Origin of the sequence: Pseudomonas cichorii (genome assembly GCF_019719005.1) — a bacterium.
Taxonomy (GTDB): domain Bacteria; phylum Pseudomonadota; class Gammaproteobacteria; order Pseudomonadales; family Pseudomonadaceae; genus Aquipseudomonas; species Aquipseudomonas cichorii_E.
Genome location: NZ_JAIGPJ010000019.1, coordinates 59599 through 102496, shown reverse-complemented (window position 1 = coordinate 102496; position 42898 = coordinate 59599). Strand labels below are relative to the sequence as shown.

Annotated in this window: 24 protein-coding genes; 14 read left to right on the top strand and 10 right to left on the bottom strand. The window is 61.2% G+C overall.

Annotated elements, in window-relative coordinates:
• Positions 1-191 precede the first annotated feature (191 nt).
• The 6 genes from K5D32_RS15395 to K5D32_RS25975 form a co-directional block, all read right to left on the bottom strand.
• Positions 192-593 (bottom strand): biopolymer transporter ExbD, encoded by a 402-nt coding sequence (locus K5D32_RS15395; protein ID WP_025259811.1) that lies wholly within the window; start codon positions 591-593, stop codon positions 192-194.
• A 1-nt stretch (position 594) separates the two neighbouring features.
• On the bottom strand, positions 595-1317 hold the full coding sequence (locus tag K5D32_RS15390; RefSeq protein ID WP_221577759.1) for a MotA/TolQ/ExbB proton channel family protein: 723 nt from the start codon (positions 1315-1317) through the stop codon (positions 595-597).
• Between the two features lie 90 nt (positions 1318-1407).
• Positions 1408-2220 carry an energy transducer TonB gene (locus K5D32_RS15385; RefSeq protein WP_221600884.1) on the bottom strand — a complete coding sequence of 271 codons (813 nt, stop codon included), beginning with the start codon at positions 2218-2220 and terminating at the stop codon, positions 1408-1410.
• A 221-nt stretch (positions 2221-2441) separates the two neighbouring features.
• The gene (locus tag K5D32_RS15380) at positions 2442-2951 is read right to left on the bottom strand and encodes a copper chaperone PCu(A)C (protein WP_221577761.1); all 510 of its coding nucleotides are present in this window, start codon (positions 2949-2951) and stop codon (positions 2442-2444) included.
• Entirely contained in the window at positions 2945-3550 is a 606-nt protein-coding gene (locus K5D32_RS15375) for an SCO family protein (protein ID WP_221600882.1), read from the bottom strand. Before K5D32_RS15375 ends, K5D32_RS15380 begins: the two co-directional genes overlap by 7 nt.
• 92 nt (positions 3551-3642) lie before the next feature.
• Positions 3643-4020, bottom strand: a complete 378-nt coding sequence (locus K5D32_RS25975; protein ID WP_260407401.1) for a DUF2946 domain-containing protein — start codon at positions 4018-4020, stop codon at positions 3643-3645.
• A gap of 347 nt (positions 4021-4367) precedes the next feature.
• Between K5D32_RS25975 and K5D32_RS15365 the strand changes: the two genes are divergently transcribed.
• A complete protein-coding gene (locus tag K5D32_RS15365) occupies positions 4368-6863 on the top strand; it encodes a TonB-dependent siderophore receptor (RefSeq protein WP_221600880.1) in 2496 nt (831 codons plus the stop codon).
• Positions 6864-6877: 14 nt separating this feature from the next.
• On the opposite strand, the gene K5D32_RS15360 is transcribed toward K5D32_RS15365, so the two are convergent.
• Positions 6878-7786, bottom strand: coding sequence for an AraC family transcriptional regulator (locus K5D32_RS15360; protein ID WP_221600878.1), 909 nt, complete (start codon positions 7784-7786; stop codon positions 6878-6880).
• 146 nt (positions 7787-7932) lie between these two features.
• Here K5D32_RS15360 and K5D32_RS15355 point away from each other — a divergent pair, with 146 nt between their 5' ends.
• Positions 7933-9936 (top strand): TonB-dependent receptor, encoded by a 2004-nt coding sequence (locus K5D32_RS15355; RefSeq protein ID WP_221600876.1) that lies wholly within the window; start codon positions 7933-7935, stop codon positions 9934-9936.
• A 52-nt stretch (positions 9937-9988) separates the two neighbouring features.
• Here K5D32_RS15355 and K5D32_RS15350 read toward each other — a convergent pair whose 3' ends face one another.
• Complete coding sequence (locus K5D32_RS15350) at positions 9989-10948, bottom strand: AraC family transcriptional regulator (protein WP_221600874.1); 960 nt, start codon at positions 10946-10948, stop codon at positions 9989-9991.
• 11 nt (positions 10949-10959) lie between these two features.
• Positions 10960-11802 (bottom strand): class I SAM-dependent methyltransferase, encoded by an 843-nt coding sequence (locus K5D32_RS15345; RefSeq protein WP_221600872.1) that lies wholly within the window; start codon positions 11800-11802, stop codon positions 10960-10962.
• Positions 11803-12083: 281 nt separating this feature from the next.
• Here K5D32_RS15345 and K5D32_RS15340 point away from each other — a divergent pair, with 281 nt between their 5' ends.
• The 10 genes from K5D32_RS15340 to K5D32_RS15295 are packed head-to-tail and all read left to right on the top strand — an operon-like array spanning position 12084 to position 37700.
• A complete protein-coding gene (locus tag K5D32_RS15340; RefSeq protein ID WP_221600870.1) occupies positions 12084-13868 on the top strand; it encodes an ABC transporter ATP-binding protein in 1785 nt (594 codons plus the stop codon).
• On the top strand, positions 13865-15610 hold the full coding sequence (locus tag K5D32_RS15335) for an ABC transporter ATP-binding protein (protein WP_221600868.1): 1746 nt from the start codon (positions 13865-13867) through the stop codon (positions 15608-15610). The genes K5D32_RS15340 and K5D32_RS15335 overlap by 4 nt, the downstream gene beginning before the upstream one ends.
• 60 nt (positions 15611-15670) lie before the next feature.
• Positions 15671-21847, top strand: coding sequence for a non-ribosomal peptide synthetase (locus K5D32_RS15330; RefSeq protein WP_221600866.1), 6177 nt, complete (start codon positions 15671-15673; stop codon positions 21845-21847).
• Positions 21844-23073, top strand: a complete 1230-nt coding sequence (locus K5D32_RS15325; protein ID WP_221600864.1) for an MFS transporter — start codon at positions 21844-21846, stop codon at positions 23071-23073. Before K5D32_RS15330 ends, K5D32_RS15325 begins: the two co-directional genes overlap by 4 nt.
• Positions 23060-32563, top strand: a complete 9504-nt coding sequence (locus K5D32_RS15320) for a type I polyketide synthase (RefSeq protein WP_221600862.1) — start codon at positions 23060-23062, stop codon at positions 32561-32563. Before K5D32_RS15325 ends, K5D32_RS15320 begins: the two co-directional genes overlap by 14 nt.
• On the top strand, positions 32560-33642 hold the full coding sequence (locus tag K5D32_RS15315; RefSeq protein ID WP_221600860.1) for a Gfo/Idh/MocA family oxidoreductase: 1083 nt from the start codon (positions 32560-32562) through the stop codon (positions 33640-33642). Before K5D32_RS15320 ends, K5D32_RS15315 begins: the two co-directional genes overlap by 4 nt.
• A 4-nt stretch (positions 33643-33646) precedes the next feature.
• A complete protein-coding gene (locus K5D32_RS15310) occupies positions 33647-34411 on the top strand; it encodes a thioesterase II family protein (protein WP_221600859.1) in 765 nt (254 codons plus the stop codon).
• A gap of 12 nt (positions 34412-34423) precedes the next feature.
• Entirely contained in the window at positions 34424-35995 is a 1572-nt protein-coding gene (locus K5D32_RS15305; protein ID WP_221600856.1) for a (2,3-dihydroxybenzoyl)adenylate synthase, read from the top strand.
• A 14-nt stretch (positions 35996-36009) separates the two neighbouring features.
• A complete protein-coding gene (locus K5D32_RS15300) occupies positions 36010-36333 on the top strand; it encodes an isochorismate lyase (protein WP_221600854.1) in 324 nt (107 codons plus the stop codon).
• Positions 36330-37700 carry an isochorismate synthase gene (locus tag K5D32_RS15295; RefSeq protein ID WP_221600853.1) on the top strand — a complete coding sequence of 457 codons (1371 nt, stop codon included), beginning with the start codon at positions 36330-36332 and terminating at the stop codon, positions 37698-37700. Before K5D32_RS15300 ends, K5D32_RS15295 begins: the two co-directional genes overlap by 4 nt.
• A gap of 89 nt (positions 37701-37789) precedes the next feature.
• Here the strand turns inward: K5D32_RS15295 and K5D32_RS15290 are convergent, their stop codons facing one another.
• Complete coding sequence (locus tag K5D32_RS15290) at positions 37790-38347, bottom strand: TetR/AcrR family transcriptional regulator (protein ID WP_221592847.1); 558 nt, start codon at positions 38345-38347, stop codon at positions 37790-37792.
• Between the two features lie 178 nt (positions 38348-38525).
• Here K5D32_RS15290 and K5D32_RS15285 point away from each other — a divergent pair, with 178 nt between their 5' ends.
• Positions 38526-39686, top strand: coding sequence for a MexC family multidrug efflux RND transporter periplasmic adaptor subunit (locus K5D32_RS15285; protein ID WP_221600851.1), 1161 nt, complete (start codon positions 38526-38528; stop codon positions 39684-39686).
• 33 nt (positions 39687-39719) lie between these two features.
• Positions 39720-42830: an efflux RND transporter permease subunit gene (locus K5D32_RS15280; protein ID WP_221600849.1), complete on the top strand. Its 3111-nt coding sequence runs from the start codon at positions 39720-39722 to the stop codon at positions 42828-42830.
• Positions 42831-42898: the final 68 nt, after the last annotated feature.

Genomic DNA, 42898 nt, shown 5'->3' with positions numbered 1-42898 from the left:
ACTTTGGCCGAAACCAAAGTGACGCGCCGTAAAGGCGCAAGGCGGCCTCAAGCCGAACCCTTAATCCGCAACCACATGGCCCATGTTTGCTGAGCGAAAGCGGTGCCAAGGCAGCGGGCACACATAAAAAAAAGGCCGTACCTACCTGAGGGTACGACCTTAAAGGCTTCACTGTCTTGAAGGGTATTGCTCTATTTGGCAGTAATCACCGACAATTTGGTGATGCCTGCACGTTCGATCGAGGCCATGGCGCGGGCTACTTCGCCGTAGTTCACGCCGTTGTCTGCCTGAAGTTGCACACGAACCTGCGCGTCCTTGGCCTTGGCGGCCTGAAGGTTGGTTTCCAGCAGGTCTGCCTGGATCTCGTCCTTGTTGATGAACACCTTGCCTTGTCCATCGATGCTCACTACCAGCGGGTCCTTCTGCTCTGCCGGAGCGACCGCTTCGGTCTTGGGCAGGTTGATCGGGATCGAGTTGGTCAGCAGCGGCGCGGTCACGATGAACACCACCAGCAGTACCAGCATCACGTCCACCAGAGGTGTTACGTTGATTTCGCTGAGCACTTCATCATTGTCTTGAGTGGAGAAAGCCATATCAGGACGCCTCCTTCACTTTCTGGCCGGCACCGGCGCCATTTTTGGTCAGAACCGGGTGCAGCAGGACACGGAAAGCGTTTTTCTGCGCCAAGCTGTAGAAGTCATGGGCAAAGTCGTCCAGGTCGGCAGCAGTCAGTTTCAGGCGACGCAGGAAGTAGTTGTAAACCAGCACCGCAGGTACCGCGACCGCGATACCGACACCGGTAGCGACCAGTGCAGCACCGATAGGACCGGCCACCGTTTCCAGGCTGGCGGAACCCGCAGCGCTGATGCCCTGAAGTGCAGTCATGATGCCCCACACCGTACCGAACAGGCCGATGAAGGGCGAGGTGCTGCCGATACTTGCCAGAACAGCCAGGCCGGTTTCCAGCGAACGACGCTCACGCACGATCTGCTGACGCAAGGCACGCTCCAGACGATCCTGATGGTTGATCGACTGACTCAGGTCGGTCTGCTGACCGCCTTCATGAACCTGGATGGCGGCATAACCGGCCTGGGCAACACGGGCGGCAGCGCCAGGCTGTTGCTGAGCCAGTTCAGCGGCCGAATCCAGGCTGGAGGCCGCCCAGAACTGCTTGTGGAACTTGCGATCCTGGGATTTCAGACGTGAAAACTGTACGCCCTTGAGCAAGGCCAGGCCCCAGGTCGCGACGGAAAAGACCACCAGCAGCCAGATGACGGCGTGTTCGATGGATTCAAAAGGGGATGCCAGTAGGTTCATGATCTGTACTCTCGTGCTGTGCTGATACGTCAGGTTCTGGTGTTGCGATGCTCCTTTTGTCAGGTGGCTCGCATTGAAGCTTTGAAACCGTTATTTGATCTTGAAGTCGATGGGCACGCTGACCCAGCCGTCCTGGGCAACATCGCCCTGTTTGGCGGGAACGAAGCTCCAGCGCTTGACTGCCGTTACTGCGGCTTCGTCGAGCGAATCACGACCACTGCTTTTCTGAATCTGGATCTCGCCCGGTTTGCCGCTGGCCAGTACATGCACTCGCAACAGGACCGTCCCTTCCCAACCGCGGCGCATGGCCAGCGATGGATATTCCGGAGCCGGATTGCGCAGGTAACCGGCGCTGGCCGAAGCCGGCGTCACAGGTGCTGGCGCGGGCGGTGCCGGTGGCGCAGGCGCTGCAACCGGTTGTGGCGGTGCAGGTGGTGCGGGCGGCTGCTCAACGGGTTTGGCGACAGGCTTGGGCGTCGGCAGCTTCACAACCGGCTTGGGTTTTGGTTTGGGCGGTGGTTTGACGGCCAACTCATCCTCGACTGGAGGCGGCGGCTCGACCACAGGTTGAACGATTGGCTCGGGCGGCGGTGGCGGCGTTTCAACCACGGGCGGCGCGGGCTGGGAAAATTCGATGGTCATCGGCGGAATTTCCGGCGGGACGATCGGCAGAACGGGGGTCGGAGTCTGGCTCAGCCAGTAAATCACTGCACCATGCAGCACCAAGGCAAATGCACCGAGCAGAATGCCTTCCCGACGTCCCAGAACAGGCTTGGGCGTGCGCTGCAACCGCGACTGCCCCAAGGGTCCCCGAAAAGGACGCCCCAGATCGACCAATTCGCCGCTCGGCGTTTGGCGCCAAGGCGCTTCATGCGCACTGGCTGCGGTCTGGACATTGCCCATTGATACACTCCTGCATTTTTTCAGTAAAAATCCAGGTTCTGTTGGTATCAGTCACCTTTCCAATTTGGTAGCGCCGGGCAATCATCCATGATCACGCTTGCTCCAGAAAAGAATATTTAGTTCTCCTGTTATTCATAAAAAGAATATAAAACCTCACCCATCAAAAAGCCCCGGCATGCACGAACATGGCGGGGCCTGGAGCAGACTGGGGTAAACCTCAATCAGTGACCGCTATGATCACCATGCCCGGAATGCCCCTGGGCAGTCAGCGCCTTGACGGGCGCGAGGATCTTGATCGACTCCTTGACTCCCTTGTCGTCTTCAACGGTCAGGGTCAGCGGTACCTGATCGCCCTCCTTCACCTGAGCCACCAGGCCCATGAGCATCACGTGATAGCCGTTGGAGTCCAGCACCACGGTCTTGCCGGCTGGCAGGTCGATGGATTTGACCTGCTGCATGTTCATCACATCGTTCTTCATGCTCATCTGATGGATCTGCACGTCTTTCGCAGCAGGCGAGCTGACCTCAACCAGCTTGCCGCCCGTGCTCGACGTGATGTTCATGAAAGCGCCGGTTGCTGGCTGCCCGGCAACCGTGGCGCGCACCCAGGCCTCATCCACGGTGGTCTGCGCATGGGCCTGAAGGCTGACACCCAGGATGGACAGGGCCAGCAGCAGGCTTTTGCACGGGGTAGCGATCAGGGCATTACGGATCAGAGTAGTCATCAGCATACTTCCATCAAAGTGAGCAAATCTTCTGCGCATTGCTGTGCGGACAGCGAGTGAGACAGGCCAAGGCGCAATACGCCTCGGGTATCGAACACATAGCTGGTGGAGGTGTGGGAAATCGTATAAGTGTCGCCCAGCGGCACCTTCTCGTAGAACACGCCGAATTCCTTGGCGGTGGCCGCGGTTTCTTCCAGAGTGCCAGACAGCGCCACAAAGCTTGGATCGAAGGCCTTTACATAGGCCTCAATGACATCAGGCTTGTCACGCTCCGGGTCCAGGGTAATGAACACCACCTGGAAGGTATCGGCATCGGCACCCATCAGTTTCTTGATCTGCGCGGCACGGGCCAGCGCAGTCGGGCAGACCGCCGGGCATTGGGTGAAGCCGAAGAACACCATCGGCATGTAGCCGCGGAAGCTCGACAGGGTCAGCACGTCGCCCTGAGCGTTCCGAAGCTTGAAGTTACGCCCGATGATCTTGTTGCTCAGGTCCTTGCCGTACTTGAACGGCAAGGCATTGGAGTTATTGCAACCGGTCAGAACGCCAAGGCTCAGCAATGAGAGGCCCGCGAGCACTTCGCGACGGGTCAGGTATTGAGTCATGCATTACGGTCCTTTGAAGGAAAACAGGCAAGGCATGCAGCACATCACATGCCGGATGCGCTGCAGACAACCAGTGAACGCAAGACGGAGTTTCAGGGCGCCTGCGGCACCAGCCCCGGCGAAGTGTGACGGGAAGACTCGCGCATCAGGCCCGGCGGGATACGCAGCCTGACATTGCGCGAGCGCAGCAGCCAGCCCAGTCCGATGAAGAACACCACGAAACCGGTCAGCTTGCCGGCAAAGGTGCAGTCCAGCATGGCCAGTTGCATGACCAGTGAATGCCTGGCCTCGTCCGGGCCTTCCATCGACAGGGAAGTATCCGGGTTATCGCCACAGATATCGGCGGCTGCTACAGAGGAAAACGTCCCCAGCATCTGCCCATGGCTGATGCTGCACATGAACCCATTGAACAGGATGAAGCCATACAGCATCCAGGCAATGAGCGAGCGGTGGGTTCGGACGAATTTCATGGCGGCGAATCTACCACTCTCACGCCCTGTCGAACACCGGGAATCCACGAGCAGCGTGCAGGCCAAGGCAGGAAGCGTGCGGTGACGGGCCACAACCCGAGGTGCGACAAAGTGGCGCAGGCAGCACAACAGGGATGCCAGGACCATTCGAGAACGGTTCATCCTTTACGCACAAAATGCAATTTATTTATCTAAATATAATATTTAAATTCAAATAATTCATAATTAGCTTATACCGAAAAGAACTTTCACAGGATTGTTTCATAACCATATATTCCCGCTTACAGACCGACCCTTACCAGTGGAGGCTCAGAAAAACTTCCCGAAACTGACAAGGATCACTCCCCATGGCCTCCACTGCTCGCGCAGCCAGAAAGCCCCTGCCCCCTCACCTGCTAAAAGGCATCGCCTTCGCCAGTCTGGGCTTTATCACTCCTGTGCAGGCAGTTGAAGAGTCCGGCAATGACACACGCCTGGACAAGGTCACGGTCATTTCCACCGGCATTCGCGGCACCGAGCGCACCGTGACCAACAGCCCGGCACCCATCGATATCGTCACCAGCGAGCAATTGCTCAAGACCGGCCGCGCCGACCTGACCGAAGCCATCGCCAAGCTGCTGCCTTCGTTCAACTACGGCACCAACGTCGCCGGTTACAACTCCACCATCCGCCCTCTGTCCAACCGCAGCCTGGCACCGGCCTATACATTGGTGCTGGTCAACGGCAAGCGACGCCATAACAGCGCCCTGCCCGCCAACGGCTCCACCGACAGCAGCGGCGCCAACTCGGTGGACATCGACATGATCCCCGTCAGCGCGGTGGAACGCATCGAAGTCCTCAAAGACAGCGCCGCCGCTCAATATGGCTCCGATGCCATTGCAGGCGTGATCAACGTGATCCTCAAGTCCAGTGCCCAGGGTGGCCACCTGGGCGTGACCTACGGCAAGCTCTACAGTGGCGAAGGCGAAGTGACCAAGTTTGAGGGCGACAAGGGCTTTGAGCTGGGGAATGGCGGCTTCCTGCACCTGTCCGCCGATGCGCGCAAACGCGGCGATGCCAGCTGGAATGAAAAAGCCACCAATACTGCCTATTTCCCCGGTGACCCTCGGGAAGCGACCTGGGACCGGGTGGGCGTCAAGAACGGCGACCCGCAAATCAAGGCCTTCAACCTGGCCTACAACGCCGAACTGCCACTGGATGATCGAACCAAGCTGTATTCCTACGGCACCTATGGCCAACGCGACGCCATCATCAATAACTATTTCCGTTACCCCAATGGCAACGCCAACATCCCGGAACTGTTCCCCGACGGCTACTACCCGCTGAACAACCTGGACGATACCGACTACCAGTACCTGATCGGTGCCAAAGGCGAATCCCTGGGCTGGGACTGGGACCTGAGCACCACCTATGGGCGCAACAACAATCATCAATACAGCGACCTGACCATCAACCCGTCACTGGGGCCGGCTTCCCCGACCTCCTTCGATGATCTTGCGACCTACCGTTTCGAGCAGTGGGTCAACAACCTGGACATCACCCGCGCCTTTGACGGCGTGTTCGGTGTGCCGCTGCAGGTGTCTGCGGGGCTGGAACATCGCTGGGAACGCTTCCGGACCTTCGCCGGTGATGCGCAGGCCTATCAAGTGGGCGGCTATCGCTTCCCGGCCACTCTGCCCAATGGCCAGCCCAATCCGCTGGCAGGCCAACTGGCTTCGATTGCCGCCCAGGCTGCGGCGGTCATCTCGCCTCAGGATGCAACCAGCATCAAACGCAACAACTATGCAGCCTATGTGGATTTCGGCATCACGCCCATTGAGCCACTGTTCATTGACCTGGCCCTGCGCGCAGAGCACTTCGATGACGACTCGGGCAACACCCTCAGTGCCAAGCTCAACTCTCGCTACGAATTCACCGACACCTTCGCGGTACGCGGCACAATCGGCACTGGCTTTCGGGCACCCTCCCTGACCCAGATCGGCTACAGCATCTCCGACAACCGGGTGGGTGCAGCGCCTGACGGCACCATCGTGCCCGCCGTGACCCGCATCGCACCGGTCAACTCGTCACTGGCCCAGGCCTTGGGCGCCACCCCTCTGGACCCGGAAAAATCCCGCAACCTGGGCCTGGGCGTGACCTGGCAACCGGCGCCGCGCACCAGCCTGACGGTCGATGCCTACTGGATCGAGATCGCCGACCGCATCGCGCGCACCGAAAGCCTGTATGGCCCGGCACTGGCGCCGATTCTCACCGCCCAGAACGTCGACACCAGTACCTGGACCTCGTATTACGCCAACGCTTTCGACACCCGCACCCGTGGCCTGGATATCGTGCTCGATCATTCCAGCCGTTATGGTGCCTTTGGCGATGTGCGCTGGAGCGCAGGATTCAACTACAACAAGACCATCATCACCGACGTCAAGAGCGAACCCTCAGCCTTGCAGGGCCTGGGCGACAACACAGGCGGCAGCCTGACCTGGGTAGGCCGTGCCCGGGAAGGCGATCTGACCGACGCGCAACCAAAAACCAAATGGGTGCTGGGTGCCAACTGGACCCTTGGCGACCTGGGCGTAAACCTGCAGACCACCCGCTATGGCAAGGTCAAGACCCTTCAGCAGCTGGAAAGTGGCGACCGCAGCTTCGGTGCCAAATGGATTACCGACCTGGACCTGTCCTACACGATTCAGGAAAACATCACGGTCAGCCTCGGCGGCACCAACATCTTCAATGTGCGCCCGGACAAGAACGCCGTCCCTTCGGCCAATGGTCTGAACCTCTACAGCAACCCGCCGTTCTATCCGGGTGGCGGGTTCTGGTACAGCAAGATCGCTTATGACTTCTGATCCAGCAAAACGTCTTACATGCCATTGGCGGACAGGGTGCTGAAATGCAGCGGATTGATGCCGTAATAGCGGCGGAAAACCTTGGCGAAGTGGCTGGCGTTGGAATACCCGACTGCCGCCGCCACTTCGCTGACGGATCCCTGTTGCTTGAGCAGTTGTGCGGCCCGCTCGATACGGACTTTCTGTAGATAGCCGTACACGCCGCTGTCGTAGACATCGCGAAAACCCTGCTTGAGTTTCCTGGTATTGAGCTCCACACACTGGGCCAGCGATTCGATAGTCCACTCCTGTTCCGGGTGAGCCTCAAGCAGCTTGCGCGCCCGCTCGATCCGAACCAGATCACGCCCTCCGGCACTCAGGCCCGAGAAACGCGCCAGGTCCTGAATATGGGCCGTCAACTGCGCCAGCATTTCATAAGCCTTGCCGCGCAGCAGCAGATCCCTGGCAACGCCTTCAAACTTGCAGCCCAGCATTTCCTGACCGATACGCCGCACGGCATTGGGTGCAGGGAACTGCACCAATCGTGAAGTGCTGTCGAGCGAGCGCGTGTTTTCCCAGGGGCCGTGGTAATCGAACAACTGCCCGGCCAGATCAAGCATGCCCAGCCGGTTCGCCGCAAAACTGATATTTACGCCACGCCAGCGAGTGCCTGCGGGCACAAAGCCTTCCCCCTGAACCGGCACAGTGGAATGGAACAGGCAGCAGTGGTCTTCGCGCCAGTTCAAGGGCGAAGTATCCGCAAAAGAACGCCAACCGGCACAGCTCGCGTGGTACGACACCGTCAAAGATGCTTCGCAGGAAGAGTCCAGATGCCGGTCTTCATCGACCTGCCACTCGATAAGACGGATATCGAGTTCATCGCTCACCTCTTCGGTCAAAACCTTGGGCAGCTCATAGTCAGCGCAGTAATGATTCAGGCTCATTGCACAAACTCTTTTGGGAATCAGACTCAAATGATAACACTTATCAACTATAGTGCCGATTACGCGCACCAAAGCCCCGATCACGCGCGCAATGAAATGGCCATCTCCAGAAGATAGCGCCATCCCATCTACAGCAGAGTCCTTTCATGCAACGCTCTATTCTCAGCATGGCGATCATGTTCGCCATCTCCAACCACGCTCTGGCGGACGCTGCAGTGAACCTGCCGGAAATGCAAGTGACCGCCAGCAAACGAGTGCAAGCCCAGGACCAGACCGACCTGGCTCTGGCCGTTGCCAGCGAGGCCGACCTTGAGCGTGCCAATGTCTATGACAGTGGCGATCTGGAGCGGGTCTTCCCCGAGCTGCTGGTACGCAATACCGGTGCCGGAGTATTCCCCAGCCTGAGCCTGCGCGGGGTTTCCTCTTCGGACCCGTACAACGCCCCGGTGGGGATCTACGTTGATGGCGTGCCGCAATATCTGGGCACCTTCAACCAACAGTTGCTGAATATCGATCGCATCGAACTGCTCAAAGGCCCGCAAGGCACTCTGTACGGACGCAATGCTCATGCTGGCGCGCTGAGCATCGTCACTCGTCAACCGGACAACACCCCGACGGCAACGATACAAAGCCGCTTCAGCAACCTGCATCAACAAATCTCGGCCACCGGCTCGGCGCCCCTGATCGATGACAAGCTGTTCATCCAGGGCGCGATCTATCACGACGACACCGATGGTGAACTGACCCGTAGCGAACATCATGGCGACAGCGACAACGGTGGCGGCAACGTCGCACTCACCTTCAAGCCCAACGAAGACTTCAGCCTGAAACTGGCCTATGCCCGTGACCGGCTGACCTCCTATAACGAGCAATACCTGGCCGACGAAACCTATGAAAAACGCCGTGCCAGCGTACCGCTCATGGAATCGGTCTACGTGCGTCGCGTGGAAACCAGCAGCGCAAGCATCGACTGGAACCTCAGCGATTCGCTGAAACTGAGTTCCATCACCTCACTGCAAAACTATCGCCATGAGCGCCTGTTCGGTGACATGGGTTTCCACTGGCCGGAAACCCAACGCACCGTCAGTCAGGAATTGCGCCTCTCGACTCAAGGTGAAGACCGTGCCTGGGATGCGGTCGGCGGCCTGTACTGGCAGAAGAGCCGCAGCCATTCAGAGCGAACCCCGGACGCGGGCGCTCCGTTGTTCGGCGCGTTTGGCACAGCTGACAGCCGTATCGAAAACACCGAAAAAGCCGTATTCGGCGAGTTCACCTGGCACCTGGCACCACGCTGGGACCTGACCCTGGGTGCTCGCCACAGCGAGGAAAAAGCCGAGACCACCTACAACCAGACGGACGCGCTGTTCACGCCGGGCTTCGTCTACAAAGGTAACGACACCTTCACCAGTACCACACCCAAAGTGGCGCTGGGCTTCCAGGCGACCCCGGATACCCGCGTGTACGCATCGGTCAGCAAAGGCTTCAAGGCCGGTGGCTACAACCGTATCGGCGCAATCACCGCCGATGCCGTGGCCTACTCGCCCGAGAAATCGCTGAACATGGAAGTCGGCGTCAAATCCAGCCTGCTGGACAAGCGCCTATGGCTCAACGCGGCGTTGTACCGGATCGATATCGAGGATGTGCAGCAGTTCATCGGCGCAGCAGGCACCGGCACCCAATCCCTTAGCAACATCGGCAAGGCCCGCAGCGAAGGCGCGGAAATGTCTCTGGACTGGCGCGCCGACGAAGCGACGCTGATTCGTCTGGCCGGCACCGTCAACCGCAACCGCATGCTGGACTCCGACCGTCAGGGCAACAGCCTGACCTACACGCCGGGCCGCACCTTGCGCGCCTCGGCCGAACGCAGTTTCTACTTCGATAACCTGTTGGGCGAACTGCGTCCGAGTGTCGGCATCAGCTACACCGGCCAGCACTACTTCGATGTGGACAACGAAGTCTCCCAAGGCGGCTACAGCCTGGTGGATGCTCGCCTTTCCTGGCTACCGAAACCTGATCTGGAACTGGCGCTGTACGGAAACAACCTGGGCGACAAGGACTATCGCACCTATTCCTACCTTTCTGCTGGCGCACAGTTCAGCCAGCCAGGGCAAGGTCGTGAAGTCGGCCTGAGTACCAAGATCACATTCTGATACTCCAGGAACAACGAAGGGGCCAATTGGCCCCTTCGTCGTTTCCGAGCTTTTACTCCTCCCGATACGCCTTGGGCGACATCCCGTGGCGCTGGCGGAAGAAGCGCGACAAATGGCTGCTGTGAGAAAACCCGCAACGCCATGCCACATCCTTGATCGGCAAGTCAGTGTCCTTGAGCAGCTTGCCCGCATGATCGAGTCGGCATTCCAGAACATAGTTGTAAACGCTGGTGCCGAACAGTTCATTGAAGTGCCGCTTCAGGGCACCATGCCCCATACCAACCGCGCGGCTGATTTCGACCACGTTCAATGGTTCAAGGCAATGCTCGTGAATATAAGTGCGTGCCGCCAGCAGCATGCGCCGCTCGCGACGGTTGATCCGTGGCGCGCTATCGGTATCGGTCTCCAGAGCCAGCGGTCCGGAACAGGAATCTGCGGCGGCCGTCAGGCGTTGAGCGATATTCCACAGCAACTCCATGGCCTGAGCATGAGCCTTGAGGCTTTGCAAAGGGTTGCCAGGCACGCCATCGGACATGAACTGCTCGGCGATACGCTGTTCAAGGGGTGTCATCTGCATACGCAACACCCCGGCCTTGCGCTGCGGATGTGTAAACCAGCGCTCAGGTCCTTTATCGGCCTCCATCAATGGCTCGAAGACATCCAGCCACTCCAGACGAAAATGAACGATGGCCAGTTTCAGGTCGTGATAAGCCGGGAAGAAATCCATGCAGGTAAACGGTTCGCAGGCACAACTCAGATAGCAGAAACCCGAGTCGTAGGAACACAGCTCAGGTGCTCCTTCCATCAAGAAATGACCATTGCCCTTGACCATCATCGCCAGGGACAAATGCCGATCGACATTGACCTGCCGACACACATCACGACAGGGAAAGCCATCCACCAGCCCGATACGTACACCATCAGCGACTTCGGCCCAGGCAATGCCGGGCATGAACTGATTGTGCTGTTCCAGCGTGGGTGCACTTGGACGCAATGCGGAATCCATCGACATGGGGAAACCCTTCAGTCCACAACAGTGAAGCGGCAATGCACCAGACCCGGTGCAAAGCGCTGGCGCAATGGGCGCACATGGGACAGCAAAGCCAGCGCGCGCATGTAACGCGGCCAAGGCTCGCCGTAGGTCTTGTCCTGCAACAACTCAAGCCCTGGAACCTGACTCACGAAATCCTGCAACTCGCCCAAGGCGATACCGAACGGCATCGGCGGTGTCTTGTAACCGGCGGTCAGGTACATGCCCCTGAGGGTCTTGCGGGAGAACCACGGCGGAATGCAATCGAAGAACAGTTCACCCTGACGCAGCGTCCTGACCATCGCCTGCAACAAGGCCAGCACCTCGGCCTGCTGAAAATACATCAATAATCCGGCCGCCGTGACAAACACCGGGCCTTCGCTCTGTTGCGCGACCTGCTCCAGCCATTGGGTATCCAGCGCCGAACAGGCCAGCAGATGATTGCGCGAATGCACAGGCAACAGATGACGACGCGTCTCGATGGCTTCGGGCAGGTCGACCGAAAACCACTTTACCTGACCGTTGTCGACACGCCAGAACTGGGTTTCCAGTCCTTCACCCAAGGCTACAACCGTGCCGTCGGGATGACGTTCGAGAAAGTCGCGCACACGCTCGTCGGCATAACGCGAACGGATCGCGTGGGTCGCATTGGGTCGTCCGAAATGGCCATTAAAGTCGTAATCGATACGATCAAGCAGGCTCAGCAATACCGGATCGTCAAGCAGAGGATCAGGCCCTTGGGAAAACGCCGCCCGGTTCCAGACCGTCATCAGCATGGTTTCCGGAACACCGGAAAGGTTGGGGGCAAGTCGCTGGGTTTCCACTGCTGCATTCATCGGCTTTTTTCCTTTGAAACCCGCTGCCGAAGACGGCTTGCGGGCATATGTCGAGGGGGTGTCTTGTTTCACCCGGCCGACTTTAGCTTGTCAGAGCATGATGTCATTAATGAGAACGATAATTATTAGCCCGATTGTGCTCGCCGTAAACCCTTTGTGATCCTAATAAGAATGACAGCGCTTTATTCTCCGCTTCCAACACGTGCCCACCGGGTCCGTCGATGAGCAAAACCATCGGCGGACCCGGCCCTGCACGCGCAGAAAAAACACAGGAGAGCGGGATGAAGAGCAAACCCGCTGCGGTCGATAAGACGGCAGCGCAACCACTGAGCCACATGCGATTGCTGGGACTTGCACCTCGCATGTTCGCCATGGCGATCAGTTGTGCCGTGATCTCCACCCTGCTCAGCCTTGTACCGCTGTGGTGCATCTACAAGATTGCCCAAATACTGCTGGGCGCAGCCCCCGACGCCAAAGCGGCCTTTCTCTGGGGGCTGGGGGCGCTGGTAGCCGTTTTGCTGCGCTGGCTGATCATGAGCGCCAGCCATGTGACCGCTCACCTGGCGGCGTTCGAGCTTCTGCGTCAGTTGCGTCGGCGTATCGCCAGGCACCTTGGGGAAGTTCCACTGAGTTTCTTCAACAGCCACAGCAGCACGGACCTGCGTCGCACCCTCAATGACGACGTCGGCTCTCTTGAAGGTTTCTTTGCACACCTGCTGCCCGATTCAGTGTCGGCTGCCGTGATGCCGCCTCTGACCCTGATTGTGCTGTTCAGTGTCGACTGGCGACTGGCGCTGGCGTGCATCGTTCCACTGCCCCTGGCCTTTCTGGCCCAGGCGCTGATGATCAAGGGTTCGGCCGCACGCATGGAGCAATGGCACAGCTTGCAACAGCGTATTTCGCAGAGCTTCAGCGAATACCTCAAAGGCATCCAGGTGGTCAAAAGCTTCGGGCTGACCAGCCTGCGCTTCGGCACGTTGAGCAAGGACATTCGCGGGGCTGCTGACTGGGTAGCCGGCTTTGCCCGCAAGAGCTCGCTGTTCTGGGTGGTGTTCTCGGGGCTGCTCAGCGCCAACCTGATCATCGTTGCCCCGCTGGGTGCCTGGTTGCTGCTCAATGGGCAGATCACCCTGGAAACCTTGCTGCTTTTCCTTCTGCTGGCTCCAGCCGTCCTGATGCCATTGCTGCGCCTGACCTACATGCTGGGCGAACAGGTGCAACGCAATGCAGCACTGGCACGGATCAACAACGTGCTGCTCAGCCCGGCGATGAATGAAAACCCGACTGCCCACATCCCCGATGCACCACTGGATCTGCGCCTGGAAAATGTCTGCCACGCCTATGGCGACAGGCAGGCTCTGGATCAGGTCAGCTTCAGCGCGCAAGCGGGCCACTTGACCGCGCTGGTCGGCCCCAGCGGTTCAGGCAAGAGCACCGTGGCACAACTGGTCTGTCGGCTGTTCGATGCCGACAGCGGCAGCATCACGCTGGGCGGCAAGGAACTGCGCGACTGGCCACTGGATGCACTGCTCGAAAGGGTCGCAACCGTGTTCCAGCAGGTTCACCTGTTCGACGGCACAGTGCTCGACAACCTGCGCCTGGCAAAGCCCGACGCCGATCAGGCCAGCGTTGAAAGCGCAGCCCGTGCAGCCTGTGCCCACGACTTCATCATGCGTATGCCCCAGGGATACCTGACGCCTGTCGGTGAGCGCGGCGCGCAATTGTCCGGTGGCGAACGCCAGCGCCTGTCCATTGCCCGCGCCCTGCTCAAGAACGCTCCGGTGCTGATTCTCGACGAAGCCACCGCCTATGCCGACAGCGAAAACGAAGTGCTGATCCAGCAAGCGCTGGCCAACCTGTGCCGTGGACGTACCGTTCTGATGATTGCCCACCGCTTGCATACCGTGACGGCTGCGCAGTGCATCGTCGTTCTGGATCAGGGCCGGATACGCGGCATCGGTCGCCATGAGCAACTGCTGGAAAGCTGCGTGTTGTATCGCCAGCTCTGGCAGGACCACAGCCGAATTCGCCAATGGCAACTGAGCAGCGCAGGAGTACCGGCATGATCGCCAACCTGATGCGTGCCGGTGAGCGCCTGGCTGGCCAGCGTGATCCACGCCTGAACCGCGGGCTGCGGCTTGCGGTACTCGAAGGGTTGCTGAGTGCAGCGCCCTACCCGCTGCTGTACGTGTTGCTCGACAGCCTGCTCAATGACACCGCCACCACTCAAAATGTGGTCTGGCTGGCACTGGCCATGCTGGCCTGCCTGATCGCCAGGATCGTGACAGGCGCCATTGGCACGCCACTGGTATTCACCGGTGCCTACGCCATGATGGCCAACGCTCGTCTGCGCTTGATAGATCATTTGCAGACGCTGCCACTGGGCTGGTTCGGCAAGGCCAACAGTGGCGAGATCAGCGCTCAGGTCACCAGTGACCTGGAACTGGTCGAAAACCTCTGGTCACACTTTCTCGGGGTGTTCGTCCTCTCGCTGGCAAAACTGACGTTCCTGCTGATCTTCCTGTTCTGGCTGGAACCGGTGCTGGCCTGCGCCGTACTGGCCATGTTGCCGCTGGCCGGAATGGCGATCTACGTGGCGATACGCAAGACGCTGGTCCAGGCCAGACGCATGCTCGCCAGCAACAATCGCACTCAGGCGGCCTTGCAGGAATACATTCAAGGCATTGCCGTGATTCGCAGCTTCGGTCGTTTCGGCAGCGCCCTGCAACGTTTGAATCAGGTCATGGATGCGCAGCATAGGGCCATGATCAGCATCGAACTGAAACCGGCTCCGTGGATCGGGCTGTTCGGGCTGGTGATCGAAGCCGGCTTCATCATGATGGTGCTGCTCGGCTGCAATCTGCTGCTGGAAGGACAACTGTCCATCAACAGCCTGCTGATTTTCACCGTGCTGTCCCTGCCACTTTACCGCCAGGCCATCGACCTGGGTTTCTCCACCCTGTTGCTGCGCTTCGGCCATCTGGCCCTGACCCGCACCGAGCAGTTGCTGGAACAGGCGCCGATGCCGGAGCCGTCCACGCCACGCAAACCCCAACACTTCGATATCGAACTGCGCAATGTGCGCTTCAGCTACGCCGAGCGCGAAGCGGCGGTAATCGACGGCCTTTCCTGCCACCTGCCAGCGGGCACCCTCACCGCACTGGTCGGCCCGAGCGGAGCCGGCAAAAGCACCCTGGCGCACTTGGTCGCAAGGCTCTGGGACATCGACAGCGGCCACTTGCAGATTGGCGGTATCGAAGCCCGTGAGATTGGCAGTCAGTACCTGCAAGAACACATTTCCATGGTCTTCCAGGACGTCACGCTGTTCTCCGGCACCGTGCTGGACAACCTGCTGGTCGGCAAGCCCGACGCCACCGAACAGCAAGTCATCCACGCCGCGCGCCTTGCCCAGGCCCACGATTTCATCGAGGCCCTGCCCGATGGTTACGCCACGCGGATTGGCGAAAACGGCGGCTGGCTTTCAGGTGGCGAACGCCAACGCCTGTCCATTGCCCGCGCCCTGCTCAAGAACAGCCCGATCCTGTTGCTCGATGAAGCCACTTCCAGCGTCGATCCGTCCTCGGAAGCCGCGATTCAACTGGGGCTCGATGCACTGGTGCGTGACCGCACCGTGCTGGTCATCGCTCATCGCCTGCACAACATCCAGCACGCCGACCAGATTCTGGTCATGGATCGCGGGCGCATCGTCGAACAAGGCCGCCACGACGAGCTTCTGGAGCTGAACGGTCTTTACGCACATTTATGGCATCAGCAGAGCCGGGCACGGCACTGGAACCTGAATACCTGAACCCTTACGCGCCGCGCAAACCCTGCGCGGCACGAGTACTTGTCTGGATGGAGTCTCACCATGTACACATCGACCAGAAAAGCCTCGACTACGCGCGGCACAACGCTTGAAGACTTCGACCCGGCAACACTGGTCGAGGAAATCGCCAAGCAACTTCGTTTGCCCGTCGAACAGCTACCAGGCGATGCCAATCTTCTGCGGCTGGGCCTTGATTCAATGCACCTGATGGCCTGGCTCAATCGCTTTCGTCGCCTGGGCTTCAAGGTGACCTTGAGCGAGCTTTATGACCAGCCGACGCTGGAGGGCTGGCAAGACCTGCTGGTCAATGCCCGCGCCAAGGTTTCAGGTACCGCCGTACCACAAGCAACCGAACCGCTGCCGCGCATGAGCGATGGCCAGCCGTTCCCGCTGACCCCGGTGCAGCACGCTTATCTGGTGGGCCGCTCCAGCGAGCAGCCACTGGGCGGCGTGGGTTGCCACCTGTATCAGGAGTTCGATGGTCATGGGCTGACGGCACAGGTGCTGGAAGCTGCGATCTATCAACTGATCGAACGCCATCCGATGCTCAAGACCCGCTTTCTGGCGGACGGTCGTCAGCAATGGCAGCCGCACTCTTCATGGCCGGGTCTGAAGGTTCATGACCTGCGCCAGCACGACGAAGCTTCGCGCCAGCAGAGCCTCCTGCAATTGCGTGAACTACTGGGTCATCGTCGCCTGCAGGTCGAAACCGGTGAAACCTTCGACTTCCAGTTGTGCCTGCTGCCTGAAGGCAAGCACCGGCTGCTGGTGAATATCGACCTGCTGGTCTGCGATGCCGCCAGCTTCAACCAGATTTTCGAGGAACTGATTGCCCTGATCGCCGATCAGCCGCTGCCGCCCTCGCCCACCGATTACGACTTTTGCAGTTACCTGACCCAGATCGAGCGCAACGATCAGGCCCGTATCGAACAGGCCAAAGCCTGGTGGATGGCGCGTCTGGATGACTTGCCGCTGGCACCGATCCTGCCCTTGGCCCAAGAGCCCGAGCGTATCGAGCAGGTCCGCATCAGCCGCCGTCGCGGGCAACTGGACGCCGGGCAATGGCAGATTTTCAAGGAGCATGCCGGCAACCACGGCGTCACCCCGACCATGGCGCTGGCCACATTGTTCAGCGCGGTGCTGGGTCGCTGGAGCGGCCAACAGAAACTTCTGCTGAACCTGACCCTGTTCGACCGCCAACCGCTGCACTCCGCCGTAGCCGGCATGATCGCCGACTTCACCAATATCCTGCCGCTGCCTGTGGAATGTGACGGCCAGACCTTTGCCGAACTGGCATTGGCCAATCAGCGCACGTTCGCCGAAGTCCATGAACACAGCGCATGGTCCGGCGTTGAAGTGCTGCGCGAACTCAAGAAACACCAGCGCCATCCCCATGGCGCGCCTCTGGTGTTCACCAGCAACCTGGGACGCCCCCTGTATGGCGAAGCCGAAGAAACCTCCATCGGCGAACTGGGCTGGGGCATTTCCCAGACCCCACAGGTGTGGATCGACCATCTGGCGTTCGAGCACCGTGGCCAGATCATGCTGCAATGGGACAGCAACAACGACCTGTTCCCCGAAGGCCTGACCGACACGCTGTTCGAGGTCTATTTCGAGCAGGTCCTGGCCCTGATCACAGACCCGAGCGGCTGGTCACGTCCGCTACCGGAACTGATGCCCGCCACCCAGCGCGTGATCCGCGAGCGTATCAACGCCACAGCGCAACCCGTGCCCGAAGGCCTGCTGCACGACGCGGTCTTCGCTCAGGCTCAAGACACACCAGACGCCATCGCCCTGATTCAGGGCGAACGCCAATTGAGCTTTGCCCAGGTGATCGATCAGGCCAGCCGCCTGGCCGGCAGCCTGCAGGCCCGAGGCGTGAGCGCAGGCGATACGGTCGCGGTCAGCATGTTCAAGGACATCGGCCAGATCATCGCCGTACTGGGCATCCTGAAAGCAGGTGCCATTTATGTGCCCGTGCCGCCCGATCAACCACTAGCGCGGCGCTTGGGGATCTACAAAGGTGCCGGGGTGAAATGCGTACTGACCAGTGCCGACGAACCCCGCGAAAGCGACATCGACAATCGCCTCGACTGGCAGCAGGCAATCCTCGGCGAACCCTTGCTTGAGCAAGTGCCAGTGGATGTGCAGCAACCGGCCTACATCATCTACACCTCGGGTTCCACCGGCGAGCCCAAGGGCGTGGTCATCAGCCATGAAAGCGCCTTGAACACCTGCGTGGATATCAGCCAGCGTCATCAGGTCGATGTAAACGACCGGGTGCTGGCCCTCTCGGCGCTGCATTTCGACCTGTCGGTCTACGATATCTTTGGCGTGCTTGGCGCAGGTGCGTCGGTGGTGCTGGTCAACGAACAGCAACGCCGCGACCCGGCGCTGTGGTGCGAGCTGATCGTCAAGCATGGCATCACCCTATGGAACAGCGTGCCTGCCCTGTTCGACATGCTGCTGACCTATAGCGAAGGTTTCGAGCTGAACAGCCCGGCGCACCTGCGGGTGGTCATGCTGTCCGGCGACTGGATCGGCCTGGACCTGCCCGAGCGCTATCACCAATACCGCGCCGAGGGCCAGTTCGTGGCCATGGGCGGTGCGACGGAAGCCGCCATCTGGTCCAACACCTGCACAGTGGCGCGGGTCGAGCCGAACTGGCGCTCGATACCCTATGGCCAGCCATTGGCCAACCAGAGCTATCGCGTGGTGGATGAACTGGGCCGCGACTGCCCGGACTGGGTTGCAGGCGAACTGTGGATCGGCGGCATTGGCGTCGCACAAGGCTACTTCAACGACATCGAGCGCAGCGCCCGGCAGTTCGTCGAAGTGGACGGCGCACGCTGGTATCGCACCGGCGACATGGGCTGTTACTGGTCCGACGGCACTCTGGAGTTTCTGGGTCGTCGCGACAAGCAGGTCAAGGTCGGCGGCTATCGCATCGAACTGGGCGAGATCGACGCCGCATTCAATCGTCTGGAAGGCGTCAAGAGCGCCATCAGCATGGCCCTGGGCGAGCGAGAAAAAAGTCTGGTGGCCTTTGTCGTGCCCCAAGGTTCAAGCCTGTGCAGCCCGGTGGAAGCCGACCCACGCACACCGGCCGACTATGCCAACTGGCTGGCTTCTTCCTGCATCCCTGAGCTGTCGACATCACCGGATACTCTGCTGGCTGACTTCCTGATCCAGCACCTGTCCCTCAACGGCCTGGACTTCAGCACACCGGTCAGCCTCGACGTTGCCCTGCAAACCTATGGCGCTCAGGAACCGTGGCGTGGGTTGTTGGGCCGCTGGCTGGACTGGCTGAGCGCCCAAGGCCGCCTGAGCTGCAATGCCGATGGACAATGGCAGCGCACACACAGTGCCGGATCGGTCAGCAGCGCCGACAACGATTCAACTTATGCCCTCAAGGAAGCGCTGAACGCTCACCACGACGCCCTCAGCGATATCCTGCGCGGCCAACGCAATGCCCGGACCCTGCTCGATCATCCGTACTGGTCGCCCGAACATCTGTTGCTGCAAAGCGCTGGCAGCAGCGCAACCCTCGAACAACTGGCGGCCTCCATTGCCAGCCTGAGCCAGCGTCTGCAACGCCCGGTGCGACTGATCGAAACCGGTGCCCGCAGCGCTGTGGGCGCAGTTCATCTGCTGGAGCGACTGAGCGCCGCTCAGGTGCACTACACGGCCATCGAAGCGTCCCAGGCGTTGGTCCTCAAGGCTCGGGAACGTCTGGCCCGCTTTGCCCACGGCAAAGTCTGTCGCGACACCGATGCCGAACTCCAGACACTGCGCCACAGCGCCGATGTGCTGCTGATCAATAACCAGTTGCACCGCATCGATCAGCCAGCACTGGCACTCCAGCGCTGGCTGAAACTCTGCACACCGAGCGCAGCCGTCTGTGTGCTGGAACTGGCGCAGGCTTCCCCGCTAGCATTGGTCAGCGCCGATCTGCTCAATGAGGGCCAGAGCGCCGCGCAACAACTGCGCGATACAGCTCACTGGCAAGACCTGCTGGCACACGCCGGGCTGGAAGCGGGTCAGACGGATCGTCTGGGCGATATGCAACGCTTAGTCCTGCGCGCCAGCGACACGCTGCAAAAACCGGACGCGGCACGACTGGCCAAGGCTCTGGCCAGCGAATTGCCCGGTTATATGGTCCCGCAACGTCTGTACTTCCTCGACGCCCTGCCACTGACCGCCAATGGCAAGATCGACCACAAGACTCTGGCCCAGCTCTGCAAGCCTGCCGCCGAAACCCTTGATGACACTCAGGCTCCCGGCAGCGACAGCGAGCGATTGCTGGCCCGTCTCTGGGAAGAGCTGTTGCAGAGCGGCCCGGTGCATTGCCAGAGCCAGTTCTTCCAGCTCGGCGGCGATTCCCTGCTGGCCACCCGACTGATCGGCGAACTGGGCAAGCATGGCTATCGCGCCCGGCTCGACGACCTGTTCAACTTCCCGAGCCTGCAGGCCTTCGCCGCCACTCTGGTCGCCGACCACAGTGCGCCCGCAACCAGCCTGGAACACGATCCCGCTGGCCGCTATCAGCCTTTCGCCTTGAGCGATGTGCAAGAAGCCTATCTGGTGGGCCGTCAGCCCGGCTTCGTGCTGGGTGGCGTGGGTGCGCATTTCTTTATCGAGTTCAGTGTCGAGCAACTGGATATCCAGCGTTTCGAGGCGGTCTGGCAACAGTTGATCGCCCGCCACGACACCCTGCGGGCCGTGGTGCGTGATGGTCGTCTGCAAGTGCTGGAGCAGGTTCCGGCTTTTGTCCCGCAACGTCATCGCGTCAGCTCGTTGCAGGCTGCCGAAACGCTGGCGCTGCGTGACCGTCTGTCGCATCAGGTGCTGAACCCGGAACAGTGGCCATTGTTCGATGTGCAGATTGCCGAGGATGGCGGCACCCACAGCAGCATTTTCATCAGCCTGGACAACCTGTTGCTCGACGGCATGAGCATGCAGATTCTGCTGGCCGAACTGGAAGTGCTGTATCAGCAACCTGACCGCGAACTGGAGCCTATCGAGATCGGCTTCCGGGATTACCAGTGCCTGCGCGCCGCACAACCCGAGGCCGCCACTGCCAAAGCCTATTGGCAGCGTCGTCTGGACAGCCTGCCGCCTGCGCCGCGTCTGCCCTTGCGACGTGACCCAAGCGAAGTCGGCACACCGCGCTTCGTGCGTCTGGCCGAACGGATTCCGGCAGACACCTGGGAACGTCTGAAAACCCAGGCCCATCAGCATCAACTGACACCTTCGGGGGTGCTGCTCAGTGCCTTTGCCGCCGTGCTCTCCGCCTGGAGCAGCGAACGCGAACTGACCCTGAACCTGACGCTGTTCGATCGTCAGCCCTTGCATCCGCATATCGACCGGGTACTGGGCGACTTCACCTCCTTGCTGTTACTGGCCTGGCAACCCAACGGCCAATGGCTCGGCAGTGCTCAACGTCTGCAACAACGACTCTGGCGTGACCTGGCCCAACGCGACCACTCGGCGATCCGGGTGATGCGTGAACTGGCCAGACGCAACGGCATGGCCGCCGCGCAAATGCCGGTGGTGTTCACCAGTGCGCTGGGCTTCGACAAGGGTCGCTTCATGGCCGAGTCGTCCTGGCTCAAGCCGGTCTGGGGCATTTCCCAGACCCCGCAGATCTGGCTGGACCATCAGGTCTACGAATCGGAAGGCGATCTGTGCCTGAACTGGGACGCGGTCGAGGCCCTTTTCGAGCCTGCCATGCTGCGCGCCATGTTTGCGCAGTACGTGGCTCTGTTGCGTCAACTGGCCGAACAGCCTCAGGCCTGGGCCTTGCCGCTGGAACAACTGGTGACGCGCAATCAGGCAAGCGCCTCGGTCACGGCCCTGCCCCGCGCACTGCCAGTGCCGCAATCGGTAGACATTGGCAGCCCGGTTGATGAGCAGATCGTCGAGCAGATCCGTCAGAGCTTCAGCGAAGTGATCGGGCTGAAGCTGCACGATTGCCGACAGAACTTCTTCGATGCTGGCGCAAGTTCTCTGAAGCTGGTGCAGCTGCATATCCGCCTGACCCAACTGGGCTATCCGCAACTGCAAGTGACGGATCTGTTCGGCTACCCCAATGCCCGTGCGCTGGCTCTGCATCTGAGCCAGACAGCGCCGGTCGTCGAGGATCTGGAACAGGCCCGTCGCAGCCAGTTGACCCAGCGTAACGCCAGGCGGCTGCGCCGTATCGGGAGTGTTTCATGACCCGCTACCTGCCTTATTGGTGTTACTACCTGCATCAAGGCATGCTCACGGCCCTGATGCTGCAAGGAGTGGTCGGCTATTTCCGTCACCACGGTCTGGACCTTGCCAGCCTCAGCCTGCTGTCGCTGACATTCCTGCCCTGGGTCGGCAAGTTTCTCTGGGCACCCTGGTGCGAACGCCACAGCATTTCCCTGCGCGGCAACCGTTATCTGGGCAGCCTGGTGATCCTGCAACTGTGCATGGCGGCGACCTTGCTGACGCTCGGTTTCTTGGCACCAGAGCATTCGATCTATCCGATCATGGCCGGTCTGATGCTGCTGGCGTTGCTGTCGGCCAGTCACGATATCTATGCAGACGGCATCACCATCACCACCTGCGATGCCGCCAGTCGTCCGTTCGCCAATACCGCGCAAGTGGGCGGCAGTTATCTGGGCGTGGTGTTCGGCTCGTTCGTGTTCCTGTTTCTGGCCGAGCGCTGGGGCTGGCGTGCGGGTTTTACCGGGATGGCGGCGGTTTCATTGCTGCTGTTGCTGCCGATAGGTCTGCTGCCCGCCAGCAAGGTCGGCACTGAAGCGGCACAGCGTCCAAAACTGGACCTCAGCAGCTTCACTGCCCTGTGGCCTGCGCTGTGCCTGACCGCCATTTACTACCTGGCCATGCGCGGCCTGATGGCTGTGCAAACCGTTCTGCTGCTGGATCAAGGCTTGAGCCTCGGGGATCTGGGCTTTGTAACAACGCTGTACGGCACCCTTGCCAGCGCGATTGGCGTACTGCTCGGCGGCTGGATGGCCAGGCGTTTCGGTGCATGGCGCTGCCTGCTGCCTGCCATGAGCATTCACGCCGCAATCGCCGTCGCGGCGGCACTGGGCGCAACGCTCTACAGCCTGACGGCCTGGCTGGCGCTGTTCGCGCTGGTCAACGTCGCGGCGGCCATCAGCTTCGTCACCCTCTACAACCTGTTGATGGGCGTCGTTCGCCCGCATCAACCGGCCTCGGACTACGCCCTGCTGCAATCGGTGGATGCCGCCATTGCCATGCTCGGCTCGATGGCTGCCCTGCAAGTCGCCCATCACCTGGGCTATCCGGCGTTGCTGGCCATTCTGTCGGCCATTGCCTGCCTTTGCCTGTGGCCAGCGTTGCGGCTGCGTCGCCGCCTTGAACGCACTTCATCCACTCCTTCTACGTCTACCGCTCCTGCCCAAGAGGTCATTCATGCACACCTTTGAAGAGTTCTACGGCACCAGTGAACCCATCGCCGTCATTGGTCTGGCTTGCCGTTTCCCGGGTGCCAGCGACAGTGCCGAGTACTGGCAGAATTTGCTGAACGGCCGCGAATGCAGCCGCCGTTTCAGCCGCGAAGAACTGTTGGCCGCCGGGCTGGACCCGGCGCTGATCGACAACCCCGATTTCGTCAATGTGGCCTCCACCATCGACAACCCTGACCGCTTCGATGCCGCGCTGTTCGGCTATTCGCGTCAGGAAGCCGAGTCCATCGACCCACAGCAACGCCTGTTCCTGCAAACCGTCTGGCACGCTCTGGAGCATGCGGGTTTTGCACCCCGCGACGTTGTTCACAAGACCGGCGTGTTTGCGTCCGGGCGCATGAGCACTTATCCGGGCCGTGACAATATCAGCGTTACCGAAGTGGCTCAGGTCAAGGGCCTGCAAGCCTTGATGGGCAACGACAAGGATTACCTGGCCAGCCGCGCCGCTTACAAACTCAACCTGCGCGGCCCGGCCATGACGGTGCAGACGGCCTGCTCCAGTTCGCTGGTCGCCGTGCATATGGCCTGTGAAAGCCTGCGCAGCGGCGAATGCTCCATGGCCGTGGCGGGTGGTGTTGCGGTGTCGTTTCCGCAACAGGCCGGTTATCTCTACCAGCCGGGCATGATTTTCTCGCCGGACGGGCGCTGTCGTCCTTTCGACGCCAGCGCTCAGGGCACCTTTGCCGGCAATGGCGTCGGTGCCGTGACACTGCGCCGCCTGGAAGATGCCTTGCGCGACGGCGATCCGGTTCTGGCCGTACTGCGCGGTAGCGCAATCAATAACGACGGTCATCACAAGGTCGGTTACACCGCGCCATCGGTGGTCGGCCAGCGTGAAGTCATCAGCGACGCCCTGCTGCTGGCCGATATCGATTGCGCCAGCATCGGCATGATCGAAGCTCACGGCACCGGCACGCCACTGGGCGACCCCATCGAAGTGCAGGCGCTGCGCGATGTATTCGCCCAGCGCAGCGACATCGGTGGCTGTGCGCTGGGTTCGGTCAAGGGCAATCTGGGCCATCTGGACACCGCAGCCGGTATCGCCAGCCTGATCAAGACCGTACTTGCCGTCAGCCATGGGCGGATTCCACCCAGCATCAACTTCGAGCAAGCCAACCCGGCACTGCAACTGGATAACAGCCCGTTCAAGGTCCCGACCCAGCCTCGCGACTGGCCAGCCGGGCCGCGCCGCGCGGGCGTGTCCTCCTTCGGAATCGGCGGCACCAACTGCCATGTGATCGTCGAAGCCGTACCCGACACCTTGCGTAGCGCCAGCCCCAAACCTGAGGCCAGCGCCCTGTTGCTCAGTGCCGCCAGCCAGACTTCGCTGCGGCAACTGGCCGGTCGCTATGCCCTGCAACTCAAGACCAGCAACGTCCCGGCCAATCTGGCCCATACCGCGCTGCATGGCCGCCAGCTCGACCTGCCTTATCGTTTGGCGGTGCCGCTACATGATGAAACGGCCCCGGCACTTGAAGCCTTTGCCCAAGGCAACAGCGATGCACTGCTGCATGACGGCCACGCCCAACAAGGTGCGCAACTCTGGTTATGCAGTGGCCAGGGCAGCCAATGGGCAGGCATGGGCAAAAGCCTCTATGGCCAGGCCAAGGCGTTTACCGAAAGTCTGGACCGCAGCTTCGCCGCCTGCGCCGCGCACCTTCAGCCTTCGCTGCAATCGGTGATGTTCGGCGAGCATGACGCCCTGATCGACCGCATGGATTATGCGCAACCGGCCATCGTGGCCTTTGCTGTGGCCATGGCCGCCCACTGGCGCGAACAGGGTCTGACGCCGGACCTGCTGATCGGTCATTCGGTGGGTGAGTTCGCGGCCGTGGTGATCGCCGGAATCTACCGTCTGGAAGACGTGCTGCCGCTGGTCATTACCCGTGGTCGCCTGATGAACCAGAGCGCTGCCGAAGGCACGATGCTCGCCGTATTCTGCGACGAAGCGACGCTGGAACCGCTGGCCCGCCAGCATGGCGTCGAGATTGCCGTGCATAACGCCGAACAACATCGGGTGGCATCGGGCAGCCGCGAAGGCATCGAAGCTCTGGCGCAGACGCTGCACGACTTGCAGATCCGCCATAACCGCCTGAGCGTGGCCGGTGCAGCGCACTCTCGCCTGCTCGACCCGATCCTCGACGAGTTCCAGCAAGCCTGCGCCCGCTTGCATGCCAACCCGGCAAAAGTCCCGGTGATCTCGACCCTGACCGGCCAGCCGCTGACTCAGGCCGAGCTGGAAAGCAGCGATTACTGGCGTCGGCACATGCGCGAGCCGGTGCGTTTCCACCAAGCCCTGCAACACGCACTGCAAACCGGCGTCGGCATCAGCCTGGAGCTTGGCCCCGATGCACCTCTGACCGGCATCGGCACTCGCCTGCAACAACCGGGCGTGTACTGGATTGCCAGCGCCCGACGCCAAAAGCCCGCGCAGGTCGTCTTGCAGGACAGCCTGCTGCGCCTGTTCGCCGCTGGCGCACATCTGCCATGGCGCGAGTTGCTGCCCAGCAGCGGACAACGTATCCAGGCACCGCTCTATGCCTTCGATGAACAACGCTACTGGTGCGATACGCCGCGTCAGGCGCTCACTGTGACTCAACAGGATCCATTGCTGGAAGCCGGTCGCAAGGCCGTCGTGCAGGAAGGCGCAAGCCTGGATCTGCGGCGTCTGGAACGTCTCTACGCGTGCGTGACCAAACTGCACGCCATCTATGTCGACCAGATGGTTCGCCAGTGCGTGGGTGAACGCATCGATACCGGTGCTCCGGCGCTGGACATCCTGCGTGGAGGGCGTCTGCTGCCGCGTCATCGGCAACTGCTGGTGCGCTTGCTCAATGCCTGTGTCGAGGACGGTTATTACGCGCAGGAACAAGGCCGCTATCGCACCGCCATTCCCGTGCCTTACGAACAACGCGCCGCTCTGCTCAAGGAATTGCGCGACTGCTGCGAAGGCCTGGACGTGATCGCCGAAACGGTCGAGCGCGCTGGCGAGCAGCTTTTCGCCATGATGAATGGCTCGGTAGAACCCGTGGCGGTGATCTTCCCGGAAAGCGCGTCGAGCGGCGTGGAAGTGCTGTATCAGCAATTCAGTTTCGGGCGCTATTTCAACCAGATCGCCGCAGGCGTGATAGCCGGGCTGGTCAACCAGAACCGGCAGAACGGCGGCGGTCCGTTGCGCATTCTGGAAGTCGGTGGCGGTACAGGCGGCACCACCGCCTGGCTGTTGCCCGAGCTCAAGGATTTGGCGGATGTACGTTATTGCTTCACCGACATTTCCGCCCTGTTCAGCCGCCGTGCCGAAGACAAGTTCAGCGAGTACGACTTTGTCGATTACGCCCAGTTCGACCTGCAGAAACCGGCCAGCGAGCAAGGTTTCCAGGCCGGTCATTATGACCTGATCGTCGCCGCCAACGTGATCCACGCCACCCAGCATGTGGGCCAGACCCTGCAGAACCTGCGTCCGCTGCTCAAACCCGGTGGCGGTCTGTTGATGCGTGAAATCACCCGCCCGATGCGGCTTTTCGATTTCGTGTTCGGCCCGTTGGTACTGCCGCTGCACGACGAACAGGCCCGTGGCGGCGAGTTGTTCCTGTCCACCGAACACTGGCAGCAGCAATGCCGGGAAAGCGGTTTCGAGCGCCTGGACTGGCTGCCGGACGATGGCAGCGCCACCGCCAATATCAGCGAACATATTCTGCTGGCCCGCACACAGGCGTCGAACGTCGTCAGCAGCGCGGCCAGTGCCTGTCATGACAGTGGCAGCGCTGTTCTGGGTCGACAACTGGGTGAAAGCCTCTATCAGCCCGACTGGCGAGATTGTGTCGGTCAGCCGCAACGCTGGCAGGCGCGTCTGCAACAGGCTTGCAGCGAACTGGCTGCGCGGCATGGCGATGCGCGCCAGGTACCGGTATTCAATCAGCCCGTGACTTTGCCGGAGCGGCTGGACGGCTTGTCGCTGGAATGGTGCGCCAGCCCGTTTGGCGTCGCCCGTGTCACCCTCAAGCAACGCAATGACCAAGGGCAATGGCTCCTGCTGGGCAGCGCCGATAACCAGCCTGCGGCCAGCACTTCCCTACCCGCACTGAAAGCAGCGCCCGGCACTCATTACACCTGGCAGTGGCAAACGCTGAAAATGCAGGACGCCGCTGTACCCGCGTTGCGCATTGAACCGGCCAGCGCGCGACCGGCACTGGCCGCTGTGGGCGTCGTTCACGACCCTGACGCCAGGGCCTGCCTGCTGATCGTGGAAAATGGCGAGTTGCAAGCCATCACCAACGACGTGCTCAACGCCCTGACCCACAACACTGATCAGCCGTTGCTGGTGGTCACCCGCAATGCCTGGGCACCGGCTGGCGATATCGCTGTGAACCCGGAACAGCGCGCAATCTGGGGCCTGCTAAAGGTTGCCAGTGCCGAGCAACCGGAGCGGGCGCTGGCGGCTATCGATCTGAATGGCAGTGACGAATGGCAACCGCTCTTGCCGGGACTGAGCGCCGCACAGAGCGGCGAACGCTGGATCGCAATACGCAATGGCCTGGTACAAACCCAGGCACTGGCCACCCAACCTCAGAGCACTACCAACCTGCCTGCACAAAGTTTCAACGGCAATGGCTGGCATGTGGTCACCGGTGCCTTTGGCGGGCTGGGTCGCTTGAGCGTCGAATGGCTGGCTCATCACGGTGCCCGTCACATTGCCCTGCTCGCCCCTCGCTGCCCTGAAGATGCCGGGCAATGGTTCGCCCGGCTGCAACAGGCGCATGGCTGCGAACTGCGCTGGTTTGAATGTGATGTCAGCGACCCGGCGGCGCTGGGCATGTGCCTGGAAGACCTGCAACTGGACGGCGGCCTGAACGGTGCGATTCACAGCGCCGGTCTGCTGGACGATACACCACTGGCCAACCTAGACACTGAACGCATGCAACCGCTGTTGCAGGTCAAATGCTCGGCAGCCCGCCAGCTCCAGACCGTACTGGCCGATCAGGGCCGCTACCTGCTGCTCTACTCTTCGGCAGCCGCCAGCCTCGGCGCGCCGGGCCAGGGTGCCCATGCGCTGGCCAGCGCTTATCTGGACGGTCTGGCCGAGTCCAGTCCTGGAACCCGTCTGCGCACCATCAGCATTGCCTGGGGTGCGTGGGGTGAAATCGGCCGGGCCGCCGAAGACAACCTGCATGCCAGACTGGCTCAGGGCGGCATGGGCACGCTGCAAACCGGCGAAGGCCTCTGGCATCTGGAACAAGCCGTCATGCGCGGTGCGCCATGGCATCTGGCAATGCGCGTGGATCATGAACGCATCGACCCGCGTCGCAACCTGTTCGCACAACAGGCCGAACAGCCTGTCGCCCGATCTCAGGCCAAAAACACCCGGCAGACCGATGCCATTGCAGCACCGGTCCTCACCGGCGAGGCACAGGCCGATCGTCAAGCCTTGAGCCAGTGGCTGAGCGCATCGATCTGCCGACAATTGCGTCTGGCTCCAGGCTCTGCGCCTGCGGACAATCAGGACCTGATGCAACTGGGCCTGGACTCGTTGCTGTTCCTGGAACTGAGCAGCGATATCCAGCGCCAACTGGGTATTCGTCTGGACGCCGAGCAGGCCTATCGCGACCTGAGCATCCGTGGCCTGAGCGCCCTGTTGCTGGCCGATGCCGGGAAAGCACCGGTGGCCTCGAACGATCTGCAGATCGTGCCTGATCCAAAGGCCCGCTTCGAGCCGTTCCCGCTGACACCGATTCAGCACGCCTACTGGCTGGGACGTACCGACCTGATCGAATACGGCGGCGTGGCCTGCCATGTGCTGTTCGAGTGGGACAAGGCCTATGCCGACTTTGACCTGACCCGTTTCGAGCGGGCCTGGAATGCGCTGATCGCTCGTCACGACATGCTGCGCATGGTGGTGGACAGCGACGGTCGGCAACGCATACTTGAACAGACGTCCTGGTACAAGCTGCCACGCAATGACCTGCGCGACTTGCCTCAGGAACAGCAACAACAGCGCTTGCTGGGCATTCGTGAAGAGATGTCGTATCGGGTCCTGCCTGCCGACCGCTGGCCTCTGTTTGAAGTTACCGTCAGCGAACTGGATGCCGGGCATTGCCGTTTGCACATGAACCTCGATCTGCTGCTGTTCGATGTACAGAGTTTCAAGGTGATGATGGACGATCTGGCCACCGCCTATGCCGGTCAGGACCTTGCGCCTCTGCAACTGACCTTCCGCGACTATGTACTGACCGACCTGGCCCAGCGCGACAGCCTGCAATGGCGCCAATCCTGGCGCTACTGGCAGGACACTCTGGAGCACTTGCCGCCTGCACCGCAGTTGCCCATGGCCGCCGTGCCGCAACAAGGCCAGCCACGTTTCCGCACCCTGCAGGCCACTCTGGGAGCCGAACACTGGAGCCACTTCAAGACTCAATGCCAGCAGTCGGGCGTCACCGCCTCCGCGGCCTTGCTGGCGTTGTTTGCCCAGACCCTGGAAAGCGTCAGCCGTACCCAGGACTTCACCCTCAACCTGACCTATTTCAACCGCCGCCCGCTGCATCCGCAGGTCCAGCAATTGATCGGCGATTTCACGTCGGTGTTGTTGATCGACTTCCAGCTGGGACGCGGCGACAGCCTGCGTCAGGTCATGGAAAGTACCCAGGCACGCTTGTGGCAGCGCCTCACTCACACCCGCGTCAACGGTGTGGAACTGATGCGCGAACTCACACGCCGTCAGGGCCAGAGCAGACAACCTGCCATGCCGGTGGTGTTCACCAGCATGCTCGGCATGTCGCTGGACGGTAAAGCCATCGATCAGGCCATGACTTCGACCCTCGGCGACCCGGTGCATGTCTTTACCCAGACACCGCAGGTCTGGCTCGATCATCAGGTCATGGAGATCGACGGAGAGCTGGTGTTCAGTTGGTACTGCATGGAAGACGTGCTGGCCGATGGTTTGATCGACAGCCTGTTCCAGGCCTATGGCGAGTTGTTGCAGAAGCTGGCAAGCCAGCCCCAGGGCTTCGATGACCAGCCCGATCTGCCGCGCCACGACTGGTCGGTCAATCTGGACGGCGAACCCTTCGACCCGCAAGCCCTTGAGGCGCAGTTGCGCCGTGCTCAAGGCGTTCAGGCCGCAAGAATCAGCGTCGATACCGATGGCCGCACCTTGCTGGGTGAACTGGTCGCCAGAGAACCGGCAGCCTTTGATGACAGTATCCTCGCCCCGCTGCCACTGCCGCTGAACGAACTGCCGGACCTGAGCGACGCCCAGCGTCGGGAAGTGGACCAGAGCTGGCAAGCGCTCGAAAGCCGTGCCCGCCAGGGCATTGTCGAGACGCTGAACAAACACGGCCTGTTCAGTGAAGCCGGTCAGAGCCACGACCTGCCTCAAGTGATGGCGCGTCTTGGGGCCTTGCCTCAGTTCACCGGCCTGCTGCGCCAATGGCTGGCGATGCTGTGCCAACAGGGTTGGGTCAAACAGGAAGGACAACGCTACACGACCGTGCAGCCGCTGCCGCAAGTGCGTCAGGCTCTGGAAGCGCTGCCTGAAGCCGGATGGAGCCAGACACTGGCGACCTACCTGAACACTTGCATCGAACTGCACGGCGAACTGCTGCGCGGCGAGCGTTCTGCGCTGGGCCTGCTGTTCGGTGGCAACGATTCGGTGGTGCAAGCCTTCTACAGCGAAAACCCGGTCTTGCAGTGCCTGAACCGTACCGTCGCGTTGACCGCCAAGGCTCTGGCCGGGCAACGTCGCGACCTGCGGGTTCTGGAGGTCGGTGCCGGTACCGGTGCGACCACCGAACACCTGTTGCCACTCCTGGAAAGCCATTTGAGCGAATACCGCTTCACGGATATCTCCAGCCTGTTCCTTGAGCAGGCCCGGGAACGCTTTGCCGCCTGGCCGCAACTGAACTGCTCGCTGCTGGACCTGAATCAGCCGGTGGATTTCAGCCAGCATCCGGAACAGGGTTATGACCTGATCGTTGCCGTCAACGTGCTGCATGACGTAACCCATGTGCCGCGCTCGCTCAAACGCCTGCATCGCCTGTTGCGCAGCGGTGGGCATCTGCTGTTGGTGGAAGCCACCGAACGTGACAGCGCCTTGCAACTGGCGAGCATCGGTTTTATCGAAAACCTCAGTGACTTCGAGGATGCTCGCGGCGACGACGACAAAGCCATGCTGGACCTGCCACGCTGGCGCACGGCCGTGCAGGCTTCGGGTTTCAGTTGGGTGATGAACTGGCCGCAACAGGCTCAGGACAGCATGCGCCAGCACTTCATGCTGGCCCGCGCAGAAGGCAATGGTCATCTGGATCTGTCGGCTGTACGCAATCAGATTGAGCAAGAGACGTACTGGCCACTGGAAGTGCGTCAGGTCGAACACCTGCTGAACACCGCCAGCAATCAGCGCACCGTGCAAGCAACGGCCGAATCCAGGCCGACTGCGGTCGCGAACCCGGCCACACTGAACGCCGTCGCCCAGCTCTGGCAGGAACTGCTCGGGCAAACACTGGATGCCGAGAGCGACTTCTTCCAGAGTGGCGGCGACAGCCTGATCGCGACTCGCATGATCGCGCGCCTCAACCGTATGGGTTACCCCGGCAGCAGCCTGCGCAGCCTGTTCGATAACCCACGGCTGGGCTACTTCTGCGCCACCTTGCAGACCACCGAAACCCGTTCGGACGACAACCCTCTGGCACTGGCCCGTGGCCGCAACAAGCTGCCGATGTTTGTGTTCCATGCCTCCGATGGCGAGATAGGCGCTTACCTGCCGCTGGCTCAGGCGCTGGATATGCAGGTCTTCGGGCTACAGGCAGCGGATGCACTGAACGCGCACTCCTTGCAGGATCTGGCTGCGCATTATGTGCGGGCCATTCGCCGCCAACAGGCCAGCGGGCCGTATGTGCTGCTGGGTTGGTCCTATGGCACGTTCGTGGCCGAAGCCGCTGCCCACCTGCTGCAGCGTGAGGGTCAACAAGTGCGCCTGATCCTGCTTGATCCGGTCTGCCGAGAGGACTTCCACTTCGAGAACCGTTCGGGCCTGTTACGCCTGATGGCCAAGGGCGAGAAAACCGTCGAGTTGCCCGACGATCTGGAACAGCTCTCCCCGTCCAGGCAACTGGAAGTGTTCATGGGCAATGCCACCCGTGCCGGCGTCCTGAAAAACCAGCCGGAGCCGGAGCAGGCACAGCAATGGCTGCTCCGCATCGAGCATTTGATGAAGCTGCTGAGCCAGCACTCACGTCCGCAGCACCTGAACCTGCCGTGCCTGTGGCTGACCGCCGAAGGGCGGCCGGCGCATTGGCTACCGGCCGAGCAGGACTGGCAGGCGTGGGCTGCACAAGCCCGACGTGAATCCATGGACTGCGATCACTGGCAACTGCTGCTCGAACCGACACAGACCCAGCGCACCGCCGCCTCCATCAACGCCTGGCTGGCCGCTACCCACAAGGAGCATCAGCAATGAGTACACCTTTGAAGGTCCTGATCGTCGGGGCCAAATTCGGCGAGTTGTACCTCAACAGCTTTCTGGATGAACAACCCGGCCTGCAACTGGCTGGCCTGCTGGCCAACGGCAGCCCGCGCTCCCGAGCGCTGGCCAATGCTTTCGGCATCCCGCTGTACACCGACATCGAGCAATTGCCCGGCGACCTGGACATTGCCTGTGTCGTGGTGCGCTCGGCCATCGTTGGCGGAGTCGGCGGGCAGCTCACGGAAAAGCTGCTGCGCCGTGGCCTGCATGTCATTCAGGAACACCCGGTTCACCCGGATGAAATCGCCCGTCACCAGCAACTGGCCGCACAGTCGGGGTTGCATTACATCGTCAACAGTTTCTACCCGCACACTGAAGCCGGTCGTTGCTGGACCGGTGCAGCGCAGCGTGTCAGCCAATTGCTGGATGGTCAGAAACCGCAACTGGCGCAACTGACCACCAGTCGCCAGTTGCTCTATTCGAGCCTGGACCTGCTGTTGCAAGCCTTGGGCTGCGAGCTGGCGGCGCAGGCCAACGTGAGCCTGGTGGATCGCGATTCGGACTTTCACACCCTGTCGCTCAACCTGCCGGGCAGCCGTGTGCTGCTGCGCCTGCAAAGCTGGATGGACCCTGACGATCCCGACCTGCACAGCCTGGTCATGCACCAGTTGAACCTGGCCTGGAGCAGCGGCTATCTGTCGCTGGACGCCAGTTATGGCCCGGTCAACTGGACGCCCGCGCTGCATGCGGACACCCACAACGATGATCGGCAGACGCTCTACGCCAGCACCGCCCACTACCTTGAGCGAGCCACAGCATTACCGCTGCATCCGGCAGCCAGCCACTGGCGCAGCGCCCATGAAATCGAAGGGCCTGCGGGTGTCGCCTGGCTGTTGCAGCGTTTGAAAGCCTGCATTCAGGGCGAGCCTGTTGCCGCCAATCTGAACGGCGATTATCAGTTGGCGCTGGCCCGGCTCTGGCAGGAAACCCTGCGCTGCGCCGGAGCTGCCGAGCAGCGTTCGGCTACGCCGCCGCGCATCATCGATGCCGAACAGCTGCGGGCGGAGGTCTGAGCCCATGGGTATGTTGCGACCTTATCTTCAGGCCGAGCACTCCGACACCCATGTACTGCTCTGCCCGTTCGCCGGTGCCAGCGGTGGTGCATTCCATAGCTGGCGCGGCCTGGACGAACTGGGCATGGACTTGTCGCTGGCGATTTATCCGGGACGCGACCAGCGCATGCACGAACCTTGCGTGCGTCAGGTCCAGCCATTGGCCGAAAGCCTGGCCGCTGAAATCCAGGCGCTGACCAACCCCCGGCACCAGAAGCTGATCCTGGCCGGGCACAGCATGGGCGCTCAGGTGGCGTTCGAGACTTGTCTGCTACTGGAAAAGGCCGGGAAACCTCCCGCAGGGCTGGTGTTGTCTGCCTGCCATGCGCCGCATCTGAGTGGCAGACGCTTGCTCAGCCACCTGGATGACCAGCGCTTTATCGAACAACTGGTCGCCATTGGGGGTTGCAGCGAAGCGCTGTTGGCCGACCGCGACCTGCTGATGCTGTTCATGCCGTTGCTACGTGCCGACTTCCAGGCAACAGAGAGCTATCACCGTCTGCTTGATCCGCAGCGTCAGCAACTGCGTACCCCGACGTTGCTGCTGCACGGCAGCCATGACCCGGAAGCCGATGCCGAGGAAGTCGCTGCCTGGAACCAATGGCTGTGTGGCGATCACCAGCAACACGTCATGGCAGGCGATCACTTTTACCTGACTCAGCGTCCCAGGGCCTTTGCGGCCCGTGTTCTCGGTTTCATCGAGAACAGCATCAGCCCTTTCCATCATTAACGGGAGCCGGACATGAACACACAACACACCTTGCCCAATGACCCGCTGCAACCTTACCTCGACCTGACGCTACCCCAGCGCCTGCAACACTGGGCTCAGGCCAAGGGCTCGCGCACCGCTCTGGTATCGGGCGAGCTGCGCATGAGCTACACGCAACTCCAGCAACGGGTCGAACGTCTGGCAGGCGGGCTGGCGGCACTGGGCATCGTGGCCGGTGACCGGGTGATGCTGCAATTGCCAAACAGCATTGCCTTTGTCAGCGCCTTTTTCGCGGTGATGCGTATCGGCGCACTGCCGGTCCTGACCATGCCCACCCAGCGCGCTCAGGATATCGAAGCGCTGTGCCAACTGGCCGAGCCGGTGGCCTACCTGATCCCCGACCGCATTCGTGACTTCGATTACCGGGAAATGGCCGCTGACATCGTCGAGCGTCAGCACTCGCTGCGCCATGTGATTGTCGACGGTGAGCCGGGGGCTTTCACTGCCCTGTCATCCCTGGATGCGCCCTGCCCGCCATGGCCGGTCATCGACCCGCTCGATACGGCGTTGCTGCTACTGTCTGGCGGCACCACCGGAACACCCAAGTTGATTCCCCGCAGCCACGCAGCCTACGCCTATAACTTTTCCCTTTCGGCAGAGTTGTGCGAAATCGACAGCAGCAGCGTGTATCTCGCGGTACTGCCGACTGCCCATAACTTCACCCTGGCCTGTCCGGGAATATTGGGCAGTCTGGCAGCGGGGGCGACGGTCATTCTGGGCGAAAGCGCCAGTTGCGATCAGGCCATGCCGCTGATCGAGCGCGAGCGTGTCACCCATGTGGCGCTGGTGCCGCCACTGGCACAGCTTTGGGCACAAGGCCGGGAATGGGAAGACAGCGACCTGTCGAGCCTGAAGCTGTTGCAGGTCGGCGGCTCGCGACTCGATCCGGTTCTGGCGCAACAGCTGCTGGATTCTCTCGGCTGTCGCCTGCAGCAGGTGTTCGGCATGGCCGAAGGCTTGCTGTGTTACACCCGGCCCTCGGACTCGCTGGATGTGGTGATCAACACTCAAGGCCGTCCATTGTCGCCATTCGATGAAGTGCGGCTGGTGGATGCAGATCTGCAGGACGTCGCACCGGGCCAGACCGGCGAACTGCTGACCCGCGGCCCTTACACCATTGCCGGTTATTACCGGGCCGAGGCCCACAACGCCGTCAGCTTCACCCCGGATGGCTTTTACCGCAGTGGCGACCTGGCGCGCTGGACACCCGAAGGCAACATCATCGTCGAAGGCCGGATCAAGGAGCAGATCCAGCGCAGTGGGGAAAAGATCTCTGCCGCACTGATCGAATCCCACCTCAATACCCTGCCCGAAGTCGAAGCGGCGGTTGTGGTTGCCGTGCCGGACACGCTGCTGGGCGAACGCATCTGCGCCTTCATTCTCGGAGAGCAACCTGCGGGCGCGGCTCAGCAGGTGCGTGACCAGTTGCGCGAATGCGGGTTGGGCGAAGACAAGCTGCCCGACCAGTTCGAGTGGGTCGCGGCCTGGCCATTGACCGCCGTGGGCAAGATCGACAAACGCCAACTCGCCGTCATGGCTCAGTGAATCCGGAGTTTTCCATGAGTGCCATCAAGTCCGCGCCCGACTGCCAGAACCTGGGCGACATACGCCTGGGCATCGACAGCATTGACCAGCAGATCGTCAACCTGCTTGCCCGACGCTTGACCTATGTAAAGGCCGCGACCCGCTTCAAGGCCAACGAGCACAGCATTCCCGCTCCCGAGCGAGTCGTGGCCATGCTTGAAGAGCGGCGGCAATGGGCTGCCGAAGCGGGCCTGCCGGTTGACCAGACGGAAGACTTCTTCAAGGACCTGATTCACTGGTTCATCAATCAGCAGATCAGTCACTGGCGCACCCTGCATCAGGAGGCTCGTGAACAATGAACCCACTCCCATCGTTCGACGGGCTGCTGGAGTGCCTGAACAAAGCCCGGCAGCGGGTCAGCTCGCAGAGGCCTTTCGTGCTCGCGTCATTCTCGACACCTTCGCCGGAGGTCGAGCCGCTGACGCTGTTCAGCGCCAATCGGCAACACCTGCAACCGGCCAGCCTGTGGCACGTCAAGGCTCAGGCGCAATATCGCCTGGGGCTGGGCGTTGCCCATGAGTTCAATGCCTGTAGCAGCGACAGTTGGTCAATACTGGAAGAGCGCTGGCAAGGCCTGACGGCGGATGCCGTCGTGCATGGCCCGCACCGACCGGTGCTGTTCGGTGGTTTTGCCTTCGACCGGCAGCATCACCGCACCCGCTTGTGGCGCGACTTTCCCGATGCTGCGTTGACCCTGCCGCGTTTCGAGCTGCATGAAAACGAAGGCCGGACACGCCTTATCGTCAATGTGCTCGTGGAGAAAGGCACCGCCTGTGAGCCACTGGCTGAAAGCCTTGTCAGCCAGTGGTCGACCGTTCTCGCCAGACAGGTGCCCGGCAACACTGCACCCGTCGACAATTATGTGCGTCTGTCCATGGCGCACTTGTGGAAGCAGGACGTGAGCAATGCCGTCGACTGGATTCAGCGCAGCGATCTGGAGAAAGTCGTGCTGGCCCGCTCGCAGAACGTACCGGCGTCAGAACCCTTGCATGAAGTCATGGAGCGTCTGCTGCGCAAGCAACCCAATGCCTACCTGTTTGCCTTTGCCCGAGACACCAGTTGCTTTATCGGAGCATCGCCTGAATGCCTGCTTACCGTGAAGGGCAAGGCCTTTCAGACCATGGCCTTGGCAGGCACGGCTCCGCGCGGCCAGAACAGCACGGACGATGCGCGGCTGGGAGAGCAATTGCTCGCCAGTCAGAAAGACAATGCCGAGCATGCCATGGTGGTCGCCAGCCTCAAGGAATGCCTGAACCCGCACTGCCTGGAACTGGATATCGCCCGGCAGCCACAGTTGCACAAGCTGCCACATATTCAGCACCTGCTGACGCCGGTCCAGGGCACACTCGCGCCAGACGCCAGCTTGCTGGCCATGGTCGAAAGCCTGCACCCGACCCCGGCAGTCGGCGGCTTGCCGCGCAATCAGGCGCTGGACTACATCCGCAATCACGAACACCTGGATCGTGGCTGGTACGCCGGCCCCGTGGGCTGGCTGGATGATCGCGGCAGCGGCGAATTTGCCGTCGCCCTGCGCTCTGCCCTGCTGGATGGCCACAGAGCGACCCTGTTTGCCGGGTGCGGGCTGGTCAGTGAATCGGAGCCTGAGAGCGAGTATCGGGAGAGTGATCTGAAGATGCAGACCATGCGCGAGGCATTACAAGGATAGTTTGGCAGGAGCGGATTTATCCGCGAATGCGGTATTACATCCTGCAGAGATGCTTTGTTTGAAATACCGTCTCGCGAATGAATTCGCTCCTACCGGGCGGTGGCTGCACCCTGCAAGAAGAACTGCATCAACAATGCTGCCATACCGGAACGCGCCACCCGGCCGCGTCGTTCTGCATCCACCAGCCCGAACAACTGGGATGCGAAAATTTCCGTCAGCACCGGCGCGCCGATATCGATGCGGAAGATACCTTCGCGCTGGCCGCGCAGGAAGAAGGCATCCAGAGCATCCGAATATGGCATCCAGCGAGTGCCGCCACAGCGTTCGTCCAGAGAATCCGGACGCCATTGAAAACACAGGAACACCAGCATTTCACGATGGGTCAGGTGCCCTTCGATCAAACGACTCAATGCCTCCAGCGGCGCGGCATGCTCCAGGTCCGAGGTTTCGATGACCTGATTCATCAGCGACGAGCCATGGTTGAGCAACATTTCGATGAGGTTGCTGCGTGTCCCGCAGAAGCGATTGAGGGTAGCCTTGCTCACGCCAGCAGCCTGGGCGATGTCCTTGACCGTACCCGCCGGATGCTCGACGAGCGCGACAGCCAGGGCTTTCAGGAGTTTTTCATCAGCAGCGGGTAAATCCATCGGGTGGTCTTTCACTCATCAAGATTGCATGGCGGGCATTGTGCAGAAAAAGCCCCTTTCCTCAAAGAACATTAACAATTACTCACAAAAGATTCATATGAGTCAATATTGACTCACATTAGCGCAAAACAGATCATTCGCAACTTTAGCGATTAATGGGCCTTGCCCGGGTGAAAGCATGAGTACGTTGCGCGAATGGCGTGTTATTCCGGTTGTCACGCTGCTGGCAGCTCTGGGTCTGGCAGGTTGTGATCAAAAAGCCCAACAGGGCTGGGGAGCGTCAGGCGCGCCACGGGAAGTCGAGTCGGTTGCCGTCAAGGCAGAAGCGTTCACGCTGGTCAACGAACTGCCGGGCCGCATCGAGCCGGTTCGGATCGCTCAGGTACGTGCCCGGGTCGCGGGTATCGTACTCAGCCGCAACTTTGTGGAAGGTGCCGATGTAAAGGCTGGCGATGTCCTGTTCCAGATCGACCCTGCCCCGTTCAAGGCAGCATTGTCCAAGGCTCAGGGCGAGCTGGCACGTACCGAAGCCACGCTGTTCGAGACCCAGGCCACCGTCAAACGCTATGAACCTCTGGTGAAAATCGAAGCGGTCAGCCAGCAGGATTACGACACCGCCAAAGCCGCACTGCAGAACGCCAGCGCTGCCAGGCGCTCGGCCCAGGCCGACGTCGAGACGGCTCGGCTGGACCTGGGTTATGCCACCGTCAAGGCGCCCATCTCCGGACGTATCGGCCGGGCCACCGTCACCGAAGGTGCGCTGGTCGGTCAGGGCGAAACCACGCTGATGGCAACCATCCAGCAACTGGACCCGGTGTATGCCGACTTCACCCAGCCAGTGGCCGATGCCCTGCGCATGCGTACCGCCATCCAGAACGGCAATCTGCCCAAGGGCGGTGAAGACGCGCTGACCCTGAGCGTCGAAGGCACCGACTACCAGAGCCGCGGCACCCTGCTGTTCACCGATATCGCCGTAGACCCCACCACCGGACAGGTTTCCCTGCGTGCCCGCTTCCCCAACCCTGACGGCATTCTGCTGCCGGGCATGTATGTGCGGGTTCGCACACCACAGAGCACGAACGATAACGCCATCCTTGTTCCTCAGCGCGCCATCAAACGCTCCAGCGACGGTGCGGCTCAGGTGCTGGTCATTGGCAAGGACGGGACAGTGGAATCCAGACCGGTGAAAACCGGTGCGATGCAGGACTCGCGCTGGCAGATCACTGAAGGCCTGAGCGCAGGCGAACAGATCATTGTCGGCAACATGACCGGTCTCAATCCTGGTGACAAGGTAGTCCCCAAATCGCAACCCGCTCAACAGCAGGCCAAGGCCCAGTAAGGCCGACCTCAGCGCGATCAAGGATAACTTTCTATGTCACTGTTCTTTATCAAGCGCCCCAACTTCGCGTGGGTCGTTGCCTTGTTCATCCTGCTGGCGGGCCTGATGGCGCTGCCGTCGCTGCCGGTGGCGCAATACCCGGTCGTGGCGCCGCCGCAGATCACCATCACCGCCACCTACCCCGGCGCTTCCGCCAAGGTGCTGGTGGATTCGGTGACCAGCGTCATCGAGGATGAGCTCAACGGTGCCAAGGGGATGCTGTATTACGAGTCGACCAGCAACTCCACCGGCTCTGCCGAAATCAACGTGACCTTCAATCCGGGCACCAACCCGGACATGGCGCAGGTCGAGGTGCAGAACCGCATCAAGAAAGCCGAAGCACGCCTGCCACAGCCGGTGCTGAGCCAGGGTTTGCAGGTGGAACAGGCCAGCTCCGGCTTCCTTATGATTTTTACCCTGAGCTACAAGGGCGATTCGACCAACAAGGACACCGTTGCCCTGGCCGACTATGCGGCGCGTAACGTCAACAATGAAATCAGCCGTGTGGCGGGCGTCGGCAAGTTGCAGTTTTTCGCCGCAGAAGCCGCCATGCGCGTGTGGATCGACCCACAGAAACTGGTGGGTTTCGGCCTGTCCATCGATGACGTGAACACCGCAATTCAGGGCCAGAACGTTCAGGTGCCTGCCGGCAGCTTCGGCAGTACACCCGGCTCGTCACTGCAAGAGCTGACCGCGACGCTGGCGGTCAAGGGCACGCTGGATAATCCCGAGGAATTCGGGCGCATCGTGCTGCGCGCCAATCAGGATGGCTCCACCGTGCATCTGTCCGATGTCGCACGCCTTGCCGTGGGCAGCCAGGATTACAACTTCGAGTCGCGCCTGAACGGCAAACGTGCCGTGGCGGCTGCTATCCAGCTTTCGCCGGGTGCCAACGCCATCGAAACGGTCAAGGCGGTCAAGCAGCGCCTGACCGAGCTGTCGGTCAATTTCCCGGACGATGTCGAGTTTTCCGTTCCCTATGACACCTCGCTGTTCGTGGGTGTAGCCATCGACAAGGTGATCTACACCCTGATCGAAGCCATGGTGCTGGTGTTCCTGGTGATGTTCCTGTTCCTGCAGAACATCCGCTACACCCTGATCCCGACCATTGTGGTGCCGGTCTGTCTGGCCGGTACGCTGGCGATCATGTACTTGCTGGGTTTCTCGGTGAACATGATGACCATGTTCGGCATGGTGCTGGCCATCGGTATTCTGGTAGACGACGCCATTGTGGTCGTGGAGAACGTCGAGCGGATCATGGCCGAAGAAGGCCTGTCCCCGGCGGCCGCAACGGTCAAGGCAATGGGTCAGGTGTCAGGCGCGATTCTGGGCATCACTCTGGTGCTGGCTGCGGTGTTCCTGCCGCTGGCCTTCATGGGCGGTTCGGTGGGTGTGATCTACCAGCAGTTCTCGCTGTCGCTGGCGGTGTCGATCCTGTTCTCGGGCTTCCTGGCCCTGACGTTCACACCCGCGCTGTGCGCCACCCTGCTCAAGCCGATTCCGGCTGGGCATCATGAAAAACGCGGTTTCTTCGGTGGCTTCAATCGTCTTTTCGAGAAGCTGACCCACCGCTACGAGCGCCTGAGTTCAAGCATGCTCAAGCGTGCGGGCCGTTACATGCTGCTGTATGTCGGTATCGTCGGTCTGCTGGGCTTTTTCTATCTGCGCTTGCCGGAATCCTTCGTGCCGGTTGAAGACCAGGGCTATCTGATCGTCGACGTCCAACTGCCGCCCGGTGCAACCCGTGCGCGCACCGATGAAACTGCGCAATTGCTGGAAAAATACCTGATGTCCCGGGAGAGCACCGACGCGGTGACGATGCTGCTGGGCTTCAGCTTCTCCGGCATGGGCGAAAACGCCGGTCTGGCTTTCCCGACCCTGAAGGACTGGTCCGAGCGCGGCAAGGGTCAGTCGGCCGCCGACGAAGCGGCAGCGTTCAACCAGCATTTCGCAGGCCTGAGCGACGGTACGGTCATGGCTGTCACGCCACCGCCTATCGAAGGCCTTGGCACGTCGGGCGGTTTTGCCCTGCGCCTGCAAGACCGTGCAGGTCTGGGCCGTGAAGCCCTGCTGGCAGCACGTAATGAATTGTTGGGCAAGGCCAACGGCAATCCGAAAATCCTCTACGCCATGATGGAAGGCCTGGCGGAAGCACCCCAGTTGCGCCTGAACATCGACCGGGAAAAAGCCCGCGCCCTGGGTGTGAGTTTCGAGTCGATCAACAATGCCCTGTCCACGGCCTTCGGTTCTTCGGTCATCAGTGACTTCGCCAACGCCGGTCGTCAGCAACGGGTCGTGGTGCAGGCCGATCAGGACTCGCGGATGACACCGGAAAGCGTTCTGAAACTCCATGTTCCCAACAGCAGCGGCACACTGGTTCCACTGGCTGCGTTCGTCACCACTCACTGGGAGGAAGGCCCGGTGCAGATCGCCCGCTACAACGGCTACCCGGCGTTCAAGATTTCGGGCGATGCACCGCCGGGTGTCAGCACCGGCGAGGCGATGGCAGAGATCGAGCGGATTGTTTCCGAGCTGCCACCGGGCATTGGTTACGAGTGGACCGGCCTCTCCTATCAGGAGAAAGTGGCCAGTGGTCAGGCAACGGTGTTGTTCGCTCTGGCGCTGCTGGTGGTGTTCCTGCTGTTGGTCGCGCTTTATGAAAGCTGGGCAATTCCGCTGGTGGTGATGCTGATCGTACCGGTGGGAGCCCTGGGCGCGGTGTTGGCTGTGACGGCCGTCGACATGCCTAACGATGTGTACTTCAAGGTTGGTTTGATCACGATTATCGGTCTGTCGGCGAAGAACGCGATCCTGATCGTCGAGTTCGCCAAGGAACTGTGGGAACAGGGGCATTCCCTGCGCGAGTCGGCCCTTCAGGCTGCACGCCTGCGTTTCCGCCCGATTGTCATGACCTCGCTGGCCTTTATCCTGGGTGTCGTCCCGTTGGCCATCGCCACCGGTGCCGGCGCTGCCAGCCAGCGCGCAATCGGGACCGGCGTGATCGGCGGCATGCTCAGTGCGACCCTGCTGGGTGTGATTCTGGTGCCGATCTTCTTTGTCTGGGTGCTGTCGGTGTTACGCCGCAAGCCCAATGCAATCGAGTAGGAGAGAATCGGGCGGGGGGTCCCTCCGTGCTCCATAATAGAGCCGCCGTCCGCGGTTGCTCACGGAGG

What these genes read in the sequence shown, in the direction of transcription:
- K5D32_RS15395 (WP_025259811.1), bottom strand. Translation starts at nt 593, where the DNA reads ATGGCTTTCTCCACTCAAGACAATGATGAAGTGCTCAGCGAAATCAAC.
- K5D32_RS15390 (WP_221577759.1), bottom strand. Translation starts at nt 1,317, where the DNA reads ATGAACCTACTGGCATCCCCTTTTGAATCCATCGAACACGCCGTCATC.
- K5D32_RS15385 (WP_221600884.1), bottom strand. Translation starts at nt 2,220, where the DNA reads ATGGGCAATGTCCAGACCGCAGCCAGTGCGCATGAAGCGCCTTGGCGC.
- K5D32_RS15380 (WP_221577761.1), bottom strand. Translation starts at nt 2,951, where the DNA reads ATGCTGATGACTACTCTGATCCGTAATGCCCTGATCGCTACCCCGTGC.
- K5D32_RS15375 (WP_221600882.1), bottom strand. Translation starts at nt 3,550, where the DNA reads ATGACTCAATACCTGACCCGTCGCGAAGTGCTCGCGGGCCTCTCATTG.
- K5D32_RS25975 (WP_260407401.1), bottom strand. Translation starts at nt 4,020, where the DNA reads ATGAAATTCGTCCGAACCCACCGCTCGCTCATTGCCTGGATGCTGTAT.
- K5D32_RS15365 (WP_221600880.1), top strand. Translation starts at nt 4,368, where the DNA reads ATGGCCTCCACTGCTCGCGCAGCCAGAAAGCCCCTGCCCCCTCACCTG.
- K5D32_RS15360 (WP_221600878.1), bottom strand. Translation starts at nt 7,786, where the DNA reads ATGAGCCTGAATCATTACTGCGCTGACTATGAGCTGCCCAAGGTTTTG.
- K5D32_RS15355 (WP_221600876.1), top strand. Translation starts at nt 7,933, where the DNA reads ATGCAACGCTCTATTCTCAGCATGGCGATCATGTTCGCCATCTCCAAC.
- K5D32_RS15350 (WP_221600874.1), bottom strand. Translation starts at nt 10,948, where the DNA reads ATGTCGATGGATTCCGCATTGCGTCCAAGTGCACCCACGCTGGAACAG.
- K5D32_RS15345 (WP_221600872.1), bottom strand. Translation starts at nt 11,802, where the DNA reads ATGAATGCAGCAGTGGAAACCCAGCGACTTGCCCCCAACCTTTCCGGT.
- K5D32_RS15340 (WP_221600870.1), top strand. Translation starts at nt 12,084, where the DNA reads ATGAAGAGCAAACCCGCTGCGGTCGATAAGACGGCAGCGCAACCACTG.
- K5D32_RS15335 (WP_221600868.1), top strand. Translation starts at nt 13,865, where the DNA reads ATGATCGCCAACCTGATGCGTGCCGGTGAGCGCCTGGCTGGCCAGCGT.
- K5D32_RS15330 (WP_221600866.1), top strand. Translation starts at nt 15,671, where the DNA reads ATGTACACATCGACCAGAAAAGCCTCGACTACGCGCGGCACAACGCTT.
- K5D32_RS15325 (WP_221600864.1), top strand. Translation starts at nt 21,844, where the DNA reads ATGACCCGCTACCTGCCTTATTGGTGTTACTACCTGCATCAAGGCATG.
- K5D32_RS15320 (WP_221600862.1), top strand. Translation starts at nt 23,060, where the DNA reads ATGCACACCTTTGAAGAGTTCTACGGCACCAGTGAACCCATCGCCGTC.
- K5D32_RS15315 (WP_221600860.1), top strand. Translation starts at nt 32,560, where the DNA reads ATGAGTACACCTTTGAAGGTCCTGATCGTCGGGGCCAAATTCGGCGAG.
- K5D32_RS15310 (WP_221600859.1), top strand. Translation starts at nt 33,647, where the DNA reads ATGGGTATGTTGCGACCTTATCTTCAGGCCGAGCACTCCGACACCCAT.
- K5D32_RS15305 (WP_221600856.1), top strand. Translation starts at nt 34,424, where the DNA reads ATGAACACACAACACACCTTGCCCAATGACCCGCTGCAACCTTACCTC.
- K5D32_RS15300 (WP_221600854.1), top strand. Translation starts at nt 36,010, where the DNA reads ATGAGTGCCATCAAGTCCGCGCCCGACTGCCAGAACCTGGGCGACATA.
- K5D32_RS15295 (WP_221600853.1), top strand. Translation starts at nt 36,330, where the DNA reads ATGAACCCACTCCCATCGTTCGACGGGCTGCTGGAGTGCCTGAACAAA.
- K5D32_RS15290 (WP_221592847.1), bottom strand. Translation starts at nt 38,347, where the DNA reads ATGGATTTACCCGCTGCTGATGAAAAACTCCTGAAAGCCCTGGCTGTC.
- K5D32_RS15285 (WP_221600851.1), top strand. Translation starts at nt 38,526, where the DNA reads ATGAGTACGTTGCGCGAATGGCGTGTTATTCCGGTTGTCACGCTGCTG.
- K5D32_RS15280 (WP_221600849.1), top strand. Translation starts at nt 39,720, where the DNA reads ATGTCACTGTTCTTTATCAAGCGCCCCAACTTCGCGTGGGTCGTTGCC.